The sequence below is a fragment of the Labrenzia sp. PHM005 genome (assembly GCF_006517275.1).
Lineage (GTDB): Bacteria > Pseudomonadota > Alphaproteobacteria > Rhizobiales > Stappiaceae > Roseibium.
The window spans coordinates 747,844-805,514 of record NZ_CP041191.1; the positions used below are offsets into that span (position 1 = coordinate 747,844).

General features: G+C 55.7%; 43 protein-coding genes (2 of these 43 only partly in view). 31 read left to right on the top strand and 12 right to left on the bottom strand.

The genetic code is table 11. The features are described 5' to 3' along the window. From FJ695_RS03405 to FJ695_RS03430, 6 genes are all read left to right on the top strand, one after another. Positions 1–828, top strand: partial view of an acyl-CoA dehydrogenase family protein gene (locus FJ695_RS03405; protein ID WP_141184131.1) — the 3' portion only. It extends 333 nt beyond the left edge of the window; the window shows 828 of its 1,161 coding nt (coding positions 334–1,161); its start codon lies off the left edge, out of view; its stop codon occupies positions 826–828. Between the two features lie 2 nt (positions 829–830). Beyond that, positions 831–2,867, top strand: a complete 2,037-nt coding sequence (locus tag FJ695_RS03410; RefSeq protein ID WP_141184132.1) for an acetate--CoA ligase family protein — start codon at positions 831–833, stop codon at positions 2,865–2,867. Then, positions 2,857–3,642 carry a carnitinyl-CoA dehydratase gene (locus FJ695_RS03415; RefSeq protein ID WP_141184133.1) on the top strand — a complete coding sequence of 262 codons (786 nt, stop codon included), beginning with the start codon at positions 2,857–2,859 and terminating at the stop codon, positions 3,640–3,642. Before FJ695_RS03410 ends, FJ695_RS03415 begins: the two co-directional genes overlap by 11 nt. A gap of 11 nt (positions 3,643–3,653) precedes the next feature. Beyond that, positions 3,654–4,565: a 3-keto-5-aminohexanoate cleavage protein gene (locus tag FJ695_RS03420; RefSeq protein ID WP_141184134.1), complete on the top strand. Its 912-nt coding sequence runs from the start codon at positions 3,654–3,656 to the stop codon at positions 4,563–4,565. After that, positions 4,562–5,980, top strand: a complete 1,419-nt coding sequence (locus FJ695_RS03425) for a carnitine 3-dehydrogenase (protein ID WP_141184135.1) — start codon at positions 4,562–4,564, stop codon at positions 5,978–5,980. The genes FJ695_RS03420 and FJ695_RS03425 overlap by 4 nt, the downstream gene beginning before the upstream one ends. 362 nt (positions 5,981–6,342) lie before the next feature. After that, positions 6,343–7,290 carry a homocysteine S-methyltransferase family protein gene (locus FJ695_RS03430; RefSeq protein ID WP_141184136.1) on the top strand — a complete coding sequence of 316 codons (948 nt, stop codon included), beginning with the start codon at positions 6,343–6,345 and terminating at the stop codon, positions 7,288–7,290. 32 nt (positions 7,291–7,322) lie between these two features. Here FJ695_RS03430 and FJ695_RS27940 read toward each other — a convergent pair whose 3' ends face one another. Then, positions 7,323–7,475 carry a hypothetical protein gene (locus FJ695_RS27940; protein WP_168206246.1) on the bottom strand — a complete coding sequence of 51 codons (153 nt, stop codon included), beginning with the start codon at positions 7,473–7,475 and terminating at the stop codon, positions 7,323–7,325. A gap of 137 nt (positions 7,476–7,612) precedes the next feature. On the opposite strand from FJ695_RS27940, the gene FJ695_RS03435 reads away from it, so the two are divergent. Both FJ695_RS03435 and FJ695_RS03440 read left to right on the top strand, forming a co-directional pair. Continuing rightward, positions 7,613–8,371 carry a Crp/Fnr family transcriptional regulator gene (locus tag FJ695_RS03435; protein ID WP_168206247.1) on the top strand — a complete coding sequence of 253 codons (759 nt, stop codon included), beginning with the start codon at positions 7,613–7,615 and terminating at the stop codon, positions 8,369–8,371. A gap of 142 nt (positions 8,372–8,513) precedes the next feature. Continuing rightward, positions 8,514–8,963, top strand: coding sequence for a GNAT family N-acetyltransferase (locus FJ695_RS03440; RefSeq protein WP_141184138.1), 450 nt, complete (start codon positions 8,514–8,516; stop codon positions 8,961–8,963). A 64-nt stretch (positions 8,964–9,027) separates the two neighbouring features. On the opposite strand, the gene FJ695_RS03445 is transcribed toward FJ695_RS03440, so the two are convergent. From FJ695_RS03445 to FJ695_RS03475, 7 genes are all read right to left on the bottom strand, one after another. Continuing rightward, entirely contained in the window at positions 9,028–10,371 is a 1,344-nt protein-coding gene (locus FJ695_RS03445; protein ID WP_141184139.1) for a TRAP transporter large permease, read from the bottom strand. Next, on the bottom strand, positions 10,371–10,970 hold the full coding sequence (locus FJ695_RS03450) for a TRAP transporter small permease (protein WP_141184140.1): 600 nt from the start codon (positions 10,968–10,970) through the stop codon (positions 10,371–10,373). The genes FJ695_RS03445 and FJ695_RS03450 overlap by 1 nt, the downstream gene beginning before the upstream one ends. Then, positions 10,958–12,022 carry a C4-dicarboxylate TRAP transporter substrate-binding protein gene (locus FJ695_RS03455; RefSeq protein ID WP_141184141.1) on the bottom strand — a complete coding sequence of 355 codons (1,065 nt, stop codon included), beginning with the start codon at positions 12,020–12,022 and terminating at the stop codon, positions 10,958–10,960. The genes FJ695_RS03450 and FJ695_RS03455 overlap by 13 nt, the downstream gene beginning before the upstream one ends. Positions 12,023–12,218: 196 nt before the next feature. Next, positions 12,219–13,364 carry a CaiB/BaiF CoA-transferase family protein gene (locus FJ695_RS03460; protein WP_168206248.1) on the bottom strand — a complete coding sequence of 382 codons (1,146 nt, stop codon included), beginning with the start codon at positions 13,362–13,364 and terminating at the stop codon, positions 12,219–12,221. Between the two features lie 29 nt (positions 13,365–13,393). After that, the gene (locus FJ695_RS03465; RefSeq protein WP_209010901.1) at positions 13,394–13,840 is read right to left on the bottom strand and encodes a MarR family winged helix-turn-helix transcriptional regulator; all 447 of its coding nucleotides are present in this window, start codon (positions 13,838–13,840) and stop codon (positions 13,394–13,396) included. A 13-nt stretch (positions 13,841–13,853) separates the two neighbouring features. Further along, positions 13,854–14,720, bottom strand: a complete 867-nt coding sequence (locus FJ695_RS03470; RefSeq protein WP_141184143.1) for a MaoC/PaaZ C-terminal domain-containing protein — start codon at positions 14,718–14,720, stop codon at positions 13,854–13,856. Beyond that, complete coding sequence (locus tag FJ695_RS03475) at positions 14,720–15,640, bottom strand: SDR family NAD(P)-dependent oxidoreductase (protein WP_141184144.1); 921 nt, start codon at positions 15,638–15,640, stop codon at positions 14,720–14,722. Before FJ695_RS03475 ends, FJ695_RS03470 begins: the two co-directional genes overlap by 1 nt. Positions 15,641–15,865: 225 nt before the next feature. On the opposite strand from FJ695_RS03475, the gene FJ695_RS03480 reads away from it, so the two are divergent. From FJ695_RS03480 to FJ695_RS03565, 18 genes are all read left to right on the top strand, one after another. Next, positions 15,866–16,279, top strand: coding sequence for a PaaI family thioesterase (locus FJ695_RS03480; protein ID WP_141184145.1), 414 nt, complete (start codon positions 15,866–15,868; stop codon positions 16,277–16,279). A 30-nt stretch (positions 16,280–16,309) separates the two neighbouring features. Then, on the top strand, positions 16,310–17,797 hold the full coding sequence (locus FJ695_RS03485; protein ID WP_141184146.1) for a hydroxymethylglutaryl-CoA synthase family protein: 1,488 nt from the start codon (positions 16,310–16,312) through the stop codon (positions 17,795–17,797). A 14-nt stretch (positions 17,798–17,811) separates the two neighbouring features. Next, positions 17,812–19,017, top strand: coding sequence for an acetyl-CoA acetyltransferase (locus FJ695_RS03490; protein WP_141184147.1), 1,206 nt, complete (start codon positions 17,812–17,814; stop codon positions 19,015–19,017). 107 nt (positions 19,018–19,124) lie between these two features. Continuing rightward, on the top strand, positions 19,125–19,904 hold the full coding sequence (locus FJ695_RS03495) for an enoyl-CoA hydratase-related protein (RefSeq protein WP_141184148.1): 780 nt from the start codon (positions 19,125–19,127) through the stop codon (positions 19,902–19,904). Positions 19,905–19,926: 22 nt separating this feature from the next. Then, positions 19,927–21,450 (top strand): AMP-binding protein, encoded by a 1,524-nt coding sequence (locus FJ695_RS03500; RefSeq protein ID WP_247653785.1) that lies wholly within the window; start codon positions 19,927–19,929, stop codon positions 21,448–21,450. A gap of 14 nt (positions 21,451–21,464) precedes the next feature. Then, positions 21,465–23,609, top strand: a complete 2,145-nt coding sequence (locus FJ695_RS03505; RefSeq protein ID WP_141184150.1) for an acetate--CoA ligase family protein — start codon at positions 21,465–21,467, stop codon at positions 23,607–23,609. A gap of 1 nt (position 23,610) precedes the next feature. Next, complete coding sequence (locus FJ695_RS03510) at positions 23,611–24,813, top strand: CaiB/BaiF CoA-transferase family protein (protein WP_141184151.1); 1,203 nt, start codon at positions 23,611–23,613, stop codon at positions 24,811–24,813. 171 nt (positions 24,814–24,984) lie between these two features. Next, entirely contained in the window at positions 24,985–25,431 is a 447-nt protein-coding gene (locus FJ695_RS03515; protein ID WP_168206249.1) for a MarR family winged helix-turn-helix transcriptional regulator, read from the top strand. Between the two features lie 329 nt (positions 25,432–25,760). Then, on the top strand, positions 25,761–26,225 hold the full coding sequence (locus FJ695_RS03520; protein ID WP_141184153.1) for a MaoC/PaaZ C-terminal domain-containing protein: 465 nt from the start codon (positions 25,761–25,763) through the stop codon (positions 26,223–26,225). 48 nt (positions 26,226–26,273) lie between these two features. Then, complete coding sequence (locus FJ695_RS03525; protein WP_141184154.1) at positions 26,274–27,467, top strand: acyl-CoA dehydrogenase family protein; 1,194 nt, start codon at positions 26,274–26,276, stop codon at positions 27,465–27,467. 13 nt (positions 27,468–27,480) lie between these two features. After that, positions 27,481–28,617 (top strand): acyl-CoA dehydrogenase family protein, encoded by a 1,137-nt coding sequence (locus tag FJ695_RS03530; protein WP_168206250.1) that lies wholly within the window; start codon positions 27,481–27,483, stop codon positions 28,615–28,617. A 331-nt stretch (positions 28,618–28,948) separates the two neighbouring features. Next, positions 28,949–30,007, top strand: a complete 1,059-nt coding sequence (locus FJ695_RS03535; protein WP_141184156.1) for a DUF3089 domain-containing protein — start codon at positions 28,949–28,951, stop codon at positions 30,005–30,007. A 118-nt stretch (positions 30,008–30,125) separates the two neighbouring features. Then, entirely contained in the window at positions 30,126–30,782 is a 657-nt protein-coding gene (locus tag FJ695_RS03540) for a ParA family protein (protein WP_141184157.1), read from the top strand. Further along, positions 30,779–31,438 carry a YcjF family protein gene (locus tag FJ695_RS03545; RefSeq protein WP_141184158.1) on the top strand — a complete coding sequence of 220 codons (660 nt, stop codon included), beginning with the start codon at positions 30,779–30,781 and terminating at the stop codon, positions 31,436–31,438. The genes FJ695_RS03540 and FJ695_RS03545 overlap by 4 nt, the downstream gene beginning before the upstream one ends. A 233-nt stretch (positions 31,439–31,671) precedes the next feature. After that, positions 31,672–32,262 (top strand): YcjF family protein, encoded by a 591-nt coding sequence (locus FJ695_RS03550; RefSeq protein ID WP_141184159.1) that lies wholly within the window; start codon positions 31,672–31,674, stop codon positions 32,260–32,262. 529 nt (positions 32,263–32,791) lie between these two features. Further along, positions 32,792–33,658, top strand: a complete 867-nt coding sequence (locus FJ695_RS03555) for a prohibitin family protein (RefSeq protein WP_141184160.1) — start codon at positions 32,792–32,794, stop codon at positions 33,656–33,658. 1 nt (position 33,659) lies between these two features. After that, positions 33,660–34,961, top strand: a complete 1,302-nt coding sequence (locus tag FJ695_RS03560) for an ABC transporter substrate-binding protein (RefSeq protein ID WP_168206251.1) — start codon at positions 33,660–33,662, stop codon at positions 34,959–34,961. A gap of 26 nt (positions 34,962–34,987) precedes the next feature. Further along, on the top strand, positions 34,988–35,182 hold the full coding sequence (locus FJ695_RS03565; protein ID WP_141184162.1) for a hypothetical protein: 195 nt from the start codon (positions 34,988–34,990) through the stop codon (positions 35,180–35,182). 48 nt (positions 35,183–35,230) lie between these two features. Here FJ695_RS03565 and FJ695_RS03570 read toward each other — a convergent pair whose 3' ends face one another. Next, on the bottom strand, positions 35,231–35,473 hold the full coding sequence (locus FJ695_RS03570; RefSeq protein WP_141184163.1) for a phosphopantetheine-binding protein: 243 nt from the start codon (positions 35,471–35,473) through the stop codon (positions 35,231–35,233). An 88-nt stretch (positions 35,474–35,561) separates the two neighbouring features. Between FJ695_RS03570 and FJ695_RS03575 the strand changes: the two genes are divergently transcribed. From FJ695_RS03575 to FJ695_RS03590, 4 genes are all read left to right on the top strand, one after another. Further along, positions 35,562–36,839, top strand: a complete 1,278-nt coding sequence (locus FJ695_RS03575) for a hydroxymethylglutaryl-CoA synthase family protein (RefSeq protein ID WP_141184164.1) — start codon at positions 35,562–35,564, stop codon at positions 36,837–36,839. Positions 36,840–37,034: 195 nt separating this feature from the next. Further along, a complete protein-coding gene (locus tag FJ695_RS03580) occupies positions 37,035–50,594 on the top strand; it encodes an SDR family NAD(P)-dependent oxidoreductase (protein ID WP_141184165.1) in 13,560 nt (4,519 codons plus the stop codon). Positions 50,595–50,656: 62 nt separating this feature from the next. Next, positions 50,657–51,712 (top strand): MupA/Atu3671 family FMN-dependent luciferase-like monooxygenase, encoded by a 1,056-nt coding sequence (locus tag FJ695_RS03585; protein WP_209010902.1) that lies wholly within the window; start codon positions 50,657–50,659, stop codon positions 51,710–51,712. A gap of 77 nt (positions 51,713–51,789) precedes the next feature. Then, a complete protein-coding gene (locus FJ695_RS03590; RefSeq protein ID WP_141184167.1) occupies positions 51,790–52,746 on the top strand; it encodes a class I SAM-dependent methyltransferase in 957 nt (318 codons plus the stop codon). Between the two features lie 75 nt (positions 52,747–52,821). Here FJ695_RS03590 and FJ695_RS03595 read toward each other — a convergent pair whose 3' ends face one another. The 3 genes from FJ695_RS03595 to FJ695_RS03605 are packed head-to-tail and all read right to left on the bottom strand — an operon-like array spanning position 52,822 to position 56,469. Beyond that, a complete protein-coding gene (locus FJ695_RS03595) occupies positions 52,822–54,066 on the bottom strand; it encodes a cytochrome P450 (protein ID WP_168206252.1) in 1,245 nt (414 codons plus the stop codon). 25 nt (positions 54,067–54,091) lie between these two features. Further along, positions 54,092–55,459: a PfaD family polyunsaturated fatty acid/polyketide biosynthesis protein gene (locus tag FJ695_RS03600; protein ID WP_141184169.1), complete on the bottom strand. Its 1,368-nt coding sequence runs from the start codon at positions 55,457–55,459 to the stop codon at positions 54,092–54,094. Continuing rightward, positions 55,456–56,469, bottom strand: coding sequence for an acyltransferase domain-containing protein (locus tag FJ695_RS03605; protein ID WP_141184170.1), 1,014 nt, complete (start codon positions 56,467–56,469; stop codon positions 55,456–55,458). Before FJ695_RS03605 ends, FJ695_RS03600 begins: the two co-directional genes overlap by 4 nt. Before the next feature lie 94 nt (positions 56,470–56,563). On the opposite strand from FJ695_RS03605, the gene fabD reads away from it, so the two are divergent. Further along, positions 56,564–57,671 carry the 5' portion of an ACP S-malonyltransferase gene (gene fabD / locus FJ695_RS03610; RefSeq protein ID WP_141184171.1) on the top strand. It continues 20 nt past the right edge of the window, so only the first 1,108 of its 1,128 coding nucleotides appear in the window; it begins with the start codon at positions 56,564–56,566; its stop codon lies off the right edge, out of view.

The window sequence follows — 57,671 nt, forward strand, 5'->3', positions numbered from 1 at the left end:
CCAGCCGTCCGGGGTGAGAAAATGGATGCCTTGGCCATGACTGAGCCCGATGCCGGTTCCGATGTCCGCGGCATGAAATGCCAGGCCGTGCGTGATGGCGGTGATTGGGTGATCAGCGGCTCCAAGCACTTCATTTCCGGCGCTGAACACGCCGATTTCTTCATTGTCTTTGTGGCGACCGGTGTGGATGACACGCCTAAGGGGCCGAAAAAACGGATCACCTGTTTCCTGGTAGACCGGGGCACACCCGGATTTGAAGTTCGTGACGGCTACAATTCCGTGAGCCACAAGGGCTACAAAAACTACATTCTTTATTTCGATCAATGCCGCTTGCCCGATGCTCAAGTGCTTGGTGAAGTCGACGGCGGGTTTGAAGTCATGAACGAGTGGCTGTACGCAACCCGCCTGACTGTTGCTGCCATGAGCGTTGGCCGCGCGCGGCGCTGCTTTGACTATGCCGTCAACTATGCCGCTGAGCGGAAGCAGTTCGGCCAGTCCATCGCCAAGTTCCAGGGGGTGAGTTTCCAGGTGGCCGACATGATCACCGAGATCGATGCCGCCGATTGGCTGACGCTTGCAGGTGCCTGGCGGTTGGATCAAAACCTGCCGGCCAACCGTGAAATCGCCAGCGCCAAAGTCTATGCAACAGAAATGTTGGCCCGGGTGACAGACACCACGCTGCAGATCTTTGGCGGCATGGGTTTGATGGACGATTTCCCGATCGAACGGTTCTGGCGCGATGCCCGCGTGGAACGGATCTGGGACGGCACCAGCGAAATCCAACGCCACATCATCAGCCGCGATATCTTCCGGCCGTTGGGGGCTTAAAGATGCGGTCTTTGACCCGCTTATTAAACCCGCGGTCGATTGCGGTCATCGGCGGTGGCGCTTGGTGCGAGAGTGTTCTCACGCAATGCAAAGCGTTCGGTTACTCCGGTAAACTTTCAGCCATCCACCCCAAACGCTCGGATGTTGGCGGTATTCCGGCCGTCACCTCTCTGGCGGATCTGGAAGATGTGCCGGATGCGATTTTTATTGGGGTGAACCGCCATGTCACTATTGAGGTCGTGCGCGAAGCAGCTCAGCTCGGTGTGGGAGGCGCTGTCTGTTTTGCTTCCGGTTTCCGCGAGGCTGCTGCTGAGCTCGAAGACGGAAATGACCTGCAGGACGCTCTGATTGAAGCTGCTGGCGATATGCCGATCCTCGGCCCGAACTGCTACGGGTTCATCAATGCGCTTGAGACAGCGTCCCTCTGGCCGGATCAGCATGGCTTGGCCAAAATTGACCGCGGAGTCGCGATCATTTCGCAAAGCTCCAACATTGCGCTGAACCTGACCATGCAGACCCGCGGCCTGCCGGTGGCTTATGTCATGACAGTCGGCAACCAAGCGCAATCCGGGTTGTCTCAGATTGGCGAAGCGCTTTTGCAAGACGACCGCGTGACGGCGATAGGTCTTCATATCGAGGGGATCGACAATCTTTTCGCTTTTGAAGCCTTCGCCCGCAAGGCCTGGGCCTGCGGAAAGCCGGTCGTGGCGCTGAAGACCGGACGATCCGAGCAGGCTCAGGCCGCAACGGTCTCCCATACAGCTTCAATAGCGGGGACGTCTGCAGGCGCGTCAGCGCTGTTTGACCGATTGGGAATTGCCGAAGTCCAGACACTTCCGATTCTCTTGGAAACGCTCAAGCTTTTCCATGTTCACGGTCCATTACCCAATACCCGAATTGCTTCGATGTCTTGTTCCGGTGGTGAAGCCAGTCTCATGGCGGATCTGGGCCTTGCCCATGACATTACATTTCCGGAGCTTACAAATTGCCAATCGAATGGGCTGCGTAGCGCACTCGGCCCGAAGGTCGCCCTCGCCAATCCGCTTGATTATCACACTTATATCTGGAGTGATCCTGCAGCCATGGCCGACACGTTCGCGGCCATGATGGCTGGTGATCTGGCACTCGGCTTGGTGGTGTTGGATTTTCCACGCAGCGACCGCTGTAATGGTGCGGAGTGGGAGAAAGTTATCGATTCGATTGATTTGGCCGCCCGGACCTCAGGCAAACCGATGGGCGTGGTTGCCTCGCTCCCGGAAGCGCTGCCGGAAATCATTGCTGAGGATCTGATTAGGCGGAACATTGTTCCCTTCGCCGGGATGGAAGAAACCATGGCCGCGATCTCCGTCGCGTCAAAACTTACGTCGCCGCCAACTGATACCGGCATCTTTGTTCCGGGGCAGCTGGTGCAGGTCGAAACTTTAAGTGAAGACACCGCCAAAGAGAGATTGAGCACTTTTGGCGTCCGAATTCCCAAAAACGCAACGGCCAAAACTGCGGAAGAGGCAGCCACTCTTGCCGATAAGATCGGCTATCCAGTTGTCCTGAAAGGCCTGGGCATCGCCCATAAGAGCGAGGCAGGCGCTGTTGTTCTCAATCTGACGTCCAGCGAGGACGTTCTGGCTGCTGCAGCACATATGCAAGTGGATGGATTTCTCGTAGAAGAGATGGTCACTGGAACGCTCGCAGAGTTATTGATCGGTGTCGTGCGCGACCCAGGTCACGGCTATGTGTTGACCCTGGCGGCCGGCGGTGTGTTGACCGAACTTCTGGAAGATGGCGTCTCTTTGACCATCCCGGCCAGCCGGGAAGACCTTGAAAAGGCCCTTGACCGCTTGCGGATTTCAAAAGTGCTCAAAGGATTCCGGGGACGGCCTGCCTGTGACATCGACAAAATCCTCGATACTATTCTGGCACTTCAGACATACGTTTTGTCGGGTGCGGTTGAAGAAGCCGAGATAAACCCGCTCCTTTGCGGACCAGACTTTGCCATTGCGGCGGACGCCCTCATCAGATGCGGACAAAAGCATGACGGATAATCCAATTAAGACCCAAATCACTGGGCATATTCTAGAGGTCACTCTCGACCGGCCGAAAGCCAATGCCATTGATCTTGCGACCAGCCGGATCATGGGCGACGTCTTTACCGATTTCCGGGACAACCCGGACCTGCGGGTCGCCATTGTCACCGGCGCAGGCGAAAAGTTCTTTTGCCCGGGCTGGGACCTGAAAGCGGCCGCTGATGGCGATGCGGTTGATGGCGACTACGGCAAGGGCGGTTTTGGCGGCTTGCAGGAACTGCGCGGCCTCAACAAGCCGGTAATCGCGGCCGTCAATGGCATTTGCTGCGGCGGCGGCTTGGAATTGGCGCTGTCCGCCGACATTATTCTTGCTGCTGAACACGCGAGTTTCGCACTTCCGGAAATCCGCTCCGGGACCGTTGCGGATGCGGCCAGCATCAAGCTGCCAAAGCGGATTCCTTATCATATTGCCATGGAAATGCTGCTGACCGGTCGCTGGATCGAAGTTGAAGAAGCCGCTCGCTGGGGACTGGTCAATCACGTTTATCCCGCAGCAGATTTGATGGCGGAGGCCCGCAAGCTTGCGGAATTGCTCGCCTCCGGCCCACCGCTGGTCTACGCGGCGATCAAGGAAGTTGTCCGCGAAGCCGAAGACATGAAATTCCAGGACGCCCTGTCCCGGATCACCAAAAGCCAATTTGCCACCGTCGAAACCCTCTACCGGTCTGAAGATCAGCTGGAGGGCGCACGGGCTTTTGCAGAAAAACGCGATCCGGTCTGGAAGGGCCGGTAAAAGGGGGAACCATGCCACTTCAAATGAACCGTGATGTTTTCATCACCTGTGCCGTCACCGGGTCGGGCTCGACCCAAGACAAATCTCCCCATGTGCCGCGCAGCCCCAAAGAGATTGCCGCCAGTGCGATCGATGCGGCCAAAGCCGGTGCCGCGGTGGTCCATTGCCACGTCCGCGATCCAGACACCGGTGTGCCATCCCGGCGTCTTGAGCTCTACCGGGAAGTCACCGATCTCATCCGGGCGGCTGATGTTGACGTGGTCCTGAACCTGACGGCTGGAATGGGCGGCGACATCACGTTTGGGTCCACAGAGGCTCCGCTGCCAGTCAATCCGGCTGGCACAGATATGGTCGGCGCCACGGAGCGGATGGCGCATATTGCCGAATGCCTGCCGGAGATCTGTACGCTCGACTGCGGCACCATGAATTTTGCCGAAGCCGATTATGTCATGACCAACACCCCTGGCATGCTCCGGGCAATGGGCGCTATGATGACTGAGCTTGGTGTTAAGCCGGAGATCGAAGCGTTTGACACTGGTCATCTGTGGTTTGCCAAACAGCTTGTCGAAGAAGGCACGCTCGCTTCCCCCGCCCTGGTGCAGCTGTGCATGGGCGTTCCGTGGGGCGCACCGAACGACCTCAACACGTTCCTCGCCATGGTCAATGCCGTGCCGCAGGATTGGTCCTGGTCTGCCTTCAGCCTTGGACGCGATCAAATGCCCTATGTCGGTGCCTCCGTTCTCGCCGGTGGCCATGTACGTGTTGGCCTGGAAGACAATCTGTTCTTGGAAAAAGGCGTTCTCGCCACCAACGCCCAGCTCGTCGAAAAAGCAGCCGGCATCATTGAAGGCATGGGCGCCCGCATCATCGGACCAGATGCCGTGCGCGAAAAACTTGGCCTCACCAAAAGGGCTCCGAAATGAAAGCAGCGATCATTGGCGGCGGTGTCATCGGCGGCGGCTGGGCCGCCCGCTTTCTGTTAAACGGCTGGGATGTTGCGGTTTTCGATCCAGATCCGGAGGCTGAACGCAAAATCGGTGAAGTGATTGCCAATGCCCGCCGCAGTCTTCCGGCGCTCTACGACAAGGCCCTTCCGGCTGAGGGGACTTTAAGTTTTCACGCCGATATGGCCGAGGCGGTCAAGGGCGCTAGCTGGGTTCAGGAAAGTATTCCTGAGCGGCTGGATCTCAAACATAAAATTCTCGGTCAACTTAATGAACTGGTTCCGGGAGACACGGTCATCGGATCGTCAACCTCCGGCTTCAAACCCTCAGAGCTGACGGCAAACGGTGCGCGGGCAATCGTCGCCCACCCGTTCAATCCAGTTTATCTTTTGCCGCTGATCGAGCTGGTTGGCGATCCAGAGACAACCGAAAAAGCTGCAGAGATTCTGCGCACAATCGGCATGTTTCCGCTCATCGTCCGCAAGGAAATCGACGCGCATATTGCCGACCGATTTCTTGAGGCTGTCTGGCGGGAGGCCCTGTGGCTCGTCAAGGACGGCATCGCCACGACGGAGGAAATCGACGAAGCCATCCGGATGGGATTTGGCATTAGGTGGGCCCAGATGGGTCTCTTTGAAACCTATCGGGTTGCCGGCGGTGAAGCTGGAATGAAACACTTCATGGCCCAGTTCGGACCTGCCTTGAAGTGGCCGTGGACCAAGCTGATGGATGTCCCGGAATTCACCGACGAACTGGTGGATCTCATCGCTGGACAGTCTGATGCCCAGTCCGGGCACTTGTCGATCCGGGAATTGGAACGGCTGCGCGATGACAATCTGGTCGGCATGATGCGGGCGCTCAAAAAGACCGGCACAGGCGCAGGCGGTGTGATCCAACGGCATGAGACCGAGCTGCCTGCTCCCGAGGTCAAAGACCTTCCCATCACTGGTGACCGTCAAATCCCGGTCAGCTGGACCGACTACAACGGTCATATGAACGAAGCGCACTATCTGGAGGCGGGGTCTCTCGCGACAGACGAATTCATGCAGTTGATCGGCGCGGATGCCAGCTACATAGCTTCCGGGAAAAGCTATTTTACGATCGAATCCCATGTCCGCTACTTAAGTGAACTCCATGCGGGCGAACAACTGACCATCCAGACCCAGGTGCTCAACGGCAAGGGCAAAAAGCTGCACCTCTTCCATTTCCTCTATGGGGCTGACGGCACGCTCGCCGCAACAGTGGAAACACTGTTGCTTCATGTCGATCTCACCACTCGGGCAAGTTCCCTGCCGGCTCCGGAGGTTCAGGAGAAACTGGAATCCTTCCACATAGCTCACGAACCCCTCGGCCTGCCCGTTGGTGCGGGCCGGTTCGTTGGGCAGCGGGCTTAGGCAGGATAATATTCAGGTCAATTTGAACCACCTTGAACGGTCCGGACTGCAGTTCATTCCGGACCGGACGAAATCAATTGAATGACGGCTTGAAGCGGTTTCAAACCGGATAATAGGCTCCACGGCGCCCCTGCTGTGGAACCGGGCGCCGGCTTCGATGCTGGAAGTTAGGGCGATATCCAAGCGGTGTTTATAAAAAATACAGGCGCAATCCAGGACGCAGAGCTGCCAGGTCAGTCTCTCTCTGTGATATTGGACAAAGACTACACAAGGTGTGCTCCGCCCCTGACAGGCCAGAATGTGACGGGTCATATTGCCGATGTTATAGGTACAGGCTAACCGACCTATAGGGCATACGCGTCATGGCCATTTACAGAGATACGTTTCCAAACATAGATGTCGATTTGCTCCTGGCCTACGTCGGCATGGAAACCGATCTGATTTTTTCGCGTGGCATCGACCTGCCGGGCTTCGCTTCATATCCGCTTTTGGAAACGGCCGATGGGCGTAAACTTCTGAAAGAATACCTGAACGACATGATCGCACTGGGCAGAGAGACGGGTAACGGCGTCATACTAGAAAGCCCGACATGGGTTGCAAACCGGGATCGGGGCGCTGCGTTGGGGTATGGACCCGCAGTATTACAACAGTTCAACCAGCAAGCCATTGCATTGATGGTTGAGGTGCGCAAAGTCAACAGCGATGTGCCGGCAGTGATCAGCGCCAACCTTGGACCGCGTGACGATGCCTACGCGCCTGAAGTGCAAATGAGCGCCAGTGAAGCCGAACGCTATCATTCTGAACAGATTTCGGCACTTGCTGACACCGAGGTTGATGTAGTCAGCGGATATACACTTGCCTATCCATCCGAAGCGATAGGGATTGTACGGGCTGCACAGCAATTTGGTCTGCCAATCGTAATCTCGTTTACAGTCGAGACTGATGGCAAACTTCCGACAGGCTGCACCTTAGAGCAGGCGATCTCGGAGGTGGATGCCGCAACTGACGGATATGCCGCCTACTTCATGATCAACTGCGCCCATCCCGATCATTTCGGCTCAATACTTGATGATCAACCTTGGATGCAGCGGGTCAACGGAATTGTCGCAAATGCATCCCGGTGCAGCCATGCGGAGCTGGACGAAGCTGAAGAGCTTGATGATGGTGACCCAGCCGAATTGGCAGGACAGCTAATGGATATCCGGAAACGGTTTCCACATATTCAAGTCCTTGGCGGATGCTGCGGCACAGACATGCGGCACATGAGAAAAATCGCACAAGCATCGGCTGCGGCCCCGCCAGCTTTTTAACTTATCACGGCAGGCTTGATTGAGTTCAAAATTCAATTCCGGCTTGGGCTTGCCAATTTCATTTTCTTTAAAATATCAATGACCTGCTTCCACTGAGCGGCCGCATCGTCTTCGCCATGCTCCAATAATTCATACCAACGCTGCTCACACTCGGCAATCGCACGGTCGCCAAAACGGTCGATCATGCGTTGTGCTGTTGAGAGGGTTGAAGACGAACGCTTTTCCACCATTAATACCGATTATTCCGTATTGAGAAAAAGTAGAGTGTGGCCTTATCCTCGGCAGCATGTAATTGACGATTGTTAATCGAAAGCCAGCCATAGTGACCGCCAGCTACGCCATAGAACCATGTTCAGGAACGTCCGGGAATACGGGAAAAAACCCAGACTGTTGCGCATATTGTCACAGGCGCAAAGAAACGGAGTGGTGCGACCTGGGTGCCAGAGAACTGGAAATCCTGAGTTCTTCAAAACATTCTAGAATTTATGAAGCGGGCGAACTGCTCTATCAGCAAGGCGATGATTGCAATGGGGTTTTTTGTATCCGCGATGGCATCGTGGGGGACCGGCGGGTCGATGCGGACGGCAATTCGGTCCTCGTCCGGTTGAATTACGGTGCAACAACCCTCGGCTATCAAGAATTTCTCACCAAGACCGAGTACCGCAATACCGCTGAGATCCTGCAAGACAGTTTTGTTTGCTTCATACACCGGTCGGTCATCAGTCAGCTGTTGTCGTCAGATTCAGCACTTGGCGAACGTTTCTTGAGGCGCAGTATTCGCGACACCCAGAAACTGGAAGACAATTATGTTGTAGCCATGAATGCCAGCATCCGGTCGCGCCTCTTGCATGTCCTGTTGGTGTTGTATGAACGCAATGGCAAGATCGACACCGCTGACCGGCATGTTCTGGAAATCCCGATCGCACGGGCGGATTTGGCCTCACTGGTCGGGACTGGTCCTGAAACCATCTCCAGAACGATAAGAAAACTGCAACAGGACCGGCTGGTCGAATTTGACGGCCGAACCGCCTTTATCCGGAATTTGGATGCGGTCTACAACGAGATTGTTGCCTTAAACTGATTGGGCTTCTGAGCTTGCCTTCCAAATGATATTCATCCAATCAAAAGGCACTGGTGTCGTTTGAACAGACCCACGGGATGTCTCCTTCAAGCACCAATGCCTGAATGCCGGTTTCACAGACAATTTCCGGAGAACCACAGGCATGCATATTAGACGCGCAGAGATTGGCGACGAGCCAGCCATCCGCGCCTGTGCTGAAGAGGCCTATTCCCCATATATTGCCGCTATTGGAAAAAAACCGGCGCCAATGACCGCCGATTTTGCCGCGCAGATCCAGGCTGGCTATGTCGATATCGCGGCGGATGACGCCGGCCAACTGCTGGGATTTATCGTCTTCTTTGCAAAAGACGATCATATGTTCCTGGAGAATGTCGCGATCCATGCCGCAGCAGCCGGACAAGGGATCGGTAAGGCCCTGATAAGTCATTGTGAGAAACAGGCCCGCGCGCTCGGGCTGCCATCTGTTTGTCTTTATACGAATGAGAAAATGACCGCGAACCTTAAGATCTATCCAAAGCTTGGCTACACGGAAACTGGCCGCCACGAGGAAGACGGCTTCAGTCGCGTCTATTTTGAAAAGTTGTTGGGCTAGAGCCAGGACCAATCACCAAAAAGCCCCGGCTCGGGGGCCGGGGCTGCGTAAGTCTATTTGTCAATCAGAACATCAGGCTCGGCAGGCCAAGCGACAGGATCGGGAAGGCCAAAAGGGCCAAAAGGACGGCGATGTCCAGCACCAGAAACTTCATGATGCCGAAGAAGATCGTGTGCACCTGGATTTCCCGGCCAACCACCGAATTGATGACAAAAACGTTGAGGCCAACCGGAGGCGTGATCAGGCCGATCTCCAGAAGCTTAACGACAATGACGCCGAACCAGATCAAATTGAACCCCATACCCTCGATCAACGGAACCGTGAAGGGAAGGGTCAACAGCATGGTGCCGATTGGGTCCAAGAACATGCCCATGACAAGGTAGATCGCCACAATGCAAAGCAAGATCACCCAGGTGTCGAGGCCTGCGGTGGCAACCAAGTCGACCAACCCGCCGGTCACACCGGTGAGCGACACGAACGACACGAAGATCTTCGCACCGACCGCGATGAAAAACAGAGAGCCAGTCTGATAGGCGGTTTCGCGCATCGACAAGACAAAATCGGCCCAGCGCAACCGCTTAGACAGTGTGCCGTAGACCAGTACAAACGACAGGCTGACTGCTGCCGCCTCCGTCGCTGTGAAGATGCCGCCATAAATGCCGCCGATGATGATCACCATCAAGGTGGCCGCCGGCCAGGCCTTTGTCGCAGCCGTAAACCGGTCATCACCGGAGATCTCGCCTTCTGGCACCGGGGCTGCGCCCGGCCGGAATTTGACCCAGACCATCACTGTGATGATGAAACCGGCCAGACTCAAAAGCCCCGGCACGACACCTGCCATAAACAGCCGGCTGATCGAGGTTTCGGTAAAGGTGCCATAAAGAATGAACAACACGCTTGGCGGGATCAGCGCCCCGAGTGTACCGCCGGCAGCGACACTCGCTGTGGCCAATTGTTTGTCATATCCATAACGCAACATTTCCGGCACACAGATGCGGCCCATCGACGAAGCACAGGCCACGCTTGACCCCGTGATTGCCGAGAACCCGCCACAGCCAATCAGCGAGGCGATCGCAAGACCGCCCGGCAGCCGCGCCATCCAGACCCGGACCGCGTCGTAAATATCGGTCGTTATCCGCGTGTGGTAGGCAATGTGCCCGGCTGCGATAAAGAGCGGCACCATGGAAAGCGAATAGGAATGAATGAACTCAAAAGCGTTCGATTCAATCAACGCCATGGCCGGGCGCAGGCCACGGTCCAAATCGAACTCCCGTCCAGGGCGCCACGCGTAGGTGACCAGGGAACAGACTGAGGACACGCTGACGAGGGTAAAGCCGATCGGAACGCGTAAGGCCAGCAGCGTCAACGCTGCTATGAAGCCGAATACGCCAATTGTTGAGGGGTCCACTAGGCCGCTTCCTCCCAGCTGGGATCATGAGTCTTGTCCGGAGTTCCGCCGCCACCAGACCCAAGGGCAGCCAATAGGTCTTGAAGGAACAGGATCGTCAGGCGGATGAAGAACAGCGCATAACCGGCAAAAAACGCGACCCGGCCTGGCCATTCCGGCAATTCCAATATCCCGAAAAAGTAGTTCCCTGATTGGATCGCATGCACCATCGCCAGATAGCCGGCATATGTGATCGGGATTACCGCGAGCAATCCAACGCTGGCGGCCAGAACATTGAGCCAGACATGTGTGGCTTTGGGCAGCATGTCGGTCAGAACTTCGACAGCGATAAACCCCCGATCGGCGGCAACATAGGCGAGCGGCAAGATCAGCGCACCGATCATCAAATCCCCTACGACAACGACCTCATCCGGGATCTGCACGCCAACCAGAGACCGAAGGAGGATCCCCAGCGTGATGTAGACGCACATCCCTAAGATGGCAGCTGCCGCGGTGGCAATGAATGCTGTTTCAAGCCAGCCAAGGGCATTCAGGGCCGCGTTTTTCCGGCCCCGCCCGTCATTGGGCGGAGCCGGAACTGGGGTCTTTACCGATCCCATGGGTAACCCTTGGCATCGAGCTCGGCCGCATATTTATCGACCAGGCCGGCATACTCATCCCAGATCCCCTGGCCGTCATAGCCACGGCCTGTCATGTCATCGATCCATTTCTGGACATATTTGTCCGACAAGGCGAGCAGCTTGACGCGCTCTTCTTCGGCCAGCGGAACGACCGGAACCTTGCGGCCAATTTCGCCGCTTGCCAAACCGGCCTTCACGTCATTGATGGTGGCAAGTTGAATCCGGGCAAACTCATCCACCATATTCGAGCCAGCAGCCATGACCGCTTCCTGATGCTCCGGCGGGAGATCTTCCCAGACATGTTTGTTCATGATCAGCGCAAAACCACCGACCTGACCCCAGTTGGCTTCGGTAATGTGATTGATGATTTCGTAATGCCGGAAGGCCCGGTTGGTATAGTAATAACCGGCTGCACAATCGACCAATCCGGAATCCAGCGCCTGATAAACCTTGTCGAACGTCATGTTGACGACATTGGCGCCGATTTCGTTCAAGGCCTTTCCAACTGTACCGGTGGCTCGAACGGTCAGACCATCAAAGTCCTCGACCTTTTCGATTTTATGATCGCCGGTGCACTCGAACTGCGTACCTGTTGAGGTGAAATTGCTCAAGAAGACAACGTTTTCCTTGGCAAGGAAGTCCTTGAGCTGCGCATTGGTGGTCAAGAGCTCGTGCATTGCGCGCAAACCCACCCAAGTATCTGAAGAGGAAATGGGCAGATCGCCAATTGCCAGCCCTTGAAGCTGCTTTGGCGCGTAAGGCGCAATGACGGTTCCCATATCGGCGGCCCCGGCAGCAATCCCATTGAGAGCCGCGGACCATTTTAGAAGCGCGCCACCCCAATGAACATCGAATGTGAGCTCACCATCGGTCCTGCGGCTGGCTTCATCTAAAAAGTATTGGAGCGCTTTTGCCCTGGCTCCTCGGTTCGGACCTGCTTCCGAGTACCGGAGCTCGGTTCCGGCGGATGACACGCCGGCCATGGCAACACTCAAGCCCAAACCGAGAACGGCAGACTTTATGGAAATCATCTTCTCTTCCTCCCATTAAGTGGATCGGGCTTCCGGCTCGATCCGTGCGGCTATGTCGCTCCGGCCGCAAATTCTCCTTTGGCAGCACAATTATTATTCATTATATTTATTATATGCATGCGAATAATATGCATATATTGCTTCTTGGCGCAAGCACTCCTGTTTCCCACGCATGAATCAATTTTTTCGACAGATTTTAGAGCGCGTTGCTCTTTTCCAGCACCCTCAGATCGGTATCGTCCAGTCCCCAATCCCGCAAAGCGGTTTCATTGTGTTCACCGATCACCGGAGGTTGGGAGGGCAGCTCAACCTTTGAGTTTTCGAACCGCGGAGCCGGAGCTGGCTGAAGCACGCCATCGCGCTCAACAAATATCTCCCGCGCCGCATTGTGATGATGTCTTGGGGCTTCTTCGAGATCCAGGATCGGCGCAAAACAGATGTCTGTTCCTTCAAACAAACGGCACCAGTACTCCCTAGGTTTCGCTCCAATGATCGCTTCGAAACTACGCCTGATGTCCGGCCAGCGATTTTGGTCATGCCGGTCACCGACTTGGGCAGGATCCAATTCCAAAAGTTCCAGAAAGAGGGCCCAGAATTTTTCTTCAATGGGAGCAATCGACACCCATTTGCCATCTGAACACCTATAGACACCGTAATAGGGCGCGGCTCCATCCAAGCGGTTGCTAGCGCGCTGGTTTTGCCACCGATTGCAAGCAAGCCACATATAGACCGGCGCCATCAGGGCCGCAGTGCCATCACAAATCGCAGCATCGACCACATCGCCCTTGCCCGTCTTTTGTGCTTGTAAAAGAGCGCAGACAATCCCAAAGGCCAGGAACATACCGCCGCCGCCATAATCGCCGAGCAGATTCATCGGCGGAACCGGATCCCGGCCCTTTTCGCCAAACGACCAGAGCGCACCGGAGAGCGAAATATAATTCATGTCGTGACCGGCAGCACTCGACAACGGTCCAGTCTGGCCCCAGCCGGTCATGCGCCCATAGACAAGCGCCGGATTGCGGGAAAGGCAAACATCTGGACCAAGACCAAGGCGCTCCATAACGCCTGGGCGGAATCCTTCAACCAAGGCATCCGCCCGTTCGATCAACTTGAGAGCCGTTTGGATCGCGTCGGGATCCTTGAGATCCAAGGTGATGGATTTGCGGCCACGCGCGACGCTGTTCTTTCGCTGATCTTCAATGCCTTCTATGTTCTGGGCGCCGGTTGGCTCCCTGTCGATCCGCAGAATTTCCGCACCCATGTCGGCGAGCATCATGCACCCGAATGGGCCGGGCCCTATTCCAGCAAATTCAACTATCTTCAGCCCCTGAAGCGGCCCCATTCCAAATCCTCCCGTGATGATCCAACCGCTTAGCTGGCATCCTTGTTGAGCGTTTCCAGCAGGTTCCTGCGAACCTCCTGCAAGTTGGACAGCAAAACGTGAATGCTGGTGTCCGGCAAGCCCCGGAAAGAAGCACCGTCAACTTCAGCACTGCATTCGTCCATGATTTTTTCAAGCGGCCGGGCGGACTCTGTCAAACACACCCGCTTTGCCCGCCGGTCGACCGGATCGGAACGCCGCTCGACTAGACCGCGCACTTCCAGCCGGTCCACGAGGCCGCCCACCGTCACTGTGCCAACGTCCATCCGCCGGGCGAGGTCCGATTGGGTCAGTTCATCTTCAATTAGCAGATGAAGCAGGACGCGCGCTTGCGACATGGTCAGGCCATGTGGCGCAATCAACCGATCGAACAACTGCCCCCGGAACCGGGCGATGTCTTGAAAGATTGACTTGCAGGCCGTCAGTGTATCGTCCATCGCGCTGCCTCCTTTAGGCCGCTCCCAATTCGACGCATCCATTGTCCAAAACCACCGTATCGCGCTCCACCACCTTGGAGCGGAACGAGATCGCATCCCCGTCCCGCCACATTTCGGTGCGGATTGTTTCGCCCGGATACACCGGACTTGAGAACCGGAGTTTCAATGACTTGAACCGGTTGACGTCATAACCGCAAAAATTGCGCAAGACCGCATGTCCGGCGACCCCTAAAGTACAGAGGCCATGGAGGATCGGCGCTTTGAACCCAGCCGCAGACGCCACTTTCGGGTCGGCATGCAGCGGATTGGGGTCACCGGACAGGCGGTAAAGCAACGCTGCATGCGGCCTTGTGGGGAGGTCGCAGACAGCGCAGGGGGCACGCTCGGGAATAGTGTGAGGCTGCGGCTGAGGGCCCGAGGCCCCGCCGAAACCGCCATCCCCGCGCGCAAAGGTAGTCGATGACAAGGTGGCGAGTTTGTCGCCAGTTTCCTTGTCAGTGAGGTCCCGTTCTGAATAGATCAGAGCGCCTTTGTCGGCACCTTTGTCCAAGATCCGCGTAATTCTGGTGCGGGCGGTCACTGTTGCACTCGGCGGCAAAGGTTTGTGCCAGCGAATGGCCTGCTCACCATGAAGGATCTTGCGCCAGTTGATGCCTGTTTCCGGTTTGCGCAACCAGAAACCTGGTCCGGCCAAGACAACTGCCATGGTCGGGACCGTGGTGAAATCCGTCTCCTCGAAGACAAACGGCAACTGCCCCTCATCCACCGGATCATGACCATACCCGACGCCCAGCGCATAAATGATCGAATCTTTGACTGAGTACGTTTGCTCAACCTCTTCAAACGGCCAGTCGATGAGTTTGTCGTAGTCGATTGCCATCAGACCGGGTCCCAACAGAACACATCGGCGGACCGCTCAAGCGGCACCAGCGAACTGGAGAAAGCCGGGAAGGCATGATCGAGAATGGTTTCCGGTGTCCAACCTTCCGGTTTTGCCATTGCCCGGATCGGACGGGGCTGGCTCATCAGCATGACTTCTCCGCCACGCGATACAAACACCTGGCCGGTGACGTTTTGTGCCGCATCCGAAGCAAGCGCCGCCACAAGTGGGGCCACTTTGGCCGGTGTCATGCTTTTTAAGCGCTCAACCCGGATCCGCTCTTCTTCCGATTTAATCGGAATGGTGCCGATCAGGCGGCTCCAGGCGAACGGACCAATGGCATTCGACGTGACGTTGTAGCGGGCCATATCAAGCGCGATGGAGCGGGACAGACCAACCATGCCAAGCTTTGCCGCCGCGTAGTTTGCCTGACCGAAATTTCCGACCAATCCAGACGTCGATGTCATGTGAATCATACGGCCTGACTGCTGTTCGCGGAACAAAGTCGCCGCGGCCCGGCTGACATTATATGCGCCTTTCAGATGAACAGCGATCACCTGATCCCATTCATCTTCAGTCATCTTATGGAAAATGGCGTCGCGAACGATGCCTGCATTGTTGACCACGATGTCGAGTTTACCGAAGCTCTCGACAGCTTGATCAACCATGCCTTGAGCCGCTTTGGAATCTGTCACGCTGTCAAAATTGGCGACGGCTTCTCCCCCAGCTGCCTTGATCTCATTAACAACTTCAGTTGCCGGCAGCGCGTCTTCACCTTCACCGCCGCCTGTCCCGCCGAGGTCATTGACGACAACACGCGCACCTTTTTGTGCCATCAACAGCGCAATTTCACGGCCAACACCCCGTCCAGCGCCGGTTACGATCGCGACTTTTCCTTCGAGCAAAGTATTGTCGGACATTCACATCCCCTGAGTTTTTGGGCGCATTCGGCCGCAAGCTTGACCGCGCCATATGATTTGTATCGCATATTAATAATACGCTTGCGAATTATATTCAAGCCATATAATATTCATGTCAACCAGCCAGGACAGGCGCGCAGGCAATGCCTCAAATCCGCTAGCCCTTCGACGAGCAAGGACCACGGACAAATGCCCGGCCGCTGAACAGATTATTTGGGAGACACCATGACGCTTGCCGAGCCATCGGACGCCATCGGGGAATTCAACAAGCATGTTGGTTTTGAGCTGACCGAGTGGCAGCGCAACCATGCCTGTGTCGAAGTTAAGATCGAAGACTACCACACCAATGTCATGGGCATCACGCATGGCGGAGTTCTGGTCAGCGCGCTTGATTTTGCCTGCGGCATGGCAGGTTGCTACCGGCCGCCACCAGAGCCGCGCTTCTACTGCATGACCTTAACGCTCAACACAAATTTCATTGCGCCGATGCGCAAAGGCCTGCTCAGGGCCCATGGCCGAAAGATCGGCGGTGGCCGATCGGTGTTTTTCGCTGAAGGAGAGATTGTCCTGCCGGACGGCACCTTGATCGCAACTGCATCAGGGGCATTCAAGCTGTTTGACCGCAAACCGAAGACATAAGCGCCGAATGGGCGCGGGAGGAGAGACATCATGGATTTGGGAATTCTGGCTTTTGGCGGTTATCTGCCGCAAAGCCGGTTGCAACGCACCGAAATTGCCAAGATGCATGGCTGGTACAATCCCGGCCTGAAAGGATTGGCCAAAGGCGAACGCGCTATTGCCAATTGGGATGAGGACGCAATCACCATGGCCGTAGAAGCGGCACGGGATTGCCTGAAAGGCCAGGACCGGTCTTCAATCTCCGCTGTCTTTATGGCGTCCACCAGCTTTCCCTTTGAGGACCGGCAAAATGCCGGCGTTGTCGCAGAGGCGCTGAACCTCAAAAGCCAGCTGATGACTTTGGATCTCGCGGCATCCCAACGCGCCGGCAGTTCCGGCTTGTCCGTCGCTTTGCAGGCGGCAAACGGATCCGGCGCCCCGATCCTGTTCACGGCATCCGAACAGCGCCAGACAAAAGCCGCCAGCCCGCAGGAAATGACTTACGGCGACGGCGCTGCTGCCGTCCTGGTCGGCAAAGGCGATGTGGTTGCCCGCTTTATTGGAGCACACACGGAATCGGCCGACTTTGTCGATCATTTCCGCGGCTCCGGCCATGAGTATGACTACGCTTGGGAAGAACGCTGGCTGCGCGACGAAGGTTATTTGAAAATCGTGCCAGCAGCCATCAACGCCGTCTTGGAAAAGACGGGGATTGCCGCTGGTGACATCACCACCTTCTGTTTCCCTGCGGCCATGAAACGGGTTGCGGGCATGCTCGCCAAAAAAGCCGGACTGAATGAAACCGCCGTTGCAGATAACCTGCAGGCCACTTGCGGTGAAACCGGAGCGGCGCACCCAGTCGTTATGCTGGTTCATGCTCTGGAAACGGCCAACCCGGGCGACAGGATGCTGGTGACCGGCTTCGGCCAGGGCTGTGATGCGCTGATTTTTGAAGTCACCGACGCCATCAAAACCTTGGCACCACGCACAGCGATTTCCGGCCATCTGGCTCGCCGCCGGGCCGACAGCAACTATGCTCGCTTTCTCACCGTCAATGGCCTCGTCACCATGGAAGAAGGCATCCGGGCCGAGGTCGACAAACAGACGGGCCTGTCCACTCACTACCGCAACCGCGACATGGCTCAGCGGATGATTGGCGGATGCTGCAAAGAATGCGGCACGCTGCAATTCCCTAAAAGTAATGTCTGCGTCAATCCGAATTGCGGCGCCATCGGCACACAGGAAGATCATGCCTTTGCCGACAAGAAGGCACGTCTGAATTCCTTCACTTCGGACAGGTTGACCTATTCGCCGGACCCGCCCGCGCATTACGGCATGATCCAGTTTGAAGACGGCGGCCGGTTGATGGCCGACTTCACCGACATCGATCCGGACCAGGATCTGCAAGTCGGCATGGCAATGAAACTGATGTTCCGGGTGAAGGATCACGACAAAAACCGGGGCTTCCGCCGCTACTTCTGGAAAGCAACGCCGGACAACGACGACCAGGGCACTGCGCCCGCCGAAGCGGCAGAATAAGGAGGAGACGGACAATGGCATCTGGAATTAGAGACAAGGTCGCGATTCTCGGAATGGGCTGCTCGCGCTTTGGCGAACGCTGGAGCGACAATGCCGAAGATCTGATGATCGAAGCTTTTACCGAGGCACTCGGCGATGCTGGTATCGAGAAAAACCAAATCGATGCGGCCTGGCTCGGCACAGCCATCGAAGAACAGCATGTCGGAAAATCCGCCGTGCCGCTATCGATGGCGCTGCGCCTGCCGAACATTCCGGTTACCCGGGTTGAAAACTACTGCGCCTCCGGGTCGGAGGCCTTCCGCGGGGCCGTTTATGCGGTTGCAGCCGGGGCGGCTGACATCGCGCTGGCGCTCGGTGTCGAGAAATTGAAAGACACGGGCTACGGCGGTCTGCCCCAGCGCAACCGGGGATCGGTCAACGATCTGTTCTGGGCCAATGTCTCGGCACCTGGTTCTTTCGCTCAGCTGGCGTCTGCCTATCAGGCCAAACACGGCATTGATGCGGGTGATCTAAAGCGGGCCATGGCGCATATTTCCGTCAAAAGCCATGACAATGGTTCACGCAATCCCAAAGCACATCTGCGCAACCGGATCGATGAAGACAAGGTGCTGAATGCCCCGATCATCGCCGAACCGCTCGGACTGTTTGATTGCTGCGGCGTGTCTGACGGATCCGCCTGCGCCATCGTCACCACACCGGAAATCGCCAAATCCCTTGGCAAACACGATCTGATCACCGTGAAAGCCTTGCAACTCGCCGCCTCCAACGGATTGGAAGCCCAGCACAATTCCTGGGACGGCAGCCATTTTGTCACCACACGCAAATGCGCTGAACGGGCCTACAAGGAAGCCGGTATTAGCAATCCACGCGATCAGATCAGCCTGTTTGAAGTACATGATTGTTTTTCAATCACCGAGCTGGTGACCATGGAGGATCTGTTTATCTCTCCCGAAGGCGGCGCGGTCAAAGACATCATGGACGGCTTTTATGATGCCGACGGCAAGGTGCCTTGCCAGATCGACGGTGGCCTCAAATGTTTTGGCCATCCGATCGGCGCCTCAGGCCTCAGGATGATCTACGAAATGTATCTTCAGCTGCAGGGCCGCGCCGGTGACCGCCAGCGCAAGGAAGAGCCGGTGTTTGGCATGACGCACAATCTGGGCGGTTTCCCGCACCAGAACGTCTGCTCCCTGGCGATCGTCGGGAAGATGGGGGCGTAAAGCTGCCACTTTCTGACCGGGCCCGGTGAGCGATACCTAGCCGGGCCCAATCAATCCGCGGCGCGGAAAGAGGAACCACCCGCGCAATCGCATCCTGGGGAGGAGCAATGAGCGATCTACTTGTGACACGGGACGGCGGCCTGCTGACCCTGACCTTAAACCGGCCGGACCGGCTCAACGCGTTGTCGACCGAAATGCGTGAAGCCATGCTGGCGGAACTTTCCGCTGAACTGCATGCACCCAGCGTGCGCGCTGTTTTAATCACAGGATCTGGCCGCGGGTTTTGCAGTGGCGCCGATCTGGAGCTGGACACCATTCTGGCGCGCCGCGAGCACATCGAAACGCAAATCCTGGGCGGTATCAACCGGGTCGTTCAAGCGTTTCGCGATCTTCCGATTCCCGTCGTTGCCGCTGTCAACGGCCCTGCCGCTGGTGCCGGGTTTTCCATGGTTCTGGCCTCCGACATCGTCATTGCCGCAAAGTCTGCCAAGTTCCACCTCTCGTTTGCCCGGATCGGAGCGGTTCTGGACGGCGGCGCCTCATCGCTCCTAACCCACCGGATTGGCGCGTCCCGCACAACAGCGCTTGCAATGCTCGGCGGCTCTATGGATGCCGAAACGGCGAAGGACTGGGGCCTGGTTCACGAAGTGACAGACGACGAAGCGCTTTTGGACACCGCGACAGCCCTTGCCAAGCGCCTTGCTGCTGGTCCGACGGTGGCCCTTGGGCTCATCAAACGGGAAATCGCGGCGGCGCAATCGGCCTCACTCGATGACACTTTACGCCTGGAAGCTGCGTGCCAAAGCAAAGCCTTCAATACCAAGGACTTTGAAGAAGGCGTGCGGGCTTTTGGAGAAAACCGCAAACCCAATTTTTTGGGCCACTAAGACGAGAAAAGACCAGACATTCATGCCCAATACTTTGATCTGCGGTCCAAGAAACATGGCCCATACAGAAGCGCATACAACAGCGCGCAAAGCGGCCAATGGTTTTTTGAAAGCCGGTGTAACCGAGGGCGGCACAGTCGCCACCATGATGCGCAACGACTTTCCAGTTGTCGTCATGGATCTGGCAGCAGCCATGGTCAAGGCTGCTGCCGTTCCAATCAACTGGCGTTTTACCGCCGAGGAAGCCGCTTACATCCTTGCCGACTGCAAGGCCAAGGTGTTTGTGCTGCACTCAGATCTCTGGAACCGTATCGGTGCAGACTTGCCGGAAGATCTCATTGATGGCTTGGAGATCGTGATTGTTCCGACCCCGGCCGATATTGCTGAAACCTACGGCTTACGGGCTGAGGACTGTGCGCTGCCCGAAGATTTTCCGACCTGGGATTCCTGGCTTTCTGATTTTCCGCTTTGGGATGGGCCAAATGCGCATGGCCAAGCTGCGATGATCTATACCTCTGGCACCACCGGCCATCCCAAGGGCGTGCGGCGGCTGACCAACCCGACCCTGGTCAGCACGGGCTACAACAAGATCTTTAATAAGGATTGTAAGACCTTGATGGTCGCCCCGATGTATCATTCCGCCCCCAATCGTTTTGCCATGCTGACGGTTGATGTGGGCGGCGATTTGATTTTGGTGCCCCGATTCGACCCGGAAACAATCTTGCAGATCATCGAGAGAGAAAAAGTTACGACGGCATTCATGGTGCCAACCATGTTCATCCGCTTGCTGAAACTCCCAGATACGGTGCGCCGGCAATACGACATTTCCTCCCTGCGACACATCGTGGCCGCTGGTGCACCGTTCCCCCCCGACATCAAGGAAGCCATGATCAAGTGGTGGGGTCCGGTAATTTATGAATACTACGGCGGGACGGAAACCGGAGCGGTCACACTGTGTTCCAGCGAGGAAGCCCTCGCCCGGCCGGGAACAGTCGGCCGCGCTGTGGAAGACGCAACCATCAAAATCTTCAACGAAGACGGAACCGAATGCCCGGCGAATGTCCCTGGAGAAATCTATTGCCGCCTACACTCGTTTCCGGATTTCGTCTATGAAGGCCGCCCGGAAGACCGCAAAGCCGTCGAGCGTGATGGGCTCTTCACCGTTGGCGACATCGGTTATTTGGATGAGGAAGGATACCTCTTCATTTCCGACCGAAAGCGCGACATGATCATCTCCGGGGGCGTTAATATTTATCCGGCTGAGATTGAAGCGGCGATGTTCAATCACGAGCAAGTACACGATTGTGCCGTCTTCGGCATCCCGGATCCGGACCTCGGCGAGGCAATTGCCGTTGCCATACAGCCCGAACCCGATGCAACCATTGACACCGGTCAACTGCAAAGCTTCCTGAAAGACCGGATTGCCAACTACATGATCCCGCGCAAGATCTTAATCAAAGACAGCCTGCCGCGCGACGACAACGGAAAAATCTTCAAACGCAAGCTGCGCGATGCCTTCTGGGCCGATGCAGGCCGGCAGATCTAAGCGAGGAGCGGTTTATGGCCGATGTTCTAACCCCAACGACACACCACTCGCTGGATGCCCTTTTGAAACCCAAATCCGTCGCCATTATTGGCGCCTCGGATGATCCAAACCGGATCGGAGGTCGCCCGGTCCAAAGCACGCTTGCCGGCGGGTTCAAAGGTCAGATTTATCCGGTCAATCCAAAGCGCTCAACTGTCCAGGGTTTGACTGCCTATCCCAGCATCACGGACGTCCCCGAACCCGTAGACTGTGCCATCGTCGCTGTGCCCGCACCACTTGTGGCAAGCACCGTTGCCGATTGTGCCGCCCGAGGCACCAAGACCACAATCGTCTTCAGCTCCGGATTTGCCGAACTTGGGGAAGACGGCGCAGCGATGCAAGACCGGATTGCCGCGACTGCAAAAGACGCGGGCATGCGTCTGATCGGACCCAATTGCATTGGCGCCTTCAGCGTCAGCGCCGGCTGGTTCGGCACCTTTTCCAGCGTCCAGGCCAGCCTTCGGCTGGCTCCTGGCAAAACAGCCATCATCAGTCAAAGCGGCGCTTATGGCGCGCATATGTTTTATATGGCGCAACGGCGCGGCGTTGCTACGGACATGTGGGTGACCACCGGAAACGAAGCCGATATTGATGTCGCCGAGGTGATCGCCTATTACGCAAAACACCCGGATGTCTCCACCATCATGGCCTACACAGAAGGCGCGAAGGACAAGGACCGGATCTGTGAGGCGCTCGACCTCGCGCGGGCAGCCCGAAAGCCCGTAATCATGATCAAGGTGGGCGATACTGACGTCGGTGCAGCAGCTGCTGCCACCCACACAGCCAGCCTTGCCGGAGACGATGCCATCTATGACGCGCTGTTTGAGCAATATGGCGTCTACCGGGCGCAAAGCTGCCAGGAGATGGTTGATGTCGCTTATGCCTGCCAGACGGGCATTTTCCCGAAAGGCCGGAAAATGGCCATCCAGACCGTTTCCGGCGGTGTTGGCATCCAAATGGCCGATGAAACTGTCAAAAACGGTTTGGATGTGCCAGCCATGCCAGAGGACCTGCAGAAGAAGCTCCTCGGCCTGATCCCCTATGCCGGGGTGCGCAATCCCATCGACATCACCGGGCAGGTGCTCAACCAGCCGGAAGTGATTGGCCAAGGGATTGATTTATCGATCCGCGAAAGCGGCTGCGATGCCTTTGCCACCTATCTTGCCAGCGCGCCACAGTCCCCGGGCTTGAAGGATTTTGTCCTGAAGACGTTTAAGGATCTCAGAGACAAACATCCCGACACCCCAATGGCGCTCAGCATGATCGCTACACCGGAGATCATCGAAACCTATGAGGCGCTGAACATCGGGTGTTATGAGGATCCCGTGATGGCGATCCGGGCTGTGGCAGCGCTCGCCAAGTTCCACGAAACCTTTGAGCGCGGCCGGCCGCAGCCCGCCCCGGCTTTGCCAAAAACTGCTGCGCCGGTCCCAGACAACGATGTCTCTGAAGCTGGTGCGAAAGCCATTCTATCAAGCGCCGGTATCCCGGTGACCCGGGACATTCTGGTGGCCAGCGCCGAAGAAGCTGTCACCGCCTGGCACAAGATTGGCGGGCCTGTGGTCCTGAAAATCGCGTCGCCAGATATTCTTCACAAGACCGAAATCGGCGGGGTCCTGGTTGGCCTGAACACCGAAGCAGCCATCAGCGAAGGCTTCGATGACATCTTAACACGTGCACGTGCAGCGCACCCGGACGCCAATATCGAGGGAATTCTGGTCTGCGAAATGGTCAGCGGCGGTGTTGAGACCGTTTTAGGCGTGACCCGCGATCCGGTGCTTGGCCCAGCTGTGATGTTCGGCCTTGGCGGAATTTTTGTTGAGGTGATGAAAGATGTCACATTCCGCCTTGCCCCGTTCGGGATCGATGAAGCCCACCGCATGATCGACGGTATCAAAGGACGGGCGATGCTGGATGGTGTCCGCGGAGCGCCCCCTGCCGATCTAGATGCGCTTGCTGAAGCTCTGTCGCGGCTGTCTGTTTTTGCAGCTGCAAATTCCGATCGGCTGGAATCGATTGACATCAATCCATTTGTTGTTCTGCCAAAGGGAGCCGTTGCGCTCGATGCTGTGATCGTCCCGCGCTCCCCGGAACCTCAAACCGCCAAGACGGCTGGGTAACATGCGGGCATTTCAAGGACTGCGGGTGGTTGATTTCACCCGCGCCCTCTCTGGGCCGATGTCGACCCAGATGTTGGCCCTTCTCGATGCCGATGTGATCAAGGTCGAGCCACCCGGCGACGGTGACCAGCTGCGCGGGGTTCTGGCAAGTCCGGAAATGGCTGAAAAGCGCTTGTCTCCAGCATTCCTGACCGGCAACTTGAGAAAGCGCAGCCTTGCACTCGATCTGAAATCCCCACTCGGGCGCGATATTGCGGCCAAGCTGGTTGCTGGTGCAGATGTTATTGTCGAAAACTTTGTGCCGGGTACGGCGCAAAAGCTCGGCATCGACTATGAAACCGTGCGCCAGAAAAATCCGAACGTCGTCTATTGCTCGATCAGCGGCTACGGACAAACCGGGCCACGTGCCTCCGAAAAAGCTTATGATTCCGCCATTCAGGCGGATTCCGGCATGATGTCGCTGACCGGTCACCCGGAAACCGGGCCAACACGAATCGGGTTCATGCTGGTTGATGTCGCGACCGGTATATCCGCAGCCTTTGCCATTGCCGCAGCTCTCTACCGGCGGGCGATGACCGGCGAAGGCCAATACCTCGATGTTGCCATGTATGACACGGCTTTACAGCTGATGTGCTGCCAGGGCGCGGATTATCTGGTGCGCGGCCACCTGCCGCCTCTCATGGGCAATGAATCGCCCATGGCCCAACCAACAGCCGGCACCTTTGAAACGTCTGACGGTGTGATCCTGCTGGCAACGCTCACCGCCAGCCATCAGGAAAACACCTTTAAAGCGGTCGGCCTTGAAGATCTGCTGGAAGATCCCCGTTTCAAGGATGAACAGACACGTCACAGACATCTGGATGAAGGGCGGGAGTTATTGAAACCGGTCTTTCTCACCCGCAGCACAGAGGACTGGCTTGTCATTTTGAAAACACATGGTGTCCCGGTTCAGGCGGTGCGCGATTTGGGCCAGGCTTTGTCAGATCCACAACTCAGCCATCGCAGTCTTTTGGTTGATGCCGGTCCTCTTGACGGGGTATCCGATAAGACCTCCCTCTTGGGTGCACCTTTCATGGCCAATGAGGATGGACCCCATAATGATGGCATCCCGCCAGCAAAGGTAGGCCAGCACAGCCGCGAAATCTTGGAGGAAATGGGGATCTCCGCTGAGGACATCGATGATCTTCTCAGCGCAATCGCCTGACAAGGAACCACGACCAACTGATTATTGTTCACATATACATAATTTGCTATGGATCGCCCGCTCAATTCGCTCTGGTGGCGTTGCCAGAACCAGAGCGGGGTATGCACGCGCTCGGCGTGCTTATTTTGTGCGACAAATACCGCTTTTTGGCAGACAAAAAATTGGACTCCTATGAACGACCTGGACCGCAAGCTCGGAACCCTGTTCAGCGACATCGCCCGTTTTCGAAGGATTTTATTCGATCAGCTGGCAACCGAATATGACCTGACCCATGTCCAGGTTTTTGTGCTCAATCATCTGCATAAAGAAGACGGCCTGACCCAGACTGAACTGTCGACCCGCATGGATATCGGAACTGTCACGGTTAGTGGCCTGGTCGACCGCCTTGAAGCCAAAGGCTATGTAGAACGGCGTCCAGATGCAAAAGACCGCCGCGCCAAACAGGTGTGGCTGACCCCAAAGATGCAGGAAGTCTGGAAAAAAATTGGCGACAGTATGCGCCATATGAATTCAGTCACCTTTGAGGGTGTCGACGAGGCCGAAGTCGAACAACTAATCACCGTTTTGAGAAAGGCCCGCCGGAACTTGCAAGACCGTTTGAACGGGGCGGCCTCCTAAGACCATTCACTTTCAGGTTTTTGTAGTTTCACGAAACGGAAACCATCTCCCTTCCGGCAGTGCAATTGGGCGGTGCCCGATTTCCGTTATTTAGTTTGTGGTGGTTTGAGGCTTGTGCATTGGATGCACCGCCCACTGCAATGCCGTATCTGAATTCAAGCTCATTTTTCATTTACGCGGCTCTATCGGGGCCTTGTCAAAACCCTTGCCTGATATTTTGTTCGTACTATAATAATAAATATGCTTACTATTATTCTCATGTTGGATTGAGCTGCCAGGCCATCCACATGGTGCCGGAATTCAAATAACCAATCAGGGTGTCAACGTGCATGACAGATACACCGCGGCTCGTCGGACAAGGGTTCACCTGGCAAGACTTTGCCGTCGGCGACCGCCTTCAGACTTTGGCCCGGACCATTACCGAAACCGACATTATTGCTTTTGTTGGTGTGACGGGCATGACCGAGGTCCTGTTTACCGATCAGACGTTTGGTCAAGGCGTTGCAGCACGCGGCCGTGTCGCCCCGGCGGCCCTGACCTACACGTTGATTGAGGGCATTCAGTGCCAAACCCTGATCCAGGCAACCGGATTGGCCCTTCTGGAAGTTGACAAGAAGGTTCTCGGACCGGTGTCCGCCGGCGACACCGTCCATGCAATTGTTGAGGTGCTCGACGTTCGCCCGACCAGCAAGGGCAACCGCGCTGTCGTCACAACGCGCAATGACATCATCAATCAAAACGGAGAAATCGTGATCACTTATACCGCCAAACGGCTTGTAGCCGGGCGGGAGTGATGTTCGGCGCTTGAGGAGCGCCGATGCGCGGATAAAAGGGAGTGAGGCATGGACATCAACTATACGCCGGAAGACGAGATCTTCCGCGCTGACGTGCAGGAGTTTCTGGCAGCCGAGCTGCCCAAAGACCTCAGCGATAAGGTCAAGGCTGGCCAAAAACTGGACGGCGAGGATTTCATGCGCTGGCAGCGCATTCTTGGCAAAAAGGGCTGGCTGGCACCACGTTGGCCCCAAGAACATGGCGGCTGCGGCTGGACGGCCATGCAAGTCAATATCTACGACGAAGAGGCCTATGTCGCGGGGGCACCGCGGGTGCTTCCATTCGGCGTCAATATGGTTGGCCCGGTGATTATCGAATTCGGAAACGAAGCCCAAAAAGTCCAGCACTTGCCCGGTATCGTCAGAGGCGAAGTTGCTTGGTGTCAGGGATTTTCCGAACCAGGTTCCGGTTCAGACTTGGCATCGCTAAAAACGTCTGCGGTTCGGGACGGAGATCACTATGTGGTCAACGGCCAGAAGATCTGGACGTCCTACGCCCATTTTTCAGACTGGATGTTCTGTCTGGTTCGAACAGATCCGAAGGCGCCCAAAAAACAGCAGGGCATTTCCTTCTTACTTGTCGACATGAAAACGCCCGGAATTACCGTTCGACCGATCATCACCTTCGATGGCATGCACTCGGTCAATGAAGTGTTCTTGGAAAATGTCCGGGTCCCGGCGGAAAACCTTGTTGGCGAAGAAAACAAGGGCTGGGATTACGCCAAATTCCTGCTTGGCAACGAGCGCACCGGCATCGCCGGTGTCGGCGGCTGCAAAGCGGAATTCCAGAAACTTCTGGAAATAGCGCGGACAGAAAAGAAAAACGGCAAACCGTTGATCGAAGATCCACTGTTTGCTGCCAAAATTGCACGGCTTGAAATCGACCTGCGCGCGCTTGAACTCACCAACATGCGCATGCTCAGCGGCAGTGGGAGCGGGTTGAACGGCGCCTTCCCCTCAGTTCTGAAAGTCAAGGGAACCGAAGTTCAGCAGCGCATCGCAGAACTTCAGATGGACGCTGTCGGCACACATGCCCTGCCCTGGCAGCAAGCCGCGATGGACCCGGCCTGGAACGGTGACACGGTCGGACCTGACTATGCCATTCCGCGGATGCCCGCTTACATCGACCGACGCAAGGCGACGATTTATGGCGGCACCACCGAAATTCAAAAAACCATCATTTCCAAGGCGCTATTGGGTTAACGGAGCAGACGATATGAATTTCAATTATAGCGAAGAACAGTCTCTGATTTCGGACAGCTTGAGCAAGCTTTTGAGCGACAATTGTGGCCAAGAGGCCAGAAAGAGCCTGCTTTCCGACGACAAGGACCATGACCCTGCAATCTGGGCCGCGCTCAGCGATATGGGCCTGCTCGGATTGCCGATCCCCGAGGCCTATGACGGCATTGGCGGCAGCGCCGTCGACACCATGGTCGCCGCGGTTGAATTTGGACGGCATTTGGCTTTCGAACCTTTTTTGGCAAGTGTTGTCCTGGGCGGCAGTGCGATCCAATTGGCCGGAACGGCAGAACAAAAACAGGCCTTGCTGCCGGGCATCGCGGATGGATCAAAAAAGCTGGCCGTGGCGCTTTTGGAACCAGAGGGCCGGTTCGACGTTGGCCACGTTGCGACCCGGGCGATCAAGGAGGGCACTAGCTATCGGCTCTCCGGGCAAAAATCCGCCGTCATCGGAGCACCGTCAGCCGATCTTTTGATCGTATCTGCCCGAACAAAGGGGGGAACTCCAACAGAGTCAGATGGGCTCAGCCTGTTCCTTGTCCGGCCAGATACCGATGGTGTCACTTTGAAAACCTACCGTCTCGCCGACGGTCGTGCAGGCGCGGATATCGTCTTGGAAAATGTCGAGGTCACGTCTTCAGATCTTCTTGGATCTGAAAACCAAGCTTTGGATACCATCGAACATATAGCTGACTTGGGAACATCCGCGTTTTGCGCCGAAGCTCTCGGTGCGCTGGAAAAGATAATTGGCCTGACAACTGAGTATTTGAAAGTCCGGACACAATTCGGCCGGCCGATCGGCGAATTTCAAGCCCTGCAGCATCAACTGGCGGAAATGATGATCGACTTTGAACACGCCCGCTCACTGATTTACGAGGCCGCGATGACGGCAGACAGTACGGATGCGCACGTCCGGAAGAAAGCGATCTCGGCAGCCAAAGTGTTTTTGGGTGAACGGGGCCGCGCCATCTGCCAGAACGCCATCCAAATGCACGGCGGCATCGGCATGACCGAAGACTATGAACTCGGCGACTACGTTAAGAGGACATTGGTCACTGAATTGGCCTTTGGTGATGTTGATCATCATCTGGCGCGTTATGCCGGGCAATTGTAGAAAACGTCATGCGTACTTGACCTTGTATAATGGTATTGCTCTCTAGCGCCTCCGCGCTGCGTCCTTGTCGTGGACTGCTCTCATCGCCTATGGGCCAATTCAGTTTCGATTTTATATCGGTTAAGCAACAAACATGGCCCTGAAAAGGGCCTTGTTTACTGGTTGCCAGAGCTTGATCACAGCAAACATGTCCTGGCGCATAGACAAATAATTACCCTGCGGCACTTGCCTCATTCTTGAATGTTTAATTGACCCGTTCACCCGCATTAGTGCATCCTAGACTCTACAATTATGACGACAATTGACCCACCGAATAGCGCAGAACGGGTAGATGTTACAATTGTTCAAGTCCCCGGCTAAAAACAAATTACTATCGCTTTTAATTGCTTTGTTCGCCCTGCAGTTCTCGAGCAGCCTTGTTGCGGCAAGCGAACAAGTTTCAAGTTTGCCACCCGTTACCGAGGTAAATGTTCCGCCGGCACCTGATTATTCGAAAGAAACAAGCTGGCTCGCCAAACCAGATAATCCAGATCAATTTGCTGTCGACATAATATGGCTCTATCCGACCGTACTGGCCGGTGGCAGCACGTGGTTGATGCACATTACAAACAAAGACCTGGTTGAAGAAGCGGAACTGACTGTGAAGGTCGATGCCCGGGTCTTTTCCGTTCAAGCCAACCTTTACTCCCCCCTTTACCGGCAGATGAATTTTGCCGGATTTTCTCTGCCTAAAAAGGAACGGGACGCCCTAATTCGCTATGGAATTGACGATGTCCGCCGAGCGCTGGAGCATTACTTCAAGCACGACAACAACGGGCGGCCCTTCATTCTGGCCGGTCACAGTCAGGGGTCTTATCTACTAACCGAGTTATTGCTGAAATACTGGGGCGAAACAGGCTATGAAGATCAGTTAATCGCCGGTTATGTGATCGGCTGGTCCATTACTGAAGAGAACCTCAAAGAAAACTCAAACATCAAAATCTGTTCCGAAGCCAATCAGATTGGCTGTTTTATCACCTACAACACAGTCGCGCCTGGCAAACAGAAATACTCACCTGTGATTTTTCCAGGAGCCGTGGTCGTCAATCCCCTCTCCTGGACCCGTGAAGACACGTTAGTACCTGCCTCGCGCAACATTGGTTCCGCTATCCCGAACCAAAACAAGGATGGCAAATTCGTCGGCACCTTTACGCTTTTTCCCGGGTTTGCTTCAGCGCAGATTGCTGATGGCGGCGTAGCAGTCATCGCCAAAAATCCAGATTTACTTGTCACCAAACCAAAGGTTTTCCATACCGGTGTCTATCACGTATTCGATTATCTTTTGTTCTCCGAAAACATCTCCAAAAACGCGGCGCAGCGTATTCAAACCTTTCTTACGGACAAAAAATGACAGTGCACTCGCTCTTCATGTTTGCTCAGAAGGGAAATAAAGCATTGTACTATGGTGTTCCCCACAGTTTTTGTTAGGATTTTCATAGGATCACGAGAATCAGCAGAGCCAAGAACATATGAACGGGTCAGTGTTAACCATTGCCTCTTTGAAGGGGGGGAGCGGCAAAACCACATTGGCGTCCTGCCTTGCCGTTCATTGGCAACTGAAGGGTTTAAACCCGCTTCTGGTCGATGCAGACCCGCAACGCTCGATCGTACGGCTTGCAGAACGGGATCAGGCTTTGGCCAACGTGAAGGTTCTCGAACAAGCCGAGACGAACGTCTGGAGCAAAGTAGAACAGCACTCCGTTTCTCACGGTATCACCATAATCGATACACCCGGCTTTGACAGTGAAATCACAATCTCCGCGCTTGCAGTGGCAGATATAGTCCTCATTCCAGTGAAAGCCTCTCCCCTGGACGTTGACCGAATGATGGACACCGTGGGAACGCTGATGAACGGTGTAAAGGGCTGGGCCCCCACATTCCGGTGCCTCCTTACCCAGACGGTCAAGGGCAGTGTGATATCCCGGCATGTCCGTGCTGAATTGGAAGACGGCGGTTTTCCGCTCCTAAGCAGCGAGATGCCCAATCGGGTGGCGTATGCCGAAGCAGGCCTCTACGGCGCCACCCCAAGCATGATCGAGCCGGCCGGGCCGGCAGCCCGGGACATTGCCGCAATTGCAGAGGAGGCATTGGCCTTAGTCTCAGCAAAACGGGCGCTGAGCGCATGAGCAAGAAGCTGCCAAAAACGTCAAATCGTACCCTGAACGATCTGCGAAGCGCGGCAAAATCGGCTCTCAACAGCGAAGACCGGACACTTCGGCAAACGCCCCCTAAAAAAACCGCAGAAGCCCGCGACAAACAATCTGCATTCGAGCAAGGGGAGAACATTGATAAGTCCGCACTTCAGGGCTCTGAATCAAGCGCTTTAACAGATGAAAATGCGATGGCGGACGATGTCGTTTCGGCCCCTCCCGTAATAGGCCGCCAACCTAAGCATGACAGGAACAATTTCCGGAAATCAGCAGCAATGCAGATTGTGGAACGACATGCGAATGTTGCCGCACTGGCGGGCTTAGTCCCCATGCCGTGGGTGGACCTCGCCGCAATTACTATTGTCGCCGACCGGATGCTCCGGAAATTGGCCCGACTGTATGGCGTCCGGCTTGACCGAGAAAGAAGTAAACAGCTTGCCTCCGCAATGCTTACTGGAATGGCAGCCCCTGGAATTGCCAGTTTCACGACAACCGGACTACTGCGCATGACGCCTGGACCGCATCTGCTCGGCATAGCGCTAACCTCTGTCTCGGCTGCAGTCCTCCTTCGGATAGTTGGCGAAGTCTATATCTCGCATCTATCTTCCCCTGGACTGTCCTCTGACCAATAGAACAGTGAACAACGGGCATCTGAGTCATGCCCATAAGCAATAGCATCGAAAAACTTCGCTCTTCCCAGCATCTGAAGCAATTCCTTTCGATCTTACGCAGCGGCCCTTTCCATTTACCATTTTAAATAGTACCGTCAGTGTTGAGCGATATGCCGTTCAGAAATAAGGGCCACCTTCTTTGCAGCAGACCTAAGGGGGAACTCCTTGGCCAACGCTGAAAACAGGAGATTTCTATGGCAAGCAAAAGCACCGCAGCGGAAGACACCGCTGAAACTCAGCCGGAAGTTGCAGATACTGAAGACATCAATATCGATTCAGAAGATGATCTAACCCGTGACCTTGTCGCAGATAATCTGATCAAGGATTACGTCATCGCGTCTGTGGCGGCGAGTATTGTTCCCGTTGCTTTCTTCGATATTGCCGCTGTCATTGCGATCCAACTCCGCATGATCCAGAAACTGTCTCAGCTTTATGGAAAGCCGTTTTCCGAAAAGCTTGGGCGCAAGATAATATATGCTTTAGCCGGTGGCGTTCTTGGTTATGGGGCCGGTTATGTCGTTGCAGCAAGTGCAACCAAGATGATCCCCGGCATAGGCTGGATGGTTGGTATGGTTTCGCTCCCTGTTGTCGCAGGCGGAGCAACATATGCGGTCGGCAGGTCCATCGTACAACACTATGAAAACGGTGGCACATTGATGGACTTCAACGCCGGAAAAATGCGCGACTTCTACAAAGAACAGTTTGAAAAGGGCAAAGAACTCGCCCGCAAAGCAAAAGAAAAAGTCAAATCAGAATCTGACTCTGCCGAAGGCACTGCTGCCTGATTTGGGAACGGGCCGGCAAATGTGAATTAACCCAATGAAGAATTTGGGGTGTATTCGCATTTTCCGGCCACTTTTTTGGCTACCTGATTGAAGGACGCCATCATTTGCCAAGTATCGACCCGCAAGTGGGGATGGCACTCGCATTACAACATCTGTTCGAAACCCCAACCAAGATTACCTTCCCGTTCCCGAACACAGCGGCACAAAACTGACCACGGTAAAACCGTCTGCCTTGCACTAAACCAGCCCTGACACCGGCCGTCCTTGCGGCTGATACCGTTGGGCTATCGTTCGAAAAACCGGCAAAGGCCGCTTGATGGGCGGATGCGGCAGACCGAAAGAGATCAGCGGATTATTTAGAAACCAGACAGTAAAAGGCCGGCACTTCGGAAAACCCAGCTGGTAGCCAGGCTGCTTCCAACACAAGCGGTCATAAAACCGGAGAAAGCAAAAAGCTTATGTTTGCCTGGTGTTATCCTAACGTCGACGTATAATCACATATGTATTAACGGACAATCATCGGACGTTTATGATGACTTTTTTAGACGACGACCTTGAAGAGGCCGCCCCCGTTCGCAGGTGGGACCGGATCGCCAAGTCGCTTGTCACTTTAACTATTCTGGTGATTGCTGCCGTGTTGCTGCTGCTTTGGCCAAGAATTTTTATCCCCATTCGTTCCGGTGAGGCTGGGGTCCTTTATCGTCTCTTCAGCGGAACCGAGGTATCCGCACTATACGGCGAAGGACTGCATATCATTTACCCTTGGAACAGGATGCATATCTATAACACGCGCCTGCAGATCCGAGAGAACGCTTATCAACTTCTGACAAGCGATGGCTTGCCGGTGACGGTATATGTCGCCATCCGTTATCGTGCAGATGTACGCCTTTTGCCGACCCTACACGTCAATGTCGGCAAGAATTATGCTGAAAAAGTCGTCCTGCCGGAGACGGAAGCAGTGCTGCGCCGCGCTGTCGGCCGATATACCGCCGAAGAGGTTTACACGAGCCGTCGCGGGTTCCTCGAGACGGTGATTGCCAACAGCCTGGTCGAGGGCGAAGAGCGGTATGTGATTATTGATGCTGTACTGGTTCGGCGCGTGGAACTGCCCGGCGTGGTCCGCGATGCAATTGAGAATAAGATGGCGTTGCAGGAGCAGAGCAAGGCATACGCGTACCGAATCGATATTGAAATACAAGAGGCCCGTCGAAAGAAGATCGAGGCGGAGGGGATCAAAGACTATCAGGACACCATAAGCAAAAGCCTGAGTCCGGATCTGTTACGCTGGCAGGGCATTCGCGCCACCACAGATTTGGCAACGAGTGAAAATGCAAAAACAGTGGTGATTGGTTCCGGCGAAGATGGGTTGCCGATCATTTTGGGCGGTGATCGCTGAAATGACCGGAACCCGCGCTGCCATAACCGCATTGATAGCCGTCTTTGCGTTCCTACCGGCCTCTACTTTTGCGAGCTCTAAGGACGCATCCAAAAATCCAGTTACCATTGCAGCACCATATTCCAATGGCATTAACGGCGACATCGCGTCCTTTTTTAAAGGGGCACACCTTGCGGTAAAAGAATTGAACAAATCAGGTGGCTTAAATGGCCACAATGTGCTCCTGCAACCCCTCAAGGAAGACAAACCGCCGGATGCCGCACCAAGCGCTGACGAGGTAAATGATGCTTTGCGGATGGCAGACCGCACGGTTGCCATCAAAGATCTGGTTGCAGTAATCGGGCACAGTTCGTCGGCGGCTGCCCTGCCAGCAAGTTCGATCTATCAACGTGACGACGTTCTGTTTTTGGCCACCAGTGTCACCGATGGAGCCTTGGCCAATTTGGATTTGAACCTGGTTTTTATGCTGACTCCGAATAGCCGGGATCAAGCCAAAGCCATAGCGAGTTATGCCCTACATGAGGAACTGAAAAATATTGTAGTCCTCTCGGACCGCTCGGAAACTGCCAAACGCCTTTCGCGCCAGTTTGAGGAATTTATGACAGTGAATGGCGGCGAGATCATTTTTCGCTCACTGTTTTCCAAAGACACGGCCGCGATGACCCGTCTATTGCTGTTTGTTTTGGACAATTCGATTTTTGATCTCAAGGATGTGGATGCATTCTACATTGCCTCGGCTTCGCCAGAACCCATGCAAGAGTTCATCCGTAAAGGCCGGGAACTGGGGCTGAAACAACCGATTTTTGGTCCCGAACTACTCCTCTCTGAATCCGTGACCAGCTTTGTCGGGACTTCGAACATGAAAGATGTGATGGCCGTGTCGCTCTATGACATGGACACCATTGGGACAGATGCGGTCAAATTTATTGCCTCCTATAAGGAAGAATTTGACGATGTTCCGGATCAAGAGGCCGCCATTGCCTATGATGCGGTTAAGCTCTTGGCCTATGCTGTCGAAAAAACGAAGTCATTGGAAGCAGACAAACTAGCGAGTTTCTTGTCTATTTCACGTTACCGCACCAAGTTTATCGGAGTCACCGGGCCCGTCGCATTTGACGCAGGAGGACGGATTGTCGACACCCATATCTATGTCGAGCGCCATAACGGGTCCGCTTTTCATACAGTAGCAACCTATGAACTGCCGGTTGTTTCAGACATTATTCAATCCGATGACGCCATCCAAAACCAAGCGTCGCCCGAAAGCACCCAGGAAGGCCAGAAGCCAAAAACTTCCAAAGACTGACGGCCCCGCCTAAAGGAGATTGCAACATGCTGTTTTTGTACAATCCTTGGCCCATCTTGATCTGGATCGGCTTGGCCTGGGTGATCGGTATGCTTGGGTCTCGGAAACGCTTCCGGTTCCTGGGTAACTTTCTGATTTCGCTGCTGTTCTCACCACTCGTGGGAATTGTGGTGCTCCTGGCTTCGGACGACAGGCGGCCAGAACGGGCCGCTAAAAAGTAACGGCAAGAAGCATCCCTGCCGCAATAATATTCTTGAGTGGGACAACGATTAGACTTTGGATGCTGCCAATATTTCGGCCAGATCCCGTAAAGTCACCGCCTTGGCAAAACTCATCAAAGGGATGGCAATGCCCATATCTTCCATCGACAGGGTGATGACATCCATCCGATCCACCGAATTTGCCCCGAGGTCGACCAGGATTGACTCCGGTTGGATCATATCCGGCTCGAGTTCAGGCAACACCTCTTGCACATTGCGTTTCACAGTCTCAAACGGATCAGTTTGACTCATGATGTTGCGTCCCTGGGGTTGTTCTTGGCGCAATTGAAATCAGCGGATACGCTGTGTGTTCTACACGGATGCAGGGAGAGTGTCACGAATGAACACCGCAGGGATTGAAGCAGTTGGTGTTTATGGCGGCAGTGTTTACCTGGATGTCTCTGAACTGGCGCAATACCGCGGCATGGATCTTCAGCGTTTCGAGAACCTCCTCATCCGCCAGAAATCAGCGGCATTGCCATATGAAGACGCGGTGTCGCTTGGAGTTAATGCCGCCAAACCCGTGATCGATGCATTGTCGCAGGCCGAACGCGATCAGATCGAACTGCTGATTACATGTACCGAATCCGGTCTGGATTTTGGCAAATCGCTGAGCACTTATATCCATCACTATTTGGGATTAAGCCGCAACTGCCGGCTCTTTGAAATCAAACAGGCCTGCTATTCCGGAACCGCGGGCTATCAGATGGCACTGAACTTCATATTGTCGCAGACCTCACCAGGTGCGAAAGCTTTGGTTGTTGCGACCGACTTATCCCGGGTCTTGGTGGACGAGACCAGTGACGAACTGACCATGGATTGGGAGTATTTTGAACCCAGTGGCGGGGCTGGCGCGGTTGCGCTTTTGGTAAGCGACCAGCCGCGCATATTTCAGTCCGACATCGGCGCCAATGGCACATATTGTTTTGAAGTCATGGATACCTGCAGGCCAATGCCAGATTCTGAAGCCGGGGACTCAGACCTGTCGCTCCTGTCCTACCTCGATTGTTGTGAGCAGAGCTTTGCTGCTTATCGTGCACGTGTCGAAGGTGTTTCCTACCAAGACAGCTTCAACTATCTGGCCTTTCACACGCCCTTTGGCGGAATGGTGAAAGGCGCTCATCGGCACATGATGCGCCGGCTTTTGCGCAGTCGTCCTGATGAGATCGACGTGGATTTCGAAACTCGAGTGGCTCCCGGATTGCGCCTGTGCCAGAGGATCGGAAACATCATGGGGGCGACTGTTCTGTTGTCACTGACAGGAGCCGTGCTTTATGGCGATTACCGGACGCCCCAGCGGATCGGTTGCTTTTCCTATGGCTCTGGCTGTGCCTCGGAGTTTTACAGCGGAGTTTCTACTGCTGACGGGCAGCGGCGGTTACAGGACGCGCCGATTCAAAAAGCGCTGGACCTGAGGCATAAACTTACCATGCCGCAATACGAGGCATTGCTTGAAGGTTGCAAGGCTGTTCCCTTCGGCACGCGCAACCACCAACCAGATCTTGATCAGGTTCCGGACATGAAATCCTGCATTGCCGATCAAAGCGCCCAGCTCGGATATCAGCGGCTCTTCCTGAAAGAAATCAAAAACTTCCATCGCGAATACGATGTACTTTGAGTTGTGTTGTCTCCTCTGCTCCGATAGGCTTACCCAAGGATACTTTTAAGAGCGCTTGTCTGCGATACTGGACGTTCCCATCGCAGCAGGCGATGTGCGAGGGAAAATGCCATTCACGCATTTCGGCAAATCCTACCGAAGCTCTGAGGTGTTGCTGTGACTGGCTGCCAGAGCAAAAGAGCCGGGCTCTCGCCGTTGGCCCTTTTGTTGAATGCTGCAGGCCGCGGGCTTTTTCCTGCCGCGGGCGTAACATTTCGACCGGACTGCCGGGCCGAAGATCTTGAAGCCAGTCTCGAACCTGCCGACTTCAACATTCGACCAGCCGCGGTCGACGACATTGATACGCTCCATATGCTGGAGACAGTCTGTTGGCCGAAGGAGCTACAGACGCCGACAAAAACCTTGGCCAGTCGGGTGGCAATCGACCCGAATGGACAACTGGTCCTCACCTTGGACGGCTCCCCATGCGGAGTGATATACTCCCAGCGGATCAACTCCGTCGAGGCTCTGACCTCTTCGGATATGGACAAGGTTGACAGCCTGCGGGATCCTTCAGGTTCAATTCTGCATTTCCTGGCAATCAACATTCTCCCAAGCGTGCAAGACCGTGGCCTGGGCGATGCGCTCCTTGAATTCATCCTGCACTACGCCGCACTTGCTCCCGGCATCAAGTCTGCCGCTGCCGTTACACTTTGCCGTGACTTCACGGGACGAACCCTATCCGATCTGAATGAGTATTTACGCCGGAAGACACCGCTGGGCACAGTGGCAGACCCGGTACTGCGTTTTCATGAACTTCACGGTGGTCGTATTCAACACCCGGTACCAAACTATCGGGCCCGCGACACCCGCAATCTGGGCGCCGGAGTGCTTGTAACCTACGATCTGAACAAGCGCCGCAGATCTCATGCTCCTCAACCGCGGCAAAAAATTGCGCGGACGGACATCGCCAACCGCGTCAATTCCGCAATTCGTTCCGCGTTGGGCTCAAGCAGCGATCAGTTCGAAAAAGACACGCCACTGATCTCTATGGGTTTGGATTCAGCGGCGATATTGGGATTGGCGGACTGTCTGCAAGCCGAGTGCGGTAGCACACTGACTGCCGCACAGCTTTTCAAACACAACACCGCGGAAAAAATTATCGCTTTTCTGCACAACGAACTGCCGTCCTCCGGTTTGTCAAAGCCTACGCTGCTACCGGCGCAAACGAGTTGCCCCGCAGATGGCGGTTCAGACCAAAGCGTTGCCATCATCGGCGTCTCTTTGCGCATGCCTGGCGGGATCGAAACTCCTCAAGCACTTTGGGAACTTCTTGACCTAGGCGGCACCGTCATCACTCCAGTCCCTTCTGATCGCTGGTCCTGGCCGGATGGCTTTCGGCCGCAGGGAGCCGCCTATGGTGGCTTCTTGCAGGATCCTGCCCGATTTGACGCCGCATTCTTCCGCATTTCACCACACGAAGCCGAAGCCATGGATCCTCAGCAAAGGATATTGCTGGAATTGGCCTGGCACGGTCTGGAGGACGCGGGCCTTTCCGCGACCAAGTTGGCTGGCTCTTCCACCGGCGTGTTTGTCGGTGCCAGCGGATCAGATTATCAACGCGCCATGGACGCTGCGGGAGTGCCGGTTCAACCGCATCACAGCACCGGCGCAGCCTTGTCGGTGATAGCAAACCGGCTCTCATATGCGCTGGATTTCACAGGGCCAAGCCTGGTTGTTGACACCGCCTGTTCCAGTTCACTGGTCGCAGTGCATCAGGCTGTGGCAGCGCTTCAAGAGCGGACTTGCGGCCTGGCATTGGCGGCAGGGATCAATCTGATCCTGCATCCGGCAACATCGCAGGCTTATCAATCGGCGGGCATGCTGTCACCATCCGGGTTATGCCGAAGTTTCGGTTCTGGGGCCGATGGTTATGTCCGCAGCGAAGGTGCTGTTCTTTTAGTCCTTAAGCCTTTGGCTCAAGCCCTGGCCGAAGGCTGCCGGGTGCACGCGGTAATCCGCGGAAGCGCCTGTAATCATGGTGGCATGACCAGTGGGTTGACGGTCCCGAGTCCGGACAAGCAAACGGAGCTCTTGTCCGCAGCCTGGCATAATGCGGATATAAAACCCGCTGACCTTGATTATCTTGAAGCCCATGGGACCGGCACCAAACTTGGTGATCCAATCGAGATAGAGGGCATGAAAACGGCGCTGGCTGAGTTCGATGATAGTCAGCCGAACCCCCCTGAACAACACGCTTGCTTGACGGGTTCGGTCAAGTCGAATTTGGGTCATCTAGAAGCTGCAGCGGGGCTGGCTGGGCTGTGCAAAGTAATGTTGGCGTTACGCCATGAACGGCTGCCTGCTTCGCTGAATGCATCCCCACAAAATCCGGAAATCTCGCTGAACGGCTCCAATCTGGCCATCGCTGACACCGCTCGAGATTGGCCAAAAGGAAACCGGCCCAGAATCTCCGGCGTCAGCAGTTTTGGGTCTGGCGGTACAAATGCTCATATTGTTGTAGCCGAACCGCCGGATGCCCCGGATGGCGTCATCGATACGGGACCGCAACTTTTTGTCCTTTCCGCAAACACGCCCGAACGGCTGATGGCGTTGGCGGTACATTGGCAAGAGTGGTTGAAGAAGCAGCCGCACGATCTGAACATCCCTGCCCTTTGTCATGCCAGCCGCCACCGGCGTGCCGCCTTGCCTGCGCGCTTTGCGACAAAAGTCTCTTCACGGGCAGACCTGGAAAAAGCGCTTCACCAAGCCGCTCAGAAAAATCCCGCATCTAGTCAGGCCAAACCCAAGTTTCTGGAACATCTGAAAGGAGACGCTGGACAAGCCTTCTTGCAGGCCTTGGCAAAAGAGGGGGACCTGTCCGCCCTGGCAGATCTCTGGTGTGCCGGGGTTCCGGTTGATTGGTCACTGATTGATTCGACGCCCCCAGAACAGCCGGTGCCCTGGATTGATTTGCCATTGTATCCATTCGATAAAACTCGCTTCTGGGCTTTGGGAAAAGCACCGGCTGTTCCGCAGGATCGGGCTGCGGCAACTGCAGAACTGTACGCTCCGGTCTGGCAAGAACTGGCCGCGAGCAAAACGCAGATGCCAGAGCCAGACTTGCTGTCTGGGCCGTTTGCACTTAAAGCCGCGCAGCTTTTAAAGCTCGATCCATCGGAAAGCCGGAACTCAGAAACAAACGCCATAGGCGAGAACATGCACGTTCTCTGGAGCAGTGCCCCGCGGCCCAGCGATTCCGGTGAAACATTAGAGGAATTCCGGGAGTTTCAGGACTTCGTTGCCGGCTTGCCTCGCCAGTTGTCGCGTTTGCGGCTAACCGTGGTGACTTGGAACGGACAGGCCGTGTACGGCAACGAGCCGGTTGATGCCGAGGCCGCCGCGATCTCGGCGTTTACGCATGTCTTGGCCCAGGAAAAACCCGAATGGGACATACGCACGTTTGACTTGGACTCGTGTGACCCGCCCTCATGGTCCAGTCTCGCTGAGAGCAATGAAACGAGGTCTGCTGTCCGGGCCGGTAAAGCCTATGGTTTGCGGCTGGCCATGGCCGACCCACTTCCGGATACCGGCCAATCGCACCTGCGCGAAGACGGTGTTTACGTTGTCATCGGCGGGGCGGGGGGCATTGGCACGACCTGGAGTGAAGCGGTTCTAAACAACGTCCAGGCGCAAGTTATTTGGATAGGCCGCCGTCCACATAATGCGGCGATTACGGCACATATCGACCGGCTGACCAGGCTGGGCCCACCTCCGATCTACATTCAGGCGGACGCCACGAACCCCGACGCCCTTGAAAGGGCTTTGCAAGAAATTCTGAAGCGTTGGGGACGAATAGATGGCGTGATTCATGCGATCACAGGCCCATCCGACCAGCCCATCTTGGACAGTGAGCCGGAAAATCTAACCCGTGTCATGGCAGCCAAAACCCATGGTTTGATCCAAACCGCCCACACGTTTGCCGCCTTGGACCTGGATTTCTTTTTAGTCTTTTCATCGATTATTTCGCTGGAACAGCCCGGCGGTTTCGGAGGTTACGCGGCCAGCTGCGCATTCGCGGATGCTTTCGTTCGCGGACTGGACTCCCAGACACCTTACCCTGTCCGGTGCTTAAACTGGGGGCATTGGGATGTCGGTGTCGCCCGCAATCTGCCTGAGGCGACAAAGATACGGCTGGACAACGCCGGAGTTGTCCCGATCACGGCTCAGGACGCGTTGAAGCATTGCGATACGGCACTGAATGCTCCGCTGCCTCAACTGGCAATATTGAAATGGAATGATCCTGCCCGGCATCCCCTGGTCGACAGCCAGGTTCATATGCGCCTTTCGCGGAAGGCACCGGCGCGCAGTCTCCCGGCTGCAACAAATGAATTGAACACACGGCTGCAGGAAATCGAGCGGCACGGACTTTTTGCCCATCCGGAGTTGGAGGCGGCATTGCCCGGCGCAATAGCCGCGGAACTTGACCGCCATGGCCTGCGGACATCCTTGCCTGACACGGCTCCGTGGTATCTGCGCCGATGGCACAAGGCGACGAAACGGCTCCTTGCGCAAGGGAACACCGGCGAGAACTGGGATGCGACCGCACGCCGTCTGCGCGCGGATGCGGATCTGGCTCCTGCGATCAATTTGGTGACGGCCTGCCTGGCACGACTGCACGAAGTCCTGACAGGTCAGACACCGGCCACTGATGTCCTGTTTCCCGGTGCATCTCTCGATCTGCTAGAGCCGGTTTATCGCGGCACTGCTTCCGCGGATCTGCTCAACGATGTTTTGGCCGATACATTGGCTGAAACGCTCCGAGCAGACCTGAGGGACCAGCCTGAGAACACATCCTTACGGGTCCTTGAGATCGGCGCGGGAACAGGCGGCACGACCGCGCGGGTTCTGCCCTGCTTGTCCGAGCTTGCTGGACAGATTGAGACCTATGATTACACAGATCTGTCACGTGCATTTTTGCAGCATGCCCAACAGGCTTTTGCCCCAAGTGCACCCTTCCTGAAATCACTCAGATTTGACGTTGAAAAAAGCCCGGAAAGTCAAGGCCTGCAACCCGGCAGCTACGATGCCGTTCTGGCAACAAATGTGCTCCATGCCACGCCGGACATCCGCCAGACATTGCGCCATACACACGCTTTGCTCAAACCTGGCGGGGTGTTGCTTCTCAATGAGATTGTGACCCCGTCAGTCTTTGCTCATGCAACCTTTGGGCTGTTGGAAGGATGGTGGAAGTCATGCGATCCGGGCCTCCGCCATCCTGACACGCCCCTTCTATCAGCCGAGAGTTGGGAAAAACTGCTGCTGGCAAACGGCTTTACCGCTGTTGAAATGCTTTTGAACAGCAGCACTGCGCTTGGTCAACAAGTCTTTGCTGCCCGCAGCGACGGCTGTTTCGAGTACCGGAAGGCAGAGATTGACACAACCCGCAGACAACCTGAGACGCTCGAGCCGCGCATCCTCAAGAACACGGTCAGCGAGTTGCCATTGGAGGACCTGGAAAATCCGCAAGCTGCGGCTGCAAGGCTTTTAACAGAAATCGTCGCTAGCGCCTTACAGATTACAGAAGACCAGCTGGATCCATGGACACCTTTGGGCGACTACGGATTGGATTCGATCCTGAATGCCCAGGTCACCGCAAGATTGCGGGAGCTGGTTCCAGATCTCGATACCACCTTCCTCTACCAATACCAGACCATCGCAGATCTCTCGCAAGCACTTGTTCAAAAACATCCAGAAGCGTTTGAGCAGATCGGCCACACCACTTGCGGAGAAGCGGACGTGGCATCGCCTTCGACAGTATCCGCCAGCAAAAGAACCGCGGGGAACGAACAGCAGGACATTGCTATTGTCGGCATGAGTTTCCGTTTTCCAAAGGCTGATACACCTGAGGAATTCTGGACCCTCTTGTCACAAGGGCAAAGTGCAGTGACGGAAATTCCTCCCGATCGCTGGCAACTGGACGGTTTTTATGAATCTGATCCAGACAAGGCCGTAGACGGCTGGAAAAGCTACAGCAAATGGGGTGCATTTCTGGAGCGGGTGACAGCCTTCGACCCGCTCTTTTTCGGGATCAACCCAAAAGAAGCCGCTGCCATCGACCCGCAGGAACGCCTGTTTCTGCAGACCGCATGGGCGGCACTGGAAGATGCTGGATTTCCGCGCCAGCGCCTGGCAGATGAACTGGCACGGAGTGTCGGTGTGTTTGTCGGTATCACGCGAACCGGATTTGACCTTTTTGGCCCCGATTTGTGGCAGGCAGGTCAAAAGGTCTATCCGCACACTTCCTTCAGTTCAGCTGCTAACCGCCTGTCCTGGTTCCTGGATGCCGATGGCCCCAGCATGCCGGTCGATACAATGTGTTCGTCTTCCCTCACAGCGCTCCATCAGGCCTGTGCCAGCCTCAAGACGGGCGAATGCAGACTGGCGATTGCAGGCGGAGTAAACCTCTTTCTGCATCCGACAAGTTACATCGGGCTCTCGGCGATGCGCATGTTGTCTCCAGATGGACGCTGCAGCAGTTTCGGTGCCGGAGGAAACGGATTTGTTCCTGGTGAAGGCGTAGCTGCCCTGGTGCTTCGGCCTCTGGCCGAGGCCCAAGCCGCGGGCGATCAGGTTATTGGTGTGATCCGAGGCAGCGCAGTCAATCATGGCGGGCGCACAAATGGTTTCACCGTTCCCAATCCCCGCGCCCAGAGCAGTCTGGTGCGTGAGGCGATGTCCCGTGCAGGGCTTGAGCCTGGACAGATCAGCTATCTTGAGGCGCATGGCACAGGCACCGAAATGGGGGACCCGATCGAAATAACCGGGTTGACCGAAGCATTTGCCGGGCGGGAGCAAGGTTTGGCGCCGTGCGCCATCGGCTCGATCAAGACCAACATTGGACATCTTGAGGCAACTGCCGGATTGGCTGGCGTGATCAAGGTGCTGTTGCAGATGCGCCATCGCCAGATCGTTCCGAGCCTGCACAGCAGCTCTCTCAATCCAAAGATTGATTTTGAGCATGCGCCATTTCGCGTCGCGCAGGACCTCACTCCATGGTCCCCAGCTAAAGGGCGCCGGATAGCCGGAGTTTCATCATTTGGCGCCGGCGGAACAAATGCGCACGTCATCCTTGAAGAAGCGCCGGACATACCTGAAAAAAGTGCAACTGATCCCGCGCCAAACGAACCGATCGCGCTTGTCCTTTCTGCTCATGACGAACCGCGTTTACGGGCCTATGCAGCGCGGCTCGCCAAGTTCTTGACTTCCCCCAACGCCCCTCCCCTGGCACTGGCCGCTCAAAGCCTGCAACTGGGACGAGAGCCGATGCGCCATCGCATGGCTGCTGTCGTGTCCGATAAGGCTCAGGCCGTGGCAGTCTTGCAAGCCGTCGCCGAGAACCGGCCGTTGCCTGACAAAACCTTCTTGCGGGATACACGCAGGTACAAGGGGCAATGTCCTTCTTCGGTGGAAAGTGAAGACCTTGGTGAACTGACAGATGCATGGAGCAAAGGCAGCAAAATCGATTGGGCTAAGCTCCACCAACGCCGCCAAACCGTATCACTGCCTACCTACCCATTTGATGAAAAACCTTACTGGTTCGCCGACACCGCGCCTGTTGGGGGACCCATGGACGTCCCCTCCTCTGAAGACGCTTTTAGGGAATTAAAACCGGCTTCTCGGCCTTCACCGGTCCGGCGGACACTGCCAAGGCTGGATACTGCACCGGCACAGTTTGAGCCGCATCGCCGCAGCCAAAAGCTTCGGCTGTCTTCTCTGAACCCAGCGAGTGAAACACCGCCTGCTGAAATCGAATTGGACATCAACGGCATCGGCAGAGTTCGCCTAGAGCCTGCCAGCCCGCCGCCAAACCTTTCAACCGGAAACGCCATGAAGGTTCTGGTGGTCGAGGGGCTTCAGCATTGGAACGGAGACCGGTTGGGGCTGCTGCATGAGCTCGACCAACTCTCGCAACCAGTAATCCTGACAGTGTCCGCGAGTTCGTTACCCCCGATCCCGGATACGCTTCTTACCGCTCCAGCCTTTGAGCAGGCACAGGAAATGGCAAACGCCACCGCACGCTGTCCGGCTGCCACGCTGGCCACCTTAAAAAACCATATTCGCAATCAACCTAGCTGGCCGGATATCGCAGGGATTCCGGCGGAATGGATGGCCGGCAGCGGATGGCCGGTTTCGTCGCCCGAGCCGGCACCTTCTGGCGGCGCTATTCCGCTTCAATCCGAAGTCGTCCAATTGCACGACATGGGGGGCGGTGTCGCGCAAATCACAATGGCCGAGCGCGATGCGCAAAACACCTTTACGCCCGCTTTTGTCACTGGAGTTCTGGAAGCGTTCGACAAGGTCGAGTCCTCTGCCGCCTTCAAGGTTGTCGTTTTGACAGGCTATGAAGCCTATTTTGCTTGCGGTGGTACGCGCGAAGGGCTCCTGGCGATCCAGAATGGACAAGCCCGCTTTACCGATGAGCAAAGCTACGCCCGTCCGCTGCGCTGTCCGATTCCTGTTATTGCGGCCATGCAGGGGCACGGTATCGGTGCTGGCTGGGCCATGGGGCTTTACTGCGATTTGGCGATTTACAGCGAGGAAAGCTGCTATCAAAGCCCCTATATGCTTTATGGCTTCACCCCTGGAGCGGGTGCAACAACCCTTTTCCCCGCGCGGTTGGGGCGGCAACTTGCCAATGAAATACTATTCACTGCTCAGTCATTCCCAGGCCACATCCTGGCACAGAAGGGATTGACTGCACCGGTTCTACCGCGTGAAGAGGTTTTACCCCAGGCTCATGCATTGGCTCGAAGCATTGCGCAAAACCCGCGCGAGACGCTGATGGCCCGCAAATCCACGCAGACAGCCGAATTTCTCCACATGTTGCCCAGGCTGTTTGAAGCGGAACTGGCTCTACATGAAAGCACCTTTGTAGGGAATTCTGACGTTCTGGAGCAGATAAGTGAGCATTTTGCCGACAAACAGATGACCCAAAAGCCTGGCGCATCCCAGAAAGAGGCGCGGAACACGTCCGCGCTCAAGACGCAACTGCGCATGATGCTTGCAGAGGAACTGGACATCCCTCCTGACCGGATAGACGACGACACGCCTTTCGTGGATCTCGGTTTGGAGTCCATTGCAGCTGTCATCTGGGTTCGGAAAATCGGCGAAGAGCTCGGAGCCCAGATCGGAGCAACCAGTGTCTATAGCCACCCCAACCTGGCAGCATTTACAGAACTGGTAGCTGAGAAAGGTGGCCAGCTGGCCGAGGCGGTCAACAAGACCACAGCACCCCCTTCCGAGCCCCCAAAAGCCGCCATCCCTGCCGATCCGGAAGAGCGCCTTTTGCCGTCAGACAGCTCTGATCTTTTTGTCTGGCTGCAGGCATCTTTGGAAACAGAGCTCTCCATCCCATCCGGGACGCTTGATCCTGATCGCCCGTTCGTGGAACTCGGGCTCGATTCGGTGACTGCAGTCACCTGGATACGCCAGGTCAATGACGCCCTGGGCACCAAAGAAACTGGGACCGTGGTCTATCACCACACCAACCTGACTGAATTGGCGGCCTATCTGGCGGGCATTGCCGGCAAAACACCTACTACCAGGACCACTTCCTTACCATACAAGCTGGAGGCACCAGTACGATCCGCCTTGCCTCGGCTGGAAAATCTAGCGCCTTTCCAAGATGAAAGACCCGGAATTGCGATTGTCGGTATGGCGGGCCGTTTTCCCGAAGCGCCCAACGTGTCCAGCTTCTGGCAGAATGTCCTGGCTGGCCGGGATTGTGTCTATGAGATTCCCGCCACACGCTGGTCAATCGACGCCTACTATGATCCGGACCGCCAGGCTCCAGGCAAAACCGTTTGCCGCAGAATGGGTGCGATTGAAGACATCGACGCATTCGACTCTCTGTTTTTTGGCATTTCGCCAGCTGAAGCCGAGCTGATGGACCCGCAACAGAGACTGTTCCTGGAAACCGCCTGGGAAGCGATAGAGGATGCGGGACACGCGCCGTCTACCTTAGCCGGGACACGATGCGGTCTGTTCGTCGGCACTGAAAACGGAGACTATGCCCGGATTGCCGGTGATGCCAAACCTGAAGCATTGGCGCTGACCGGGCGCTCCGTGGCGATGCTCCCGGCGCGTGCCGCCTATGCATTGGATCTACAGGGCCCCTGCCTTGCCATTGACACAGCTTGTTCGGCGTCTCTCGTGGCAATTGCCCAAGCCTGTGCCAGTCTTCACGACCGTCACTGCGATAGCGCGCTCGCTGGCGGTGTAAATGTTCTGACCGGTCCGGAAATCCATGTCGCGATGAGCCATGCCGGCATGCTGTCCCCAAGCGGCAAATGCAACAGCTTTGACAGCCGCGCGGATGGTTTTGTGCCCGGAGAAGGCGTTGGCGCGCTCCTTTTAAAACGGTTGGAGGATGCACAGGCCAACGGCGACGATGTTTACGCGGTTATCCGGGGCTGGGGGGTCAATCAGGACGGGCGGACGAATGGTATCACTGCTCCCAACCCCGCAGCGCAAACTCGTTTACAAACAGAGCTTTACCACCGGTTCCATATCGATCCGGCTCGGATCGGCATGGTTGAGGCGCATGGAACCGGCACGGCTCTTGGCGATCCGATCGAAGTTGAAGCACTCAAGCGAAGTTTTGCTCAGTTCACTGACCGCAAGAATTATTGCGCGCTCGGGTCTGTCAAAAGCAACATCGGTCACTTGGCCACAGCCGCAGGGGTCGCCGGCGCAATCAAGGCAACACTAGCGTTAAAGCACCGCAAGATCCCAGCCAGCATTCATCATGATCAGCTGAACCCGCATATCGACCTCAAAGACGCGCCTTTTTATGTTCCGCGGACTGCAGCGGATTGGACAGCTGGTCCGGACGCTCCACAGTATGCGGCAGTGAGTTCCTTCGGATACAGCGGAACTAATGCACATTTGGTTCTGGAAGCGGCACCGGCAAGACCTGTTCCGGTTACGCAGACCCAAGCAGTGATTGTTCCGGTTTCAGCCCGTTCATTGGAATGCTTAACCGAAGCCGTGACACGATTGTCCACCTATCTGGGAACCGGTGCCGGACAGACTGTCCCCTTGGCAGATCTTGCTCTCACCTATCAGACTGGCCGGGATACCTTTGACCAGCGTGTAGCGTTCCTTGCCGACAGCCACGACAGCCTCCGAGCAGGCCTTGAACAGTTCTTAAACGAGCCTGAGCATGCTGGCGGTGTCGTCTACTCAAATGACATGCCACCGACACTTCGTGATACCGCCACGGCCTGGATCGAAGGCAAGACAATCGCGTGGCCTGTGGTAGCTGGAGCAAGCCGGCGGCACGGGTGTCCGACCTATCCGTTTGCCAAGGAGCGCCATTGGGTTTCCGATGCGCCCGTGGAATTGCCGGAAGCTGCACCCATACCCTCCAAAGAGACGCCCCTCCAACCGGAAGCCGAAGACACAGCTGTTGATCCCGATTGGCGTGAACGCTTAAAACAGCGTTTTGCCCGACCAATTACACTGTTGTCTGACGATCCGAAGTGGATCGGGTCCATGGCATCCCTGCTGTCCGCGCTTGGCGCTGCTCCGGGCGGACCGGGACAGCCGGACCTGCGCATCAAATCCAATCTGCGTGAGGCGGAGGGGAGCGTTTTCTGCGACACACATCTCGGAACACGGTTGCCTGGAAACGAACAAGTGGATTTGTTAATCCTGACAGAACTTCCTTCGGACCCGGGCCTGATTCCACAGCATGCGCTGATTGTTAGCGACGATAACCGGGATGATATCGAATCCCACTGCCAGCGATTGATCCAGGAATGGCTCCGATTGGAGCCGGACGGCTCAAAAGATACCCTGCACGTACAATTCCGAAACGGGCGCCGTTTAGTAGCGGCGAAGCCTCTAGATCCGGCTGACGGTGCTTGCATCTTGCGAAAGACATGGCAGCGCACGCCTTTGGCTGACCAGAAAACCGCTCCATCAGACAAAAACGTCTGCTTGATCGGCCGTGGCCCCAAATTCGAGGCGCTGGCTTCTGGTCTTGAGGCCCACTTTCAGTCAGTCACTTTACGGGACACTCCGCCGGAAGGGGCGATGGCGGCGTGGGATGTGTTTATCGACGCCGCCGCTCTGACTGAAGTGAGAGACAACGATCCGGACGACCCTGACCGCAGACACTGGATCCAATCCCTCATGCGTGAGGGCCGGGACCTGAACTTGCTGCACTTGACGTGTGATGTGATACCGTTCCGCAGTGTTTCCCGCAATCTGGCCGGGGCGCGGCAAGCCGGGTTGGTCAAGAACCTGCGCGCCGAATACCGGTTTGCAGAGTCCCGGTGGCTCGATCTGGATATGGCGCAGGTCGCAGATACAGCTGGCCTGGCGAAACTCATTGCGGCCGAATGTGCGTCAGCCGGACCGGTCTCCGAGGTTTGTTATCGCGGCGGCGCGCGGTTTGCGCCGGTACTTGAGGCACCTGAGCCGGTCGCATCACCGTCCGTTCACCTGAACGCGGAAGGACTGTATCTCATAAGCGGTGGCACCCGCGGCGTCGGTTTGACTTTGGCGCAGGACCTGGCAGCCCAGGGAGCCCGACATCTGGCGCTGATTGGTGAAACGCCTTTGCCGCCGATGCAGGACTGGCCCAGTCTGATCGCCGCGGCTGACACGCCTGCTGAAATCCGCAGTCAATTGAGCATCTTGCAGGCATTGTCAGATCAATTGGAAACTCTGGAAATCTTGCATGCCTGCGTCAGCGATGCGGCCAAAGTGTCTGCATGGCTCTCAAGTCTCCGCAAACGCGGCCTGCCGCTCAGCGGCGTGATCCATGCAGCCGGGCGCTATTCTGAGGTAGACCCACCCGGTTTTGCCGCCAAGTCTGCCGATCACATGCGCGCCGTACTCACAGCCAAGGCAGATGGGCTGGAGACCCTCCATAGTCTTACGAAAAACGACCCGCTTTCTTTTCTTCTTGTGCTGACTTCAATAACCGGCTTGGTTCCACACTTCGCACGAGGCGCCCTGGATTACGCCATGGCCAATGCTTATGCGGATCTTTTTGCTGCCAAAGCCCATGAACTGGATGGTGGACGCACCCGGTCGACAATTCTCAGTGACTGGACGCAAAGTGGTGCGTTCTGCCGTGTCAGACCAGAGAAAGCCAAGTCGGTCCAAAAGAATTTCGATCAAATTGGATTAAAGACCTTGAGTGATGCTGAAGGCTGCGCCCTTATCCGGCGGGCGCTGTCTCCCACTGCGGAGACCGGCACAATCTTGGGTCTGATCGCGGAAGACCGGTTTGCTGCTGCCCGCCCGGGCCTGCTGCTGGCCGGAACGTTAAACGATGAGGCCTTGGACATGAATACCCAGCTTGCACGCTGGGAAAAAATCCGCTCCCGCGGGGATCTTGTAACCATTGAAGACGTCACATCTGTAATCGGCCTGGAACAGATCCGTGAATTGCCCCCCGCGCAAATGCTTCGCCTCCACCGGATCATGCTTGGCCCCACTGAAGTAGTTCCTCCCGAAGCTGAGGATGAGTCTCTGCCGGACATGATCGCCGGGATTGTCTGCAACGTGCTTAAACTCAAGGAGATCGACCACAATACGCCGTTACAGAACTACGGCCTCGATTCCATCTCGGGCATGATACTGAGCACTCGGCTGGAAATAGCTTTAGACATGACGGTCGATCCGCGCACATTAATCGATCATCCAAGCATCGCCGCCTTATCAGCCTATATCCAAAAAGCACGGGAAGCGGCATGAGCCAGAGCATAGAGGAACTTTTAGGAGTCGATACCTTACCGAAGCCGTCCAGGCGGCAAAACATGCGATTTAGCTGCCTGTTCTTTTCCGATGTGCGCACAGACATCTCATATGCCGAGAAGTACCGGTTTCTTGGTGATGTCACCCGGTTCGCCGATCAAACGGGTTTCGAAGCGGTTTATTTCCCGGAACGCCATTTCCACGAATTCGGTTCGGTCTTTGCCAATCCCGCAATCGCCGCAGCGCATCTCATTCCCCAAACACAAAACATCCGCTTTCGTACCGCTGGTGTCACCATCCCGCTACACCATCCAGCGGAGATTGTGGAATGGTGGGCGATGAACGATGTTCTATCGGGCGGACGGGTGGATCTTGGCTTTGGCTCAGGTTGGGCCAAGGGAGATTTCATCTATGCTCCAGAAAACTTTGAAGATCGCCGCAAAATCTGCAGCGACGGCATAGAGACAATCAAACGTTTGTGGCGGGGCGAGACGCTCGCCTTTCCCGGACCCGGGGGCGATGTTGTCGACATCACCGTCTACCCCCGTCCAATCCAGTCCGATCTGGCGGTCTGGTTGCTGATAACTCAGAACGAAGACGCCTTCATCCACGCCGGAAAGATGGGCTACAACGTGTTCACTATGCTCTATGGGACCAACCTGGAGAACTTGTCCCAAAAGATCGCCTTGTATCGCAAGGCTCGGCAGGAGGCGGGCCATGATCCGGTCAGCGGCAGAGTAACCCTCACGCTTCATACCCTGCTGCTCGACACCATGGACTCAGTTCTGGCAGCCATCGAAGTCCCATTCCGCCAGTACATCCAAAGCAGCCTGAACGCCCACGTGAACGCCGGTGCGGTCACAGGCGCCTCAGCAGATCTGAGTGACGCCGACCGTGCCAAAGTGCTGGATTATGCCTATCAGCGCTATGTCAGGACAGGTGCATTATTCGGCACGCCCGATACTGCAAAAGATATGGTCGACGAGGTTATCGCCGCTGATGTCGATGAAATCGCCTGCTTGATGGATTTTGGTGCCGACTATGACATTGTCAGGCACGGCTTTACACATTTGGCACAATTGGCTCAACATTACAGTTCACCTCTGTTGACACCGTAGTACCGACGGCCGAGCACACATTTTTCTTTCAAGGGCCGTTTCAAGATCACCATCACAATTTTAGCAGGAAATCCAATATGGCTAGCGAACTCAAGGATCTGCGACAGCGGTTGGTTGACCGGCTTTCGGCTACGGTAGAGCAGAAGATTTCGTCAATCGGATACGTGCCCGAAGATTTGGTCCGCATTGCGGGCTCCGGCGTGCCAGCAGAACCCAGTCATGATGAAGTCTATAAAGCCCCGGAGGACTTGAAAGAGGCCATCAACGAACACTACGATTTCTCGTTTTATGCTCGCGAGACGATCTGGGCCGATATGCTTGCTGGCACGCATTTTCGAAATATTGGCTATTGGGATGCAAATACTGAATCTCTGGATCAGGCCGGCCGCAATTTGCAGGATCAACTCCTGGCACTATTGCCTCAAAAAACCGGACGGATCCTTGACGTAGCCTGCGGGATGGGCGCCTCTACAAAACGGCTTCTGGACACTTACCGGCCCGAAGATGTGTGGGCCATCAACATCTCTGCCAAACAAATCGAAACCACCTCTCAAAACGCTCCAGGCTGCAATGCACAAGTCATGAGCGCAACGGAGATGACTTTTGAAGACAATTTTTTTGATGCTGTCGAATGCATCGAAGCCGCTTTTCATTTCGACACGCGGCGCAAGTTTCTGGAAGACACCCTGCGCATTCTGAAGCCGGGAGGCCGCTTGGTCATGTCCGATGTTCTGATGACTTCAGGGGCTCGGCTGGAGCAATATCCGGTGTTCCCCAACCCGGAAAACCACATTGCCACCATCGAAGATTACAAGTCTGTCTTGGAAGAAATCGGATACGAAAACATCACAATATCTGATGAGCGGAACAATATTTGGAAATCGCATTTCATGGCCACAACCAACCGGATTCACGAAGGATTTCTAGCACGGAAGTATAATATCGTTGAGGTCACAGACATGATCTGGACGTATTACGAGTTGGATGCAATTACCGGCCCTTGCCCGATCCTGGGCGCATCTAAACCTCGCTAAATGTTTAGTACTTCGGATGCCTATCGCTAGGTAGGATAAAGGTACTTTGGTTCAAACAGAGACTGACAAGCATCTTTATCGCTTGAGCGTTACGATTAAGCTCTCAAGGCTGCGCGCATTGGTTCCCATGTTTAACCACCTTGGCGGTTCTTGCAGCTCAATGTCAGCAAAGGCAGAAAGCAGGCACTGAAATGCCAAACGCCCTTCCATTCGGGCCAAAGGGGCTCCTAAACAAAAATGTGCGCCCCCGCCAAAGGTATGATGCGCATTGCCTGTGCGTGTAATATCAAACCGGTGAGGGTCCTTGAAGCGAGCCGGATCACGATTGGTGGCACGAAGCAATCCAATCACCGGCGCCCCTTGCGGAATTTTCACACCACCGATCTCGCACGATTGTGCGGCAACGCGCAGCAGGAAATTACCTCCCGGGTCATAGCGCAAGGTTTCATCCGCTGCATTGCGCGCCAGATCCGGCTGCGCTCGCAGCCGCTCCATTTCTTTTGGGTGTTCCAACAGTAACTTTAGCCCGATCCCGATGAGGGTCACGGTCGTCTCGTGTCCGGCAATCAACAGAGCAACGAGATTTGTCAGTGTCTCCTCTTCGTCCAGCGTGCCGTTGTCCAGGCCCTGTAATGCCAGCCGCATGAGGCTGCCTTCAGTTCCAGTGCTGCTGACGGACAATTGCTCTCTCAGATAGGATTTAAATGCCGTCAGTGCCTCCAGTCCGTCGGACTTCTGCTGGTCGGTTAACATCAGATCGCCAATCTGGATCAACTTCTTAGACCAATCGCTCACTGTATCTGCCATGTCCCGCGGAATATCGAAAAGGCGGCAGAGCACATTCAAAGGCATGGGCTGTGCGTAGGCATCAATCAGATTAACCGGGCGTCCGTCACTCGGTAAGGCAGCAATCAGCCTTTCAGTTTCCTCACGCACCATCCCTTCGAGTTGAGCTACAGCCTGGGCTCTGAAAGCGGGTTCGTAAACACCCCGCATTCGAGCGTGGTCTATCCCGTCCACATTGATCATTTGCGGCTGGAATAAGGAAAAAAGACGGAAGGCTACCGGATCCCGCTCCCGAAAGCCGGGATCGGAATGCCAGCCTCCCTTCCAGTTGCGCGAATCCCGGCCGATAGCCTTATTTCGCATCGCCTCCGAGAATTCCGCATGACCAAGAATAAAATAACACCCGCTCGCCGGGTCGAAATGGATGGGATTTTCCGCACGCAACACATCCAGGCGGTCATGTGGATCGGCCAGGAAGTCAGGGTCCGCCAGCATCGTCCACCAGTCCGTATCTGTTTCCTCCGGTACGCTCATCGCCGATCTCCCTTTCCTCGGCCGCTTATGATAGCGCCGTCCCGGTCTGCCGAAGCGCATTAAATTGCGCTCCCAGATAAGAAGCCGTTTGATCCATGAGATGCAACCCTATGTAATCGACATGACGGTTCTGCCACTTTTCCAGATCCGTGCCGGCTACATAGGTGTTGAAAGCTCCTAAGGCCGGGCCGCAGTAGACCTGCCAGTCCGTTTTTTGACCAGTTTCCCCGGCCAGAGCCAAACGCATTGAATGAATGAAATACCAACGGAAGATCAATGCCATCTTGACCTTTGGATTGCGTTCCGCACGTTCAATTTCCTCAGGTGCAGCTTTGTCGTAGAACGATCGGGTTTCGGCATACACGTCTTCGAAGGAGCGGCGAAAATACTTGTCTTCAATCTCTTTGCGGATCGCAACTGGCAGCGCTTCGAGGCCTGGATGGGCGCGCCAAAGATCGTACAGCTTGTTGGCACGTGCGGGGAAGAGCAGTCCTTTCTTCAAGACTTGCACTTTGGCACCCAGTTCAAACATATCGCCGGCCGGAGCATAAGCCGTGTCTTGAACCCCAGTGCGCTGCAATACTTCTTTAACCGCCTCACTGGTGCCAGCCTCAGGCGTACATTGATTGATCGATCCAGTGGCAATGTAATCCGCCCCCAGAAGAAAGGCTGTTGCCGCAGCTTGCGGCGTCCCTATTCCGCCGGCTGAGCCGACGCGGCTAGGTTGGGCAAAACTGTGCTGAGCCTGCTGAGCGTCACGCAGAGCGATCATCGCTGGCAAAAGCGCACTTGTAACCCCACGGTCGGTATGCCCGCCGGAATCTGCTTCAACCGTCAAGTCAGAAGCAACCGGAATGCCCGGAGCAAGGGAGGCTTCTTCTTCAGTGATGAGACCTTGGGACAGCAGTCGCTGGATCAATTCCGGCGTCGCAGGCGCAAGGAATGCGGAGGCAACACCAGGATGTGACACTTTGGCAAACACCCGGTTTGGCACATCTAGCGCCCCATCCCGCAGTTTCGCCCCCTTTAGACGGTATTTCACCAACGCTTCGGTTACCTCCATGAAGGCCGAAGCTTCGATTACACGGATGCCCAGTTGCAGGAGCCGATCCACCATAAGCATTTCGCGTCTGGGGTGGAGTGGATCGGCCAGGACGTTGACGCCAAACACCGAGCCAGGCGGAACCGTCTCCTTGATCCTGCGGATTTGGACCGCAGCGTCCTCTATCGGTACTCCTCCCGACCCATATATTGCCAAGAGCCGGGCCTGTGCCATACGGATCACCAAATCTGCCGAGGCAATCCCCTTTACCATGGCACCGGCCATATAGGCGTGGCTCACCCCATAGTCATCCCGAAAAGCGGCCGAGCCCAAATGACCGGCCGCGATCATCCAACCGCCTCGCCAAGATGGTTTTTCAAGGCGCTCAGGTTTTGCGTATCAGCCCCAAAAGGGGTCATGACCGCAAAACTGCGCGCACGCAAATCATCGCCCAACCCGTAAAGGCACGCGGTGCGCAAGTTTCCAGCCGGGCCGCAATCGATATAGGTGGCCTTCGGGTATTGAGCATTCAGCGCCAGCAAGGTTTCATGCAGGCGGATCGGTCCGCGCACAACCTTCCACCAATCCCGCTCGACCGGATCAAATGGCCGTCCTGTGCCATCCGATGCACCAATCACAGGTATCTGTGCCGCGCCCCAGCTAAACGCGCGCAGTGCAGCCCTGAAGGAGGTTTCGATCGCCTCAATCCCGGAGCCGTGAAAAGCATACCGGACCGGCAAGCGGTGATGGGAGATATCGCGGGCTCGCAGATCATCGGCAATGTCATTAATGCCGTTTGTGGGCCCGGTGATAACGAAACAACGATCAAATACGACACCAGCCAGCTCTGAAGAGCCACGACGATAAATCGGATCAGCTTCAAATTGAGCTAAATCATCGAGCACCATCAACATAGCGCCCGGTTCCGCTTTCGACTGAATTGTCCAGGCCTGGCGCAGCAACGCTGGCAAAACCTCCTCTGGGGATATCGCCCCGGAAACAGCCGCGGCGACATATTCGCCCAAACTGACACCGAGCAGCAGATTCGGTTTCGGCAGTCCTTCGGCAATCAGAGTTTCAGCCAGCGCCACCTGAACCATGAACAGCGCCGGATGCGTGTCGGTCAACTGATCGAATGTGTCCCCAACATGGGCGAAATCATCATAAAGAACGTCTGTGACCGGATGGTCAAGATAAGGCTGTAGTGCTTCCTCCATCCGCAACATACTGGCGCGAAAAACGGGATGCGCATCATACAAGCCCCTGCCCATCTGGAAGTACTGAGCCCCCTGCCCAGCAAACATCCAGATCACCGGATCGGGCGCCAAATCGGTCGGCCATGGATGGGAGAAAGCGTTCACAGTGGCGAGTCCGTTGAATGACTTAAACAATACTGTAAGGTATTGGTGAGTGGTTTGAAATACGCGCTATCATATTAATAGACATAGGTTCGAGATGAAGGCGTTTTTATTCCCCGGGCAAGGGTCCCAGCACATCGGAATGGGCGAAGGCCTGTTTGAGCGCTATTCTGAAATGACTGAGGCCGCAGATACGGTCTTGGGTTATTCCATTGCCGATCTCTGTCTGCGGGATCCCGACAAGCAGTTGACGCAAACCGAATTTACCCAACCTGCTTTGTTTGTGGTTAACGCCATGATGGCGCGCGCGCAGCAAGACGACAGCGGAGCACCAGATATCGCCGCCGGCCACAGTGTGGGCGAATACAATGCCTTGCATCAGGCTGGTGTGGTCAACTTCGAAGACGGTTTGAGATTGGTTCAAAAACGCGGTGCCTTGATGAGCACGGCGCCCAAGGGCGGAATGGCGGCAGTCATCGGGCTCACACCGGATCGCATTGCGACGGTCTTGCAGGATAACGGCTTTGCGTCGATCGATGTGGCCAACTTGAACTCCGACAAGCAAACGATCATTTCCGGCCTCATTGAGGACATTTCAGCGGTAGAACCGTTTTTTTCCGATGCTGGAGCGATGTATATTCCACTGAATGTCTCGGGCGCGTTTCATTCCCGCTACATGGCTCCTGTCCAGGAGGAATTTGAAGCATTTCTAGGCGAGTTCCGTTTTGAAGCGCCCGGCATCCCCGTGATTGCCAATGTGGATGCCCGACCTTATCAAGATGGCTGCACTGCTCAAATGTTGGCGCAACAACTGACCTCCCCAGTGCGATGGCAAGAAAGTATCGGGTACATGTTGAATTTGGGTGTGGGACATTTTTTTGAAACGGGGCCCGGCAATGTGCTTAGCAAGCTGGTCGCGGGTATCCGTAAACAGCATGTGGTGACACCCGTGGAAACGGAGCTTCCGCCCCAGGCCGGCAGCCCTCCGGTGCTGCAGGAGGAAACGCAGGCACAGGAAGCAAAAACACCTGTCCAAATCGTCGAAGACTGGAACACACAGCATTCTGCGGGTATCGATGTCCAGGTAAATGGCTATGACGGCGTAATGAAAACTCGCAGCGAAGCCATCCTTCTTTTCGGCCATCGACCAGCAGTCTACATGGAAGGCTATTCAGGCTATTTTGCACTGTCCGATGTGACCCCGA

What these genes read in the sequence shown, in the direction of transcription:
- FJ695_RS03410 (WP_141184132.1), top strand. Translation starts at nt 831, where the DNA reads ATGCGGTCTTTGACCCGCTTATTAAACCCGCGGTCGATTGCGGTCATC.
- FJ695_RS03415 (WP_141184133.1), top strand. Translation starts at nt 2,857, where the DNA reads ATGACGGATAATCCAATTAAGACCCAAATCACTGGGCATATTCTAGAG.
- FJ695_RS03420 (WP_141184134.1), top strand. Translation starts at nt 3,654, where the DNA reads ATGCCACTTCAAATGAACCGTGATGTTTTCATCACCTGTGCCGTCACC.
- FJ695_RS03425 (WP_141184135.1), top strand. Translation starts at nt 4,562, where the DNA reads ATGAAAGCAGCGATCATTGGCGGCGGTGTCATCGGCGGCGGCTGGGCC.
- FJ695_RS03430 (WP_141184136.1), top strand. Translation starts at nt 6,343, where the DNA reads ATGGCCATTTACAGAGATACGTTTCCAAACATAGATGTCGATTTGCTC.
- FJ695_RS27940 (WP_168206246.1), bottom strand. Translation starts at nt 7,475, where the DNA reads ATGATCGACCGTTTTGGCGACCGTGCGATTGCCGAGTGTGAGCAGCGT.
- FJ695_RS03440 (WP_141184138.1), top strand. Translation starts at nt 8,514, where the DNA reads ATGCATATTAGACGCGCAGAGATTGGCGACGAGCCAGCCATCCGCGCC.
- FJ695_RS03450 (WP_141184140.1), bottom strand. Translation starts at nt 10,970, where the DNA reads ATGGGATCGGTAAAGACCCCAGTTCCGGCTCCGCCCAATGACGGGCGG.
- FJ695_RS03455 (WP_141184141.1), bottom strand. Translation starts at nt 12,022, where the DNA reads ATGATTTCCATAAAGTCTGCCGTTCTCGGTTTGGGCTTGAGTGTTGCC.
- FJ695_RS03460 (WP_168206248.1), bottom strand. Translation starts at nt 13,364, where the DNA reads ATGGGGCCGCTTCAGGGGCTGAAGATAGTTGAATTTGCTGGAATAGGG.
- FJ695_RS03465 (WP_209010901.1), bottom strand. Translation starts at nt 13,840, where the DNA reads ATGGACGATACACTGACGGCCTGCAAGTCAATCTTTCAAGACATCGCC.
- FJ695_RS03470 (WP_141184143.1), bottom strand. Translation starts at nt 14,720, where the DNA reads ATGGCAATCGACTACGACAAACTCATCGACTGGCCGTTTGAAGAGGTT.
- FJ695_RS03475 (WP_141184144.1), bottom strand. Translation starts at nt 15,640, where the DNA reads ATGTCCGACAATACTTTGCTCGAAGGAAAAGTCGCGATCGTAACCGGC.
- FJ695_RS03480 (WP_141184145.1), top strand. Translation starts at nt 15,866, where the DNA reads ATGACGCTTGCCGAGCCATCGGACGCCATCGGGGAATTCAACAAGCAT.
- FJ695_RS03485 (WP_141184146.1), top strand. Translation starts at nt 16,310, where the DNA reads ATGGATTTGGGAATTCTGGCTTTTGGCGGTTATCTGCCGCAAAGCCGG.
- FJ695_RS03490 (WP_141184147.1), top strand. Translation starts at nt 17,812, where the DNA reads ATGGCATCTGGAATTAGAGACAAGGTCGCGATTCTCGGAATGGGCTGC.
- FJ695_RS03495 (WP_141184148.1), top strand. Translation starts at nt 19,125, where the DNA reads ATGAGCGATCTACTTGTGACACGGGACGGCGGCCTGCTGACCCTGACC.
- FJ695_RS03500 (WP_247653785.1), top strand. Translation starts at nt 19,927, where the DNA reads ATGCCCAATACTTTGATCTGCGGTCCAAGAAACATGGCCCATACAGAA.
- FJ695_RS03505 (WP_141184150.1), top strand. Translation starts at nt 21,465, where the DNA reads ATGGCCGATGTTCTAACCCCAACGACACACCACTCGCTGGATGCCCTT.
- FJ695_RS03510 (WP_141184151.1), top strand. Translation starts at nt 23,611, where the DNA reads ATGCGGGCATTTCAAGGACTGCGGGTGGTTGATTTCACCCGCGCCCTC.
- FJ695_RS03515 (WP_168206249.1), top strand. Translation starts at nt 24,985, where the DNA reads ATGAACGACCTGGACCGCAAGCTCGGAACCCTGTTCAGCGACATCGCC.
- FJ695_RS03520 (WP_141184153.1), top strand. Translation starts at nt 25,761, where the DNA reads ATGACAGATACACCGCGGCTCGTCGGACAAGGGTTCACCTGGCAAGAC.
- FJ695_RS03525 (WP_141184154.1), top strand. Translation starts at nt 26,274, where the DNA reads ATGGACATCAACTATACGCCGGAAGACGAGATCTTCCGCGCTGACGTG.
- FJ695_RS03530 (WP_168206250.1), top strand. Translation starts at nt 27,481, where the DNA reads ATGAATTTCAATTATAGCGAAGAACAGTCTCTGATTTCGGACAGCTTG.
- FJ695_RS03535 (WP_141184156.1), top strand. Translation starts at nt 28,949, where the DNA reads ATGTTACAATTGTTCAAGTCCCCGGCTAAAAACAAATTACTATCGCTT.
- FJ695_RS03540 (WP_141184157.1), top strand. Translation starts at nt 30,126, where the DNA reads ATGAACGGGTCAGTGTTAACCATTGCCTCTTTGAAGGGGGGGAGCGGC.
- FJ695_RS03545 (WP_141184158.1), top strand. Translation starts at nt 30,779, where the DNA reads ATGAGCAAGAAGCTGCCAAAAACGTCAAATCGTACCCTGAACGATCTG.
- FJ695_RS03550 (WP_141184159.1), top strand. Translation starts at nt 31,672, where the DNA reads ATGGCAAGCAAAAGCACCGCAGCGGAAGACACCGCTGAAACTCAGCCG.
- FJ695_RS03555 (WP_141184160.1), top strand. Translation starts at nt 32,792, where the DNA reads ATGATGACTTTTTTAGACGACGACCTTGAAGAGGCCGCCCCCGTTCGC.
- FJ695_RS03560 (WP_168206251.1), top strand. Translation starts at nt 33,660, where the DNA reads ATGACCGGAACCCGCGCTGCCATAACCGCATTGATAGCCGTCTTTGCG.
- FJ695_RS03565 (WP_141184162.1), top strand. Translation starts at nt 34,988, where the DNA reads ATGCTGTTTTTGTACAATCCTTGGCCCATCTTGATCTGGATCGGCTTG.
- FJ695_RS03570 (WP_141184163.1), bottom strand. Translation starts at nt 35,473, where the DNA reads ATGAGTCAAACTGATCCGTTTGAGACTGTGAAACGCAATGTGCAAGAG.
- FJ695_RS03575 (WP_141184164.1), top strand. Translation starts at nt 35,562, where the DNA reads ATGAACACCGCAGGGATTGAAGCAGTTGGTGTTTATGGCGGCAGTGTT.
- FJ695_RS03585 (WP_209010902.1), top strand. Translation starts at nt 50,657, where the DNA reads ATGCGATTTAGCTGCCTGTTCTTTTCCGATGTGCGCACAGACATCTCA.
- FJ695_RS03590 (WP_141184167.1), top strand. Translation starts at nt 51,790, where the DNA reads ATGGCTAGCGAACTCAAGGATCTGCGACAGCGGTTGGTTGACCGGCTT.
- FJ695_RS03595 (WP_168206252.1), bottom strand. Translation starts at nt 54,066, where the DNA reads ATGAGCGTACCGGAGGAAACAGATACGGACTGGTGGACGATGCTGGCG.
- FJ695_RS03600 (WP_141184169.1), bottom strand. Translation starts at nt 55,459, where the DNA reads ATGATCGCGGCCGGTCATTTGGGCTCGGCCGCTTTTCGGGATGACTAT.